This window comes from Streptomyces sp. VRA16 Mangrove soil (assembly GCF_017377775.1).
In the GTDB taxonomy this organism is placed as follows: domain Bacteria; phylum Actinomycetota; class Actinomycetes; order Streptomycetales; family Streptomycetaceae; genus Streptomyces.
Genome location: NZ_JAFVLN010000025.1, coordinates 54638 through 99947, shown reverse-complemented (window position 1 = coordinate 99947; position 45310 = coordinate 54638). Strand labels below are relative to the sequence as shown.

Sequence of the window (45310 nt, the reverse complement as noted above, 5' to 3'; positions counted from 1 at the left end):
TGGCGGCGAGGGTGTCCGACTTGTTGCCCTTGTCGCAGACGATCTCGTACGTGACCAGGGTGATCGGGTAGGCGCCGTCGGCCTTGGTCGCGTAGTTCAGCTCCAGGGCGAGGTCGTTGCCCGTGCCCACGACCTTGGCGTCGGCGATCGCCTTGGACGCGTTGTCCGTGGTGGCCTTGACCGGGGCGGAGGCGCCGGTGTCGATGTCGACCGTCTTCAGGCCGTCCTTGGCGTAGGACAGCTCGACGTACGTGATCGAGCCGGAGGTCTGCTTGACCTGCTGGGCGAGGCCGGAGGAGCCCTGCGCGGACTGGCCGCCCTTGGCCTGCCAGGCCTTGCCGCCCTCGTACTTCCAGTCGCTCGCGGCCGTGGCCTTGAGGTACTTGGTGAAGTTGTCCGTGGTGCCGGACTCGTCGGAGCGGTGGAACGCCTGGATCTTGGTGGACGGGAGCTTCGCGTCCGGGTTCAGCTTCTTGATCGCGGCGTCGTCCCACTTGGTGATCTTCGAGTCGAAGATCTTGGCGAGGGTCGGGCCGTCCAGGACGAGGTTGTCGACGCCGTCCAGGTTGTACGCGACGGCGATCGGGCCGCCGACCATCGGCAGGTCGATGCCCTGGCCGCCGGAGCAGACCTTCTTGGAGGCGGTGATCTCCTCCGGCTTGAGCGCGGAGTCCGAGCCGGCGAAGGCGACCTGGCCCTGGTTGAAGGCGGTGACACCGGCGCCGGAGCCGTCCGGCTTGTAGTTGATCTGCACGCCGCTGCAGGCCTGCGAGTACGCCTTGCGCCAGGCCTCGATCGCGTTGGCCTGGGCGGAGGAGCCGATGCCCAGGAGCTGGCCCTTGGCGTCGTCGCACTTGATGTTGCCGGCCTTGGCGGTGGCGTTCGAGCTGCTGTTGTCGCTGCCGTTGCCGGTGTCGTCGGAGCCGCACGCCGTGAGGGCCAGGGCGCCGGAGACGGCGAGAGCGCCGAGGGAGAGGGCGCGGAGCCGGTTCTTGCGCTGAAGCTTCACCTTCGGATGTTCCTTCCAGGAGCCGCCGGCCTCGGGGTTCTGCTCTTTGGCGGCGTGCGAAAGTCTGCGGATTTTTCAGTCGAGCGGTGGGGTGTTCCCCGTTGCCGGGGGCGCACCGCGTAAGGCCGAAATTAGGCAGATCAGGTGAAGCGGCCGATGGGCACGAGTGAACGGAGGGTGAACCTAAGCGGGCGGTGCGGTTAGGTCACGGAGCGGTCACGTCACGTGGTCCTCAGGACGTGCTCGTACTCCTGTCGCTTCCCTGGCCCGGCACGTCAGCACCGGAGCAACACCCGTCACCAGGACGCGCCGGCCACGGTCGGTGACGGGGTCTTCATCGAGGACACGTCGAGGGCAGGACCCTGGTGGACTCGGGTAGGCAAGGGGAAGCGGACCGGGACTCGGAAGTCGAGATCGAGAAAGCGAGCAAGCGCGCTGCTCGCAGTGGAGCGGATCGGGCTGCGGAAGGCGCCGCGCACGGCGGGCCTCGCCGGTTCGGCCGGCTCGGGGTGTCGCGGGAGCCCTTCCGGCTCGGCGACCAGCGCAGGGATCCCGAGGAACGGCCATTTCCGAACGCCCTCTCAGGGTGGGGCCGGCGCAGACGGCACCGCTCGCTCCGCCTCGGCCCCGCCCGGAGGCCAGCCCGGCGACACCTGACGTACCTCCGTAGACGCCCTGGAGCCCCCCTCCCATATCCCGCACGTCATATCGCCGTAACCAGTGATTCAGACACCCTTGCGACCCTCACGGAATGCAGCCCCCCGCGCCCGACTCCGCCTCGACCCCGCCGGAAGACCCCACCTCGCAAGCGCGCGCACACGGCAGGCTCCGTCTCGCCCCCGCGCTCAGCGACCTTCCCGCCGCGCCCGAGACCGTCTCCGCGCGGAAGAATGGGGCCATGAGCCAGCCGAACGCCGCCCAGGACCAGTCCGCCGCCGAGTCCGAGCCCGCAGCCCCCTCGGCCTCGCACCCGCAGCCCTCCGTGGGCTCCCTCGCCGCACACCGCCCGCACCCCCTGCCCACCGGGGAGTACGAGAGGTCGGCCGCGAAGCTCGCCGGGATCGTCGCGGACATCGACGCGGACCCGGACGACTACGACGAGGACGACTACGCGGACCACGAGGGCGCAGAGCTCCCGCAGGGACGTTTCCTGGACCGCGAACGCAGCTGGCTGGCGTTCAACGAGCGGGTTCTCGAACTCGCCGAGGACCCGGCGACGCCCCTCCTGGAGCGGGCGAACTTCCTGGCGATCTTCGCCTCGAACCTGGACGAGTTCTTCATGGTCCGGGTGGCGGGGCTCAAGCGGCGCATCGCGACCGGCGTCGCCACCCGTTCGGCCTCAGGGCTCCAGCCCCGCGAAGTGCTCGAACTGATCTGGAACCGCTCGCGCGAACTCATGGCCCGGCACGCCGCCTGCTACCAGGACGAGGTCGCCCCGGCCCTGGCCGACGAGGGCATCCACGTGGTGCGCTGGAACGAGCTGACCGAGAAGGAGCAGTCCCGGCTCTACACGCTGTACATGCAGCAGATCTTCCCGGTGCTCACCCCGCTGGCCGTCGACCCCGCGCACCCCTTCCCGTACATCTCGGGACTCTCGCTCAACCTCGCGGTCGTCGTCAGCAACCCGGTCAGCGGTCACCGCCACTTCGCCCGCGTCAAGGTCCCGCCGCTGCTCTCCCGCTTCCTGGAGGCGTCCCCGCAGCGCTACGTGCCCATCGAGGACGTGATCTCCGCGCCCAAGCACCTGGGCGAGCTGTTCCCCGGCATGACCATCGAGGAGCACCACATGTTCCGCGTGACGCGGAACGAGGACCTGGAGGTCGAGGAGGACGACGCCGAGAACCTCCTCAAGGCCCTGGAGAAGGAGCTCATGCGGCGCCGCTTCGGCCCGCCGGTGCGCCTGGAGGTCGAGGAGACCATCGACTCCGAGGTGCTCAGCCTCCTCGTGCGCGAGCTGAAGGTCAGCGAGGCGGAGGTGTATCCGCTGCCGGGTCCCCTGGACCTCACGGGCCTCTTCTCCATCGCGGGCATCGACCGGCCCGAGCTGAAGTACCCGAAGTTCGTCGCGGGCACCCACCGTGACCTCGCCGAGGTGGAGTCCGCCTCGGCCCCCGACATCTTCGCGGCCCTGCGCAACCACGACGTCCTGCTGCACCACCCGTACGACAGCTTCTCCACGTCCGTCCAGGCGTTCCTGGAGCAGGCCGCCGCCGACCCGGACGTGCTCGCCATCAAGCAGACGCTGTACCGCACCTCGGGCGACTCGCCCATCGTGGACGCGCTGATAGAGGCGGCCGAGGCCGGCAAGCAGGTCCTCGTCCTCGTCGAGATCAAGGCGCGCTTCGACGAGCAGGCCAACATCAAGTGGGCGCGGAAGCTGGAAGAGGCCGGCTGTCACGTCGTCTACGGGCTCGTCGGCCTCAAGACGCACTGCAAGCTCTCCCTCGTGGTGCGTCAGGAGGGTGACTCCCTCGTCCGTTACTCGCACGTGGGCACCGGCAACTACCACCCCAAGACCGCCCGTCTGTACGAGGACCTGGGGCTGCTCACCGCGAACCAGGAGGTCGGGGCCGACCTCTCCGACCTCTTCAACCGGCTCTCCGGCTACTCGCGCCGCGAGACCTACCGCCGCCTCCTCGTCGCGCCCAAGTCCCTGCGCACGGGCCTGATCACGCGCATCGAGAAGGAGGTCCAGCACCACCGTGCGGGCCGCCCCGCCTCTGTCCGTATCAAGGTCAACTCGATGGTCGACGAGGCCATCATCGACGCCCTCTACCGGGCGTCGCAGGCGGGCGTCCCGGTCGACATCTGGGTGCGCGGCATCTGTGCCGTGCGGCCCGGCGTCGCGGGCCTGTCCGAGAACATCCGGGTCCGCTCGGTCCTCGGCCGCTTCCTGGAGCACTCCCGGGTCTTCGCCTTCGGCAACGGCGGCGAGCCCGAGGTGTGGATCGGCAGCGCCGACATGATGCACCGCAACCTCGACCGCCGCATCGAGGCCCTGGTCCGCGTCGAGGACCCGGCCCACCGCGCGGCCCTCAACCGGCTGCTCGAAACGGGGATGTCCGACGCCACCGCCTCCTGGCACCTGGGCGCGGACGGCAACTGGACCCGGCACGCGACCGACTCTCAGGACCCTGCCGGGCGCCCCCTGCGGAACGTACAGGAGATGCTCATAGACGCCCGGAGGCGCCGGCGTGGCACAGCAACACCTTGAGTCCAGCGAGCCGTTGGAGACCGATCCCCGGACCGGACCGGGGGGACCGGAGGGAAGCGACGTCCTCGGGGCGTATCTCCAGGAGCAGGCGACCGAGTTCCTGCGCTCGCTGCGCCGGCACGGCGAGAGCGGCCCGGCGGGCCCGGTCGCGGACGCGGCCCGCGCCCTGCGCCGCGCCGCCCGCCGGATCAGCGGCACCCTGCACACCTTCCGCCCGCTCCTCGACCCGGAGTGGTCGGACGCACTGCGGCCCGAACTGGCGTGGCTGTCGGGCACGTTGGCGCAGGAGCACGCGTGCACGGACCGCCTCGCCCGGCTGAACGAGGCGCTGCACCGGCTGACCTCCCCCGCGGGCGGCGTCGCCCGGCTGCCCCAACAGGCGGCCGCGACCACGACGTTGGCGCTCGGCGCGGCCAAGGCGGCGGCGCTGCTCGACCGCCAGCTGACGCTCGCCAGGACCCGCGCCCACAGCACGGCGCTGCAGGCCCTCGGCAGCCCCCGCTTCCACGCGGTGGCGGACCGGGTCGCGGTGCTGGCCAGCGAGGTGCCGCTGACCGGCACCGACATCGGGCTGGCCAAGCTCGCGGGCGAGGCCGGGTCCCGCCTCGCCGAGGCCGTCGCCGCACTGCACCACACCGGGCCGCACCCGCAGGGCCACCACCAGCAGTACAGCCAGTACGACACGAACACAGACGCCCCCTGGCACCACGTACGCCTCCTGCTGCGCCTGCACCGCTACGCGCAGGAGGTCGTGCCCGGCGGCGACCTCGATCCCGTACGACTGTCGGCGGCCGCCCACGCCCTGAACACGCACCGCGACGCCGCGGAGGCCGCGGCCGCCGCGGCGCAGGCGGCCCGCACCCCGCGCATCGCCCCCGCGACGGCGTACGCCCTCGGCGTGCTCCACGCCGACCAGCGCCATCAGGTGGAGGCCGCAAGGAACGCGTTCAGAAAAGCGTGGCAGCGAGAAACGGTGGGAACCCCATGACCGTGCACAACGACACCGACACTGTTCTGGCCGCCGGCTGTGTCCTGTGGCGCAGCTCTCGGACAGGTGACGACATCGAACTCGCCTTGGTCTACCGGCCGAAGTGGGGGGACTGGTCCTTCCCCAAGGGCAAGGCCAAGCAGGGCGAGGCGCTGCCCGACACCGCAGTGCGCGAGGTACTGGAGGAAACCGGGGCGACGTGCGTTCTGGGCGTTCCTCTCCCCGAGTCCCGGTACCTGGACGCCCGAGGCCGCCCGAAGGAGGTCCATTACTGGGCGGCGCAGGCGACCGGCGGCACGTTCACCCCCAACTCCGAAGTCACCCGCCTGCAGTGGTTGCCTCCGGCCCAGGCGTTCGGCCTGCTCACTCACAGCCGGGACAGGATGCTGCTCACTGCGTTCCTCGACACCCGCCACGCCGTGGGCCGCACTCCCTGACGCGGGCGGCGGGGGCCGGGAGGGTCTGGGTCATGCGGCGACTCTCCTGCGCAGGATGTGGTGCGTGAGGAGCACGAGCAGGGCGGTCAGGGCCAGTACCGTCGCCGTTTCCATGAGGTGCAGCTGCCAGAAGCCGTGGATGCCGGTGAGTTGACCGGCGACGCAGGTGTCGCCGGTGCTCCGGCAGGTCGTGGAGCTGACCTCGGAGTGGAGGCGGACGCCCTTGTTCAGCGTGTAGGTCACCGAGGGCGGCCATACGAAGGCGTTGCGGGCCGCGCCGACGAGCACCGTGGCGAGGAGCGTCGAGAAGAAGGCGAGGCCCATGCCCGAGACCGTGCGCCGCATCAGGAACGCGGCCAGCGCGCCGATCGCCAGGCCGAGCAGCGGCCACGCCGCGGCGGCCGGGCCCAGCGCCCCGAACGTCGTCGACGACTGCCACCACTGGTTCTCCATGAGGCGCGCCGCGTCCCCGGTGGCCGCCAGTCGGCGCAGGAGGACGAGCAGGGTCGTGCCCGCGATCAGGAACACGGCCGGCACGGCGAGCGTCGCCGCCAGCCAGCGCGCCGGACGCACCCCCTGCGTCCACGCCAACCGGGCGGTGCCGAGCTCCAGTTCACGCCCGACGAGGGTGCCGCCCGCGAAGACGCCGGCGAGCAGCGGCACCAGGCCGATCAGGAACTCCGCCCAGGCGACGGCCCCGACGTACGCCCCCTTGCCGGCGCAGAAGTTCATCGTCGAGGCCGCGCAGTGCGGGTCGATGCCGAGCCCGGACCTCCCCGGCCCCCATGCCCACAACAGCAGCCCCGCCGTGACGGAGACGTACGCGATCCAGATCCCCAGGGCGATCCGGTGCAGTCGCAGCACCGTCCACACCGGGCCCGAGGGACGGAGGGCCGTGCGCGGCCCGGGATGTGCCACTGCTGCGGGGACGGTCATGGGGCCACTCTCCTGCCGAGGACGCGGAACGCGATCAGGGTGACGATCACCGTGAGGACCAGCACCACGCCGGTCTCCACGAGCTGGAGCGGCCAGAAGTGCGACGGCGGGTGGCCCTCCGTGTAGTAGCCGGTGATGTTGTGCTCGGTGATGCAGGCCTGGTCGTTGACACAGATCGGGTCCACGATGTGGGCGCCGGAGCCCGTGATCGCGCCCTCGTCGACGACGTCGCCGGTGAAGCCGCGGTAGCCCTGGGCGAGGGTGCCCGTGACGGTGGTGGTGGGCCACAGGTACGGGCGGAGCAGATCGAGGGCGGCCGCCAGGGCGGCCGTCAGGAGGAAGCCGAGGGCGGCGCCGGCCAGCAGACGGCGCTGGAACAGGGCCGCGAGAGCGCCGCAGACGAGGCCGAGCAGCGGCAGCACGACCGCGACCGGGCCGAGCGCGTCGAAGCTGCCGGTGAACCAGCGGTTGTCGGTCAGTCCGGGCGCCGCCGCCGCGACCTGGCGGCGCAGCACGACCAGCAGACCGGTGCCCGCGACGAGCGCAAGGGCGGGCAGGGCCAGCTTGGTGAGGAGCCAGCGGGCCGGGGCGACGGACTGGGTCCACGTCAACTGGGCGGTCCCGCTCTCCAGTTCACGCCCGATGAGCGCGCCGCCCGCGAAGACCGCGACGGCCAGCGGCAGCAGGGAGAGGAAGCCGTCGGTGAGCGTCAGCGCGTAGTGGTACGGGTCGGCGGTCGGCCCCTTCGCCGTGCACCCGCCGGCCACCGCCGGGTCGCAGGTCCCCGTGATGTCGAGCCCCGAGGTGCCGGGCCCCCAGGCCCACAGCAGCACCCCGGCGCCCAGGACGACGTACGCGGCCCACAGCCACAGCGTGCCCCGGTGCAGCCGCAGCACGGTCCAGGTCAGGCCCCCGCGGGGCGAGAAGGCGGCGGCGCTCATCCGGTGGTCTCCTTCTTGGGCTGGTAGCGGCGGAGCACCAGGAAGGCGGCGACGACGAGGACGGCCGTGAGGGCGAGCAGGACGCCCGTCTCGGCGAGCTGGCGGGGCCAGTAGTCGGGGGAGGGCAGGTAGTGCCGGTCGAAGCCCGTGACGTGGTGGGCGGCGAGGCACTTCTGGTCCATGTAGCACTGCGGGTCGCTGATCTCGGTGCCGCCGGACGTGATCGCCTTGTTGTGGACCGGGATCTCGGGCTGCTGGTAGGCGCCCTGGAAGGGCCAGGAGTTGGCGCGCAGCGCACCGACCAGATACGTGCCGATGCCGGCGACGGCGAGCGCGGGCAGCGTGCGGCGCAGCACCAGCGCGGCGAGCACGCCGAGGGCGAGCCCGAACAGAGCGTTCGCGACCGTCGCCGGGCCGATGTTGAAGTAGAACGAGCGCGGGCCGATCCCGGCGACGAGCAGGTGCCCGTGCGCCCGCCACACCACCTCGTACAGCGCGACGACCAGGGTCGTGCCGACGGTGATCAGCAGTGCGGGCAGTGCCAGCTTGGCGGTGAGCCAGCGGGCCGGGGAGACGGACTGCGTCCACGCCAACTGCGCGGTGCCCAGCTCCAGCTCGCGGGCGATCAGCGGGCCCGCGGCGAAGACGGCGACGGCGACCGCGGCTGTCCGGGTGAGCGTCGCGGGATCGTAGAAGAGCGTGTCGAACGAGCCGAGGGGCGAGAGGAACTCGGGCAGCCAGGAGCTGAGCGGGAAGGACTTGCCGTCCCAGGCGGTGTCCTGCGCCCCCGCGTATCCGAACCTGTCGAACGCCTTCTGGGGCGCCGAGGCGCCGGGCCCCCACAGCCACAGCAGCAGGCCGAGGCTGACGGCGAGATAGCCGGTCCAGATCCACAGGGCCGTGCGGTGCAGCCGCAGCACCGTCCACACCAGGCCGTCGGCGCCCGGCAGGGTGCGCCGCACCGGGGACTTCCCCGCGGTCGGCCGCTCCAGCGTCGCGCTCATGCGGTCACCGCCGTGCGGTCCGTCGCCGTGGCGGCGGTGCTCGGGGTGAGCAGCGCCGGGGCGTCTGGGGAGCGCAGGTGCGCCAGGAGCAGCTCCTCCAGGGAGGGCTCCTGCACCTGCCAGCCGTCCCCGACCGGTCCGTCGCGCCGGATCAGGGCGGTGACGCCGCGGCCCGAGGCGCGGGACTCGACGACCGTGTGCCGCGACAGGTCGCCGCGCCCGGTGACCAGGCTGTGCGCGCCCAGCAGGTCGTCGATGCCGCCGCCGAGCCGGATCCGTCCGCCGCCGAGCAGCAGCAGGTGGTCGCAGGCGTCGGCCAGTTCGGACACGATGTGGGACGACATCAGGACGGTCGTGCCGTGCTCGGCGGCGTCCGCCATCAGCGTGCCCATCAGCTCGTGCCGGGCCAGCGGGTCCAGGTCGGCCATCGGCTCGTCCAGGAGCATCAGCTCGGGCCGCTTGCCGAGGGCGAGGGCGAGCGCGACGCGGGTGCGCTGGCCGCCGGAGAGCGTCCGCACCTTCGTCTTCGGGTCGAGGGCGCCGGCCTCCACGATCGTCGCCGCGTACGCCGCGTCCCACCGCTCCTTGTTGAGCTCCGCGCCCATCCGCAGGGTGTCCGCGATGGACAGCTGGGGGTGCAGCGGCTTGTCCTGGGAGAGGTACGAGACCTTGGGGCGGGCGCCGCCGGGCGCGGCGCCGAGGACGGTCAGGGTGCCGGAGCTCTGGCGCGTCAGGCCCGCGGCGATCGACAGCAGCGTCGACTTGCCCGCTCCGTTCGGCCCCACGAGGGCGCTGATGCGGCCCTCGGGCAGCCGGAACGAGCAGTCGTCGAGAGCGGCCTTGCCGTGCCGCCCGTACCGCTTGCCGAGGCCCGTCGCCTCGATCGCCGTGGTCATGAGGTCCCCTTGGTGATGGTGCCGAAGTGTGTTTCCAGCGCGACGGTGAACAGGGCCGCCACGTCCTCGCGGTCCATGCCGCTGTCTCTCGCCCGACTCATCCAGTCCTCCAGCTCGCTGCGCAGCGGTGAGTCGGCAGGGCTCGACCCCAGCGATCTGCGCACGAACGTGCCCAGGCCCCGGCGCGCCTCGACGAGGCCCTCCCGCTCCAGCTCGCGGTACGCCTTGAGCACCGTGTTCGGGTTGATCGCGGTGGCTTCGACGACCTCGCGCGCGGTGGGGAGCTTGTCCCCGGGCTCGAGCATGCCGAGCCGCAGTGCCTGCTCGGTCTGGTGGACGATCTGGAGATAGGTGGCGACGCCGCTGTGGCGGTCGATGCGGAACTCGATCGCAGGATTCGGTTGCTGTGCCACTGGCGTACCCCCCTTTCACTAATCAAGTAGTGAAAGGGTGATGCAAGAGAGGGGGCGGCGTCAAGCGACACCGCCCCCTGCCTCGAAAAGTGCCGGGTTATGACTCGGTTCGGTACATCAAGTCCGTTTCGTACGTCGTGAAACCGAGCCGCTCGTACACGCTCACCGCCGCCTTGTTGTCCGCGTCGACGTAGAGCATCGCCGTCGGCAGACCGGACCCCGCCAGATGGCGCAGGCCCGTCGCCGTGAGCGCCTTGCCCAGGCCGCCGCCCTGGCCCTCGGGGACCACGCCCACCACGTACACCTCGCCGAGCCGCTCCTGCGCGTGCACCTTCGTCCAGTGGAAGCCGACCAGCTCGTCGCCCTGCGCGGTCCGCTTGAAGGCCAGGAAGAAGCCCGCCGGGTCGAACCACGGCTCGGCCTTGCGGTCGTCCAGGTCGCGCTGGGTGAGCGAGCCCTGCTCGGGGTGGTGCGCGAACGCCGCCGCGTTCACCGCGAGCCACGCCGCGTCGTCCTGACCCGGTACGAAGGTGCGGATGCGCACGCCCTCGGGGAGCACCGGCTCCGGCAGCTCCAGATCGGTCAGCGGCCGCCGCATCTGCCGCAGTTCGCGGAAGAGGGAGAGCCCGAGGACCTGCGCCAGATGGCGCGCCGCGCTGTGCCCGCCGTGTGCCCACACCCGCAGCCGCTTGCCCGACGCCGCGAGCAGCGCCGTGCCGAGCGCCCGCCCGTGCCCGTGCCCGCGGTGCGCCGGGTGCACCACCAGCTCGGCGGCCGGGGCCTCCACCGGGTCGGTGTCCTCCAGCTGCGCGTACCCGATCAGCTCGTCGCCGACGGAGAGGAGGAGGTGGTGGATGCCGTCGCGCTCCCCGCCCCGCAACTGCAGCCTGCCCTGCTCGGACACGGCCTGCTGGCCGTCGGTGCGGGCGGCGTCGGCGAGCAGGGCGCGGACGGCGGCCGACTGCTCGGAGTCGAGGACGGAGAGGGTGTCGATACGGCGGCCCGAGGGGCCGGGTTCGGTGTCGGTTGCGGGGTCCGTGGTCATGGCTACGAGGGTACGGCGGGGCCCCGTGCGCGGTCGGCAGGAGTCGTCGGCAACCAGCTCGTAACCCGCAACCCCCTGTTGCGCTACGCGCGTTGACCTTAGGCTGCGCCCCACCACAGTCGTCACACAGCTCACCCCGGGGAGACGCAGGCATGCCAGGAACGTCAGGACACCACCGCAGACCGGGGCGCCGGCTGAGGGCCGCCCTCGGCGCCGCCGCGACAGTCGCCACCGCGGGCGCCCTCGTCGCCGCGCTGCCCGCAGGGGCGCACGCCGACCGGGGCCACGGCGGCGGCCGCTACCAGGACGTACAACTGCTGTCCTTCAACGACTTCCACGGAAACCTGGAGCCGCCGGCCGGCTCCTCCGGGCAGGTCACCGAGACCGCGGCCGACGGCACGAAGAAGCAGGTCGACGCGGGCGGCGTGGAGTACCTGGCCAGCTCCCTGCGCACCGCCCGCAAGGGCCACCCGTACAGCATCACGGCCGCCGCCGGCGACCTGATCGGCGCGAGCCCGCTGCTGTCGGGCCTCTTCCACGACGAGCCGACCGTCGAGGCGATGAACAAGCTCGACCTGGACGTCACCTCCGTCGGCAACCACGAGTTCGACGAGGGCGCCACCGAGCTGGCGCGCATGCAGAACGGCGGCTGCCACCCCACCGACGGCTGTTACGAGGCGGGTCAGACCTTCGAGGGCGCCGACTACCCCTACCTCGCCGCGAACGTGACGGACGAGAAGACCGGCAAGCCGATCCTCAAGCCCTACTGGGTGTGGAAGCAGCACGGCGTGAAGGTCGGCTTCATCGGCGTCACGCTGGAGGGCACCCCGAACATCGTGTCGGCGTCGGGCGTCAAGGGCCTGAAGTTCGGCGACGAGGTCGAGACGATCAACAAGTACGCGAAGATCCTCGACAAGCAGGGCGTGAAGTCGATCGTCGCCCTGGTCCACGAGGGCGGGGCCCCGGCCTCCACCTCGTACAACTACGACTGTGACTCCCCGGGCGCGGGCGACGGCATCTCGGGCCCGATCGTGGACATCGCCAAGAACGTCACGCCGAAGGTCGACGCCCTGGTCACGGGCCACACCCACCAGGCGTACGTGTGCACGATCCCGGACCCGAGCGGCAAGCCGCGCATGGTCACCTCCGCGTCCTCGTACGGGAAGCTCTACACGGACACGACGCTGACGTACGACCGGGCGACCCGGGACGTCGTCCGTACGTCCGTGAAGTCGCCGACGTCCGCGAACCACGTGGTGACGCGGACGCAGGAGAAGGCCGCCGACATGACGGCCCTGATCGGCAAGTGGAACAAGCTGGCCGCGCCCGTCTCCAGCCAGGCCGTCGGGTACATCTCCGCCGACATCCCCGGCCGCGGCGCCGGCACCCCGGAGGAGCCGCTCGGCGACCTGATCGCGGACGCGCAGCTCGCGCACGCGAAGTCGCTCGACCCGAAGGCGAGTCTGGCCCTGATGAACCCGGGCGGCGTCCGCTCGGACCTCGTCTTCAAGGCGAGCGGCAGCGAGGGCGACGGCGTCGTGACGTACGGCGAGGCGTTCACGGTGCAGCCCTTCAGCAACACCGTCAACCTGGTCGACCTGACCGGCGCGCAGGTCGTCCAGGCGCTCCAGCAGCAGGTCAGCGGCGCGAACGAGGCGTCCCCGAAGATCCTTCAGCCGTCGGCGGGGCTCACGTACACGCTCGACATGACGAAGTCCGGCGCGAACCGGGTCGTCGTCGACTCCATCAGGCTGAACGGCGCGGCGATCGACCCGGCCGCCACCTACCGCGTCGCGATGAACTCCTTCCTCGCGGGCGGCGGCGACGGCTTCGCGGCGCTCGGGCAGGGCACGAACCCGCTGGTCGGCGCGGACGACCTGAAGGCGTTCAACGACTACATGACCGCCAACTCCTCGGCGGCGAACCCGATCGCCCCGCCGAAGGGGGACCGGATCACCATCCTGAAGTGAGGCAGCGGCGCCCCGCCGCATGGAGGGGCGCCGCGCCGCACGGAGGGGCGCCGCGCCGCCCCGCATCACGTACGCGAATGTAAAGGGCTAATCGGATAAATTCGGGCATTCCTGTGCTCGTACTCTCCGGGAGCCTGATGATGCGTCACCGTTCGCGGGCCGCACGGCTGTGGGGCCTGTGTGCCGCGGCCGCGCTCACTCTGAGCGCGGTCGCGGCCGGTTCCGGCGTCGTGGCCGCCGATGTCCCGTCCCCGGCCGCCGACGAGGCGGTCGTCACCGTGAAGACGGGCGGTGACCGCGACGGCGACTCCTCCGTCGCCCCGCTCGCCGGGGTTCAACTGGCGCTCTACGCGAGCGAGACGGCCACCGCGCCGGTCGCCGACGCCTGGGCGCGGTGCACCTCCGACGGTGACGGCGACTGCAGCTTCACCATCCCGGACGTGGGCAGCGGCGGAGTCAACGAGGGGCAGCAATTCTGGGTGCGGCAGGTCGACGGGGGCGTGCCCGCCGGCTGGTACACGAACCCGACGCTGCGCACCGGCAAGGGCAGCGGCTCCTCCTCCGAGGAGTCGACGTACCAGTTCCGGACACCCGCCCTGGCGGCCGGTCGGACGTACAGCTCGACCAGCGACTTCATGTACAGCACGGCCTGGTCGACAACTCCCTATCTCGCGTCGGGCGGCATCTGGCAGCAGTCCCGTACGAACCCGGAGATGCCCGAGTCGTGCGGGCTCGACATCGCCGTCGTGCTCGACCTGTCGTCGTCCGTGGGCAGCGCGCTGCCCGACCTCAAGGCGGCCACGGACAAGCTGACGAACACGCTCACCGGCACGCCGTCGCGGATGGCGCTCTTCTCCTTCGACAAGACCTCGCCGCCGACGACCGGCGTCAGCGCCAACCACCCCGGCCTGATGTCGGTGTCCACGCAGGCGGGCGCGGACGCGTTCAAGGCCCTGTACGCCGACTGGACCCTGGGCTCGGGCACCAACTGGGACCAGGCGATGTACGCGGTCGCCAAGGCCGCGCCCACGTACGACCTGGTCGTCGTGCTGACCGACGGCAACCCCACCCGCTGGAACAACCCGTACACCGGCGACGGCTCCAACACCCACTTCGCCGACGTCGAGGGCGGCATCTTCGCCGCCAACGCGGTGAAGGCGAAGGGCTCACGGGTCGTCGCGGTCGGCGTCGGCAAGGGGGTCGAGGGGGTGTCCGGGCTCAATCTGAGGGCGATCTCCGGCGAGGAGGCGTTCACCGGCTCCAACCCGACGACCGCCGACTACTACCAGACCGACGACTTCGCGGCTGCCGGTGAGGCCCTGCACAACCTGGCACTCACCCACTGCGACGGCACCCTCTCCGTCATCAAGCAGATCGTGCCCGCGGGCACCACGGGCGAGGACGTGACCGGCGCCGAGAACGCGCCCGCGGGCTGGCAGTTCGACGCGTCCACGACGACCGCAGGGATGGGCGGACTGCCGGACACCCAGACCACCGGTGACGACGGCACCGGCGGTGTCGTGTTCAACCCGACGTACCCCGCCGGGACCACCGACGCCGACATCACGGTCGCGGAGAGCCAGCAGAGCGGCTACGACCTGGTCACCCAGGGCGGCAAGAACGCCGTCTGCACCGACCTCGACACCGGTGCGGCCGTGGACGTCGTGAACACCGGCACCGCCGCGTCGCCCGGATTCACCGTGAACGTACCGAGCCTGGCGGCGATCAGCTGCGTCGTCCACAACAGACCGCCGCAGACCGCCGACGTCGAGGTCACCAAGACGTGGGAGGTGGACGGCGTCCGGTACGCGCACGCCGACCGGCCCGACGGTCTCGACGCCGGTCTCACCCTCACCGGCCCGTCCGACACGGCCCCGCACGACCAGGCGTGGGGCGAGGTCCGCGAGGGCTACACCGTCGGCGACACCACGACCGTCGCGGAGACCCCGACGCTGCCGGCCGCCTGCACCCTCACCGACAGCAGGGTGACCGGCGCGAACGGCACGGCCGTCGACGAACCGGTGCCCTACGAGGCCGAACTCACCCGGGAACACAACACGTTCGCCGTCCTGAACAAGGTCGTCTGCAAGGCCCGCCTCACGCTGGTCAAGCAGGTCGTGAACGAGCACGGGGGCACCGCCGCGGCCACCGACTGGACGCTGAGCGCCGACGGGCCGAGCGACCTCTCCGGCGTCACGGGCGCGGACGCCGTGACCGGCGCCGACATCGAGGCGGGCCGCTACACGCTCGGTGAGTCCGGCGGCCCGGAGGGATACGACGCCGGGGACTGGGCATGCGAGACCGCCGGGGGCACCGCGCTGGCGGTGACGGACGAGAAGGTGACGGTGCCGGCCGGGGCCGACGTGACCTGCACGGTGACCAACACGGACCGGGCGGTGTCGACTCCCACGCCCACGCCGACCCCGACGGTGTCGGTGCCGGGCACGCCGACGCCGACGCCCGCGCCGGGTGACAACGGTCACGGTGGCGAACTCGCCGACACCGGTTCCGGTTTCAGTGTCACGGGGTGGTCCGCACTGGCGGCGGCCCTGCTCGTGGCGGCGGGCACGGTCCTGGTGGCACGGCGGCAGCGGCGCCGGTGAACGCGCCCTGAAATGGCGCGTTTCCGTGCCTACTGGGAGTAAGGCTTGCGGGTGGGGTCGGTACATGTGGTGAAATCAGCCGATGCGTACCCCCCACCGCATATCCAACGTCCGCGCTCCGTTTGATGATGGGCAGGAGGAATCGGTTCCGCAGGAACCGGAAAGGGCCGCCAGCCCGTACGACGAGTTGGCGGCGCTCGACGACCACACCGGCGACAATCCGCTCGACGACTTCCTCCGCGAGGAGCCCGAGGAGTCCGAGGAGCCGGCGGGCCCGCTCGGCGGCCTCGGCGGCCTCGGCGACCTGGACGACCTGGACGACGACGAATGGGCGCCGCCCAACCACCGCCGCGGCAGCCGCCGCCGCACCCGGTTCGCCGGCCTCCCGCTCGTCGCCAAGGCGCTCGTCGCGGTCGTCGTCCTCGCCGCGTTCCTGACTCTCGCCGACCGCTGGGCCGTCCTGTACGCCGAGCACCGCGCGGCGCAGCAGCTCAAGAAGGAGCTGAAGCTGACGGCCGCGCCCGAGGTCGAGATCGAGGGCTTCCCGTTCCTGACCCAGCTCGCCGACCGCCGCGTCGACGCGATGAAGGTGACCGTCCCCGACGTCGCCGCCGACCGGGTCACCCTCGCCAAGGTCCAGGCGACCGCCCAGGACGTCCGGATCCAGGGCTCCGGGTTCACCGGCATCAGCGGCGCGACCGTCGACCGGATGCGGGGCGAGGTGCTGCTCAGCTTCGCCGACATGAACCGCGAACTGGGCTCGTCCCAGGTCACCTTCACCGGCCACGGCCGCAACATGGTCCTCGCGCGCGGCACGCTGCCGGTCGCCGGGCACGAGCTGAAGGTGCGCGCCGACGCCCGGATCCAGCGGCTCGGCGCGAGCGGCATCTCCACCGACATCGACCACATGAGCCTCGCCGTCGGCGACCTCGCCACCTACCGGCCCGGCACCGGTGCCGACGAGGGCCTGCACCTGACCCGCAGGTCCGTCGCCCGGATCACCGCCGAGACGGACAAGGCGCGCCGCCTGCTCGCCATCCCCGCGATCGTGCACCGCGCGGGCGTCCCGGACCGCGCCGTGCGGGAGGCCGAGCGCAGCGACGCGAAGCTCAGCGAACTGACCGGCTCCCCGCGCTTCGTGAAGAAGGTGATGGGGATGAACCTCGTCGACATCGCGATCGACCACCCCTGGCTGCTGCGCAAGCTCGGCATGGACCCCGCCCTCCTCGACGGCCTGACCCGGCTCACCCGCCCCGAACTCGCCGACCGTCTCTCGCTCGCGTTCCGGCTGCCACAGCTGCCGGGCGGTCACGGGTACGTGCGGCTGCGCGACGTCCGCGTGGAGCGGGACGGGATCCGGGTGGAGCTGTCGGGGGCCGGGCTGTCGGTGGGCCACTGAACCGGTCGGCGGAGAGTTGCAAAGAAACCCTTGCAAGTATCCCTTTGCATAGATACCTTTGTATGCGTGAACAAGCCTGACAAGCCCTCGGTGCGCGAACTCGACGCCCGCTCGCTGCGGGGTCTCGCGCATCCCTTGCGCATGCGCCTGCTGGACTCCCTGCGCTTCAACGGCCCCGCGACCGCGTCGCAGTTGGCCGAGAAGCTCGGGGAGTCCAGCGGGGCGACCAGCTACCACCTGCGCCAGCTCGCCGCACACGGCTTCGTCGAGGACGATCCGGAGCGCGGCAAGGGCAGGGAGCGCTGGTGGAAGGCGGTCCATCGCGGACTGGCCGTCGACAACGCCCTGCTCCAGGACGAGGACCCCGAAGTGCGCGGCGCCGCCGACTTCTACCTGCACGAGGTGGCGATGTCGCAGATGCGCAACCTGTCGACCTGGCTCGGCAACCGCGGTGCATGGCCCGCGGAATGGACGCAGGTCGCGGACCTCAGCAGTGACACGCTGCGCCTCACGCCGGAGCTGGCCCAGGAACTGAGCGACCGGATGTGGGCCCTCATCGGCGAGTACCGCGACCTGGACGCCGTCAGGGACGATCCGCGGGCCGAGACGGTCCGGGTCCACACCCACACCTTCCCCCTCCACACGGACTGAGAGGAATCGCAGATGCTTCCCGAGCAGCACCTCGCCCTGCACCACACCCGTGCCGCGGAACTGCGCGCCGAAGCCGACGCCGACCGGCGTGCCGCCGAAATCCGGCCCCGCAAGGACGTACGGGCGCGGATCGGCTGGACCCTCGTCGAGGTCGGCCTCCGGCTGGCCTCCGCACCCAGGACGGCGGCCGTCGCCACGTAGGGCCGGCGGGCCTACGGCTCCAGGTCCGGCGTCGGCGTCGGCGCCCCCGGCAGCCGCATCGTCGCCACGGTGCCGCCGCCGTCCGCCGCCGCGAGGGCGACCTCGCCGCCGTAGCTCTCCACGGTGCGGGCCACGATCGACAGACCGAGTCCCGAACCGGGCAGGGCGCGGGCCGTCGGCGAGCGCCAGAACCGATCGAAGACGTGCGGGAGTTCATCGGCGGGAATGCCCGGGCCGTGGTCGCGGACCGTCAGCACGCCGCGCATCAGGCGCACCTCGACGGTGGCGCCGCGCGGGCTGAACTTCACCGCGTTGTCGAGCAGGTTGATGATCGCGCGCTCCAGCGCGGCCGGCTCCGCCCGGACGTACCAGGGGGCCAGCTCGGAGACGATCTTCAGCTCCGGGCCGCGCAGCCGGGCCCGTTCGAGCGCCGCGCGGGCCGTCTCGTGGAAGGAGACGACCTTCAGGGGGCCCTCGGAACCGCTCAGCCCCGACCGCGACAGTTCCTGCAAGTCCCCGATCAGCGCGGCCAGTTCGGTCATCTGCGCCTTCAGCGAGGCCATGAGCGCTCTGCGGTCGTCCGGCGGGATGGCGCGGCCCGTCTCCTCGCTGCGGGTGAGCAGTTCGATGTTGGTGCGCATCGAGGTCAGGGGCGTACGCAGTTCATGGCCGGCGTCCGCGATGAGCTGCTGCTGAAGCTCCCTCGATGACGCGAGCGACGCCGTCATCGAGTTGAACGACTCCGAGAGCCGGGCGATCTCGTCGTTGCCCTCCACCGGGATACGGACCGTCAGGTCCTCGGTGCGGGCCACGTGTTCGACGGTCTCGGTGAGCTGGTCGACGGGGCGCAGGCCGGTGCGCGCGATCCACAGGCCGGCCGCCGTGGCGCCGATGACACCGATGCCGCCGACGAAGAGGAGGGTCCAGGCGAGGGTGGTGAGGGGTTTGGTGACCTCGTGGAGCGGGCTGGCGATGGAGACCGCCTGCGGCAGGCGGTTGCGGTCCTGGTCCACGGCCGGCAGCGTCACGACCCGCATGGCCGTGCCGTCCTCGTTCTCCGTGGTGTGCTCCGCCGAGGTGCTGGTGCCGGCGGCGACGGCCACGTCCGCGCTCTGGACCGGGATCTTGGAGTCGCCGGGCGAGGTGCAGACCGAGCCGTCGGACTGGACGATCTGGACGGTCGGGCCGGGGAAGCCCTGACTGCCCGCGGCCGCCTCGGAGTTGCACGTCGCGAGGATGAACTGCAGCTGGGACGGTTTGATGGACGTCGCCTCGGTGCGCAGATTGTTGTCCAGCTGCGCGTACAGCTGATCCCTGGTGATGAACCAGCACGTCACCGCCACGGCCGCCACCGCCGCCGCCACCGCGACCGCCACCAGGAGCGCGAGCCGGGACCTGAGCGGCAGCGTGCGCAGCCGCCGCACAAGGCTGTTCACTCGGCGCTCCCCGATCGCAGCACGTATCCGACGCCGCGCACCGTGTGCACGAGGCGCGGCTCGCCGCCCGCCTCGGTCTTGCGCCGCAGGTACATCACGTACACGTCCAGGGAGTTGGACGACGGCTCGAAGTCGAAGCCCCAGACCGCCTTGAGGATCTGCTCCCGGGTCAGGACCTGGCGCGGGTGGGCCAGGAACATCTCCAGGAGCGTGAACTCGGTGCGGGTCAGCTCGACCGTGCGCTCGCCGCGCGTGACCTCCCGCGTCGCCAGGTCCATCCGCAGATCCGCGAAGGACAGCACGTCGGAGTCGTCGACGGCGCCGCCCTGCGCGGCCGCGTACGAGCTGCGCCGCAGCAGCGCCCGCACCCGGGCGAACAGCTCGTCCAGTTCGAACGGCTTGACCAGGTAGTCGTCGGCGCCCGCGTCGAGTCCGGTGACCCGGTCGCCGACCGTGTCGCGGGCGGTGAGCATGAGGACGGGGGTGGTGGACCCGGTGGCGCGCAGCCGACGGGCGGCCGTCAGACCGTCCATGCGCGGCATCTGGATGTCGAGGACGACCAGGTCGGGCCGGTACTCGGCCGCCTTCTCCAGCGCGTCCGCGCCGTCGACCGCGACCTCGGTGTCGTAGCCCTCGAAGGCGAGGGAGCGCTGCAGGGCCTCACGGACCGCGGGCTCGTCGTCCACGATGAGGATGCGGTGCCGGTCTTCACGGTCGCCTTCGGCGGGGCTCATGGGCTGCGCTTCCTTTACGTACGGGAGGGGAGTGCGACGCCTATCAGCCTCGCACGGCCGCGAGACGCCCGCGTGACGTGCGGCGCGGCGCCGCGGGGCGCCACTTCGGGGGCCCGGGTGACGGGACGGCGCAGTGCGCGGGCGACGGCGAGCGGGAGCCGGATGTCGGCCGGGCCCGCCGTGGCCTCGGGGTGGTGAACGGTACGGAACATGAGGTCCTCCCAGAGGTGGGGGTCAGCTGTCGGCGCCTCCGGCGCGCAGCGTGTCGAGGTCCGCCTTGACGGTGTTGATCGGGATGGCGAAGCCGAGGCCGACGCTGCCCGCGCTCGACGAGTCCCCCGACGAACCGGACGAGCCCGAACTGGCGGAGTACATCGCCGAGTTGATGCCGATGATGTTGCCGTTCATGTCGATCAGCGCGCCGCCGGAGTTGCCCGGGTTGAGGGACGCGTCGGTCTGGAGCGCCTTGTACGTCGTCGTGGACGAGCCGGTGTCGCCGTTGAACTGCCGGCCGCCGAACTCGAACGGCCACTGGCCGCTGCCGCCCTGCTGTTGCTGCTCCTGCTGCGAGCCCTCGTCCGTGGAGACGGTGACGTCGCGATGGAGCGCCGAGACGATGCCGCTGGTGACGGTGCCGGTCAGGCCCTCGGGGGAGCCGATGGCGACGACGTCGTCGCCGACCTGGACGCCGTCGGAGTCGCCGAGCGTGGCGGCCTTGAGGCCCGAGGCGTTCTTCAGCTTGATGAGCGCCAGGTCCTTCTTGGCGTCCGTGCCCACGACCTCCGCCGTGTAGGACTTGCCGTCGCTCGTCCGCACCTTGACGGAGGTGGCGCCGGAGATGACGTGGTTGTTGGTGACGATCTCGCCGTCGCTGGTGACGATGACGCCGGAACCGGTCGAGGTGCCCGAGCTGAGTGTCGCGTTGACCTCGACGATCGACGGGCTGACCGCCTCCGCGACACCGGCGACGGTGCCCTTCTTCGCGCTGGGCACGACATGGGTGCTGGTCGACGAGGACGCCACTGTCTTCGAACCGGTCAGCTCCTGGAAGGCGTACGCGGTGCCGCCGCCGACGGCCGCCGCCGCGACCGCCACGGCCGCGAGCAGCCCGACCGGGCCGCGCAGCCGCTTCTTCTTCGCCCGGGTCCGCGGGTCGGCCACCGCGAGGGAGCCGCCCGGCTCGGCCGAGAAGGCCGCGAACTGCGTGGTCGGCTCGCCACCGCCACCGTTGCCGCCGCCCCCCGGCCACACCGTGGTGCCCGGGGCGACGCTCACCGGCTCGGCCGGCTGGTGGGTAGGCGGGGGCGGCCACGCGCTGTCCACCGGGGAGGCCGACGGAACGGGCTCGGTGGGGTTCTGCTGCGGGCTCTCGGAGTACGGGGACTGCTGCTGGCCCTGCGGGTACTCGCCGTCGCGGCGGAAGCTCTCGGTCATGGCAGTAAGCCTGAGCCGCGTACATGAGAGCCACCTGAGCGTGCCCTGAGAGTCCCGGCAGAACCCTGTTTGCCCGAAATAAAGACCGGGCGGGAGCGGGCGCGAGGGACTCCGGGGCTCCTTGCGGCCGGGAGCTACTTGCAGCCGCAGGACTGACGTACGACGAGCCGCGACGGGAACAGCTTCAGACGCTCGCGCCGCGATCCGGCGACCCGCAGCGAGTCGTCCAGGACGAGGTCCACGGCGGCCCGCGCCATCGCCGAGCGGTCCGAGGCGATCGTGGTCAGCGGGGGATCGGTGAGCCCCGCCTCCTTCACGTCGTCGAACCCGGCCACGGCCAGCTCGCCCGGCACGTCGATGCGGAGCTCGCGGGCGGCCCGCAGCACACCGATGGCCTGGTCGTCGGTGGAGCAGAAGATGGCCGGCGGCCGGTCCGGGCCCGCCAGCAGTTCCAGGCCCACCTTGTACGCGTCGTAGCGGTTGTACGGCGCCTCGAAGAGCCGCCCCTCGACGGACTTGCCCGCCTCGTGCATGGCGCGCTTCCAGCCCTCGACGTGGTCGGAGACCGGGTCGCCGACGGCCGGGGTGTCGGCGGTGCCGCCCAGACAGGCCACGTACTCGTAGCCGTGCTCCAGGAGGTGACGGGTGGCGAGCTGGCCGCCGCCGAGGTCGTCCGTGACGACGGCGACGTCGTCGATCGCCTCGGGCCGCTCGTGCAGCAGCACCACGCGGGCGTCCCACGCCTCGATCTCGTTCGCCGCGAGATCGTTGAGGGCGTGGCTGACCAGGATCAGGCCCGAGACCCGCATGCCGAGGAACGCGCGCAGATAGTGGACCTCGCGGTCGGCCACGTAGTCGGTGTTGCCGACCAGGACCATCTTTCCGCGCTCGGCCGCCGCCTGCTCCACGGCGTGCGCCATCTCGCCGAAGAACGGCTGCCGCGCGTCCGGGATGATCAGGCCTATGAGGTCGGTACGGCGCGACGCCATCGCCTGGGCGACCCGGTCCGGCCGGTACCCCAGCTCCTTGATCGCGGCGAGTACGCGCTCGCGCGTGGCCGGGGCGACCGGCCGGGGTCCGTTGTTGATCACGTAGGACACGACGGCGGTCGAAGTACCCGCCAGTCGCGCAACGTCGTCCCGAGTCACCTTGGCCACGCGCGGAGTCTACGCGGATGGACCGCCCTGTGGGCAGGGCGTAAGCCGGTCGCTACGACTCGGCCGTGACGGTCTCGGCACGCCGGGCCGCCGAGGTGTCCGCTTCGTCCGTGTTGGTGGCGGGAGCGGTGTCCTGCCCGCCCTGGTCGGCGCTCTTCTCCATGCTCTTCTCGGCCTTCTCGGCGTTCTTCTCCGGCTTCTCCGGGGTCACGAAGCGGTAGCCGACGTTGCGCACGGTGCCGATGAGCGACTCGTGCTCGGGGCCGAGCTTCGCGCGCAGCCGCCGTACGTGGACGTCGACCGTCCGGGTGCCGCCGAAGTAGTCGTAGCCCCAGACCTCCTGGAGCAGCTGGGCGCGGGTGAAGACCCGGCCCGGGTGCTGCGCGAGGTACTTGAGGAGCTCGAACTCCTTGAAGGTGAGGTCGAGGACGCGCCCCTTGAGCTTGGCGCTGTACGTCGCCTCGTCCACCGACAGATCGCCGTTGCGGATCTCCATGGGGGAGTCGTCGGCGACGATCTGCTGCCGGCCCATCGCGAGCCGGAGCCGGGCCTCGACCTCGGCGGGGCCCGCCGTGTCGAGCAGGACGTCGTCGATGCCCCAGTCGGCGGTGACCGCGGCGAGGCCGCCCTCGGTCACGACCAGGACCAGCGGGCAGCCGGGCCCGGTGGAGCGGAGCAGCTGACAGAGGCTGCGCACCTGCGGGAGGTCGCGGCGGCCGTCGATCAGGATCACGTCGGCGCCGGGGGTGTCGACGAGAGCGGGGCCCTCCGCCGGAGCCACTCGCACGTTGTGCAGGAGCAGGCCGAGGGCGGGGAGCACCTCCGTCGACGGCTGAAGGGCATTGGTCAGGAGCAGCAGAGAACTCATCGCGCCCCACCTGCCTGGGTCGTCATACGTTCGTGCACGGATCGCTCGCCCATAACGTCTGGTTCCTCCTCGGTCCCTGCGAGGACGTTTGCGGCACTGCTTCGTGTTGCTGGTGTTGCTTTTCGGGCCCGCGCCCCGGGCCCTGAGCTGCCAGGTGTGAGGTCGTATACAACTCCCCTGAAAGCACAAAAGGACCCGGGGGCTGCATTGCCCGAGTCCTTCGCCCAGCAGAATAGCCCACATGAGTTGGGGTCCGGCAGGTGAAGAGCGTGGATCTTCTGTGCAGCCGATCACTGAACGACCCGTCGAACGTCCACTGCGCGTGACGCTCCGGACACAGGACGGGATCGGTGTCGACGCCGCGTACGAGCCGGGGAGCGGCCGGGACCGGGGCCTCGCGATCGTGCTCGCGCACGGTTTCACCGGCGATCTGGAGCGGCCGCACGTGCTGCGCGCCGCCAGGGTGTTCGCGCAGGCTGCGGCCGTGGTCACGTTCTCGTTCCGCGGGCACGGACGCTCCGGCGGGCGCTCCACGGTGGGCGACCGCGAGGTGCTCGATCTCGCGGCGGCCGTCGAGTGGGCCAGGTCGCTGGGGCACACGCGCGTGGTGACGGTCGGATTTTCGATGGGTGGTTCCGTGGTGCTGCGGCACGCGGCGTCGCACAGGGGGCGCACGGAAGCGCGGACCGACGCCGTGGTGGCGGTGAGTGCGCCCGCCCGCTGGTTCTACCGGGGGACGGCGCCGATGCGGCGGCTGCACTGGCTGGTCACCCGCCCCACGGGACGCGTGGTGGGCCGGCTGGGGCTGCGGACCCGGATCCACCCCTACGACTGGGACCCGATCCCGCTCTCGCCCGTCGAGTCCGTGCCGCTGATCGCGCCGACGCCGCTGCTCGTCGTGCACGGCGACAGCGACCCGTACTTCCCCGTCGACCATCCCCGGATGCTGGCCGCGGCCGCCGCCGGGGGCGCGGAGCTGTGGCTGGAGGAGGGCATGGGGCACGCCGAGCACGCGGCGAGCGACGAGCTCCTCGCCCGGATCGCCGACTGGGCCGCGACGGCGGGTGCCGCACAATAGGGCCTCGACCGCATCACTGAGAGGAGCTGCCGGTATGGCGCAGGGCACCATCCGTTACTGGGCGGCAGCCAAGGCGGCCGCCGGTGTCGCGGAGGAACCGTACGACGCGGACGACCTGGGCGCGGCCCTTGCGGCGGCGCGTGAGCGACACCCCGGGGAACTGGTCCGTGTGCTGCAACGCTGCTCGTTCCTCGTCGACGGCGACCCCGTCGGGACGCGCGGCCATGAGACGGTACGGCTTGCCGAGGGCGGCACGGTCGAGGTGCTCCCGCCGTTCGCAGGAGGGTGACCCCCGATGAGTGACAACCAGCAGTACCCGTACGACTACGACCCCTACGGGCAGCAGCAGCCGCAGCAGTCACAGGCGCAGCAGTACGAGGCCCCGCTGACCCAGCAGTGGCAGGCACAGACCTGGGACACCCAGGTGCAGCCGGCGCCGCTGCCGCAGCAGGGCTACGACTACGGCGCCGCGGCGCAGCCGTTGCCGCCGCAGCAGGAGTGGGCGTACCAGGAACCGGCGCAGGGCCAGGCTCAGCACCAGCAGGGGCAGTACGCGGGCCAGGACGCCGCCTATCAGCCGCAGCATCAGCCGCAGCAGTCGTACGAGGCTCCTGCTCCTGCTTCTGCTCCTGTTCCCGCTGCCGCTGCCGCCGGTTCCGAGCCCGCCTACGGGCCCGCCACCACCACCGGCAACACCCGGGTCACCGACGCCCAGCGCGCCCGCGCCGAGGGGCGCTCGCCGATCATCGAGCCGGGGATCCAGCCGGCCGGGCTCACGGCGCTGCTCGGACTGCTGCTCGCGGGCGGCGCGGCCGTCGGCCCGTACGCGCTGCTCGTCCCTGTCGTGCTGCTCCAGGCCGTCACGGCCGCGGGCTGGTTCCGGCTCAACGGCATGTGGCCCGCGCGCCAGGGCATCGCGCTCGCCTTCCTGGGCGGTGTCGTGGCGGACGTCGCGCTGCTCGCCGCCGGGCGGGAGCACGCTCCGGCCGCGATCCTCGGCACGCTCGGGGTGTGGGTGCTGCTCACCCTCGTCCTCCAGCTGCGCTCGCACGCCTCGCCGGACGAGCGGATGTACGGGCTGATGGCGACCGTGGTGTCGGCGGCGCTCGCGATCGTGGCGACCGGGCAGCTGGCCGCCGAGCCGGACGCGGTGACGGTGGGCGCGATCGCTGTGGCCGTCGCCGTCGTGGCGCGGGCGCTGCCGTTGCCGACGGCCGCCTCCGTCGTGGTGGCGCTGCTCGCCGGGGCCGGGGCGGGGGTCGCCGTCGGCGGGATGACCGGGGTGGGGTCGGGCGGGGCGCTGCTCGGGTTCGGGGCCGCGGTCGCCGCGCTCGTCGGGCACCGGGTCGCGTCCTTCGACTACCCGTCGCGGTTCGTCCACATGACGGCCGGTGTCGCCCTCCCCCTGGCCGCGTCGGCCCCCCTGATCTACATCCTGGGCCGAGCCATCGCCTGACATCCCCCACGGCCGCCTCGGGCAAGTCGTCGAGCCCCGGAGCCTTGGGCAATCTGCCGCCGTCCCATCCCGCCTTGGGCAAGCCGCCGCGTGCCCCCGCCGCCTTGGGCAATCTGCCGCCGTCCCATCTCGCCTTGGGCAAGCCGTCGCGTGCCCCCGCCGCCTTGGGCAGTCTGCCGCCTGGGGCGGCAGGGTGGGCAAGGCGGCACCCCGGCGCGGGGTGAGCGCTCCCGGGCGGCGTCCAGCTCGGTCCGGCCCCGCCATCGCCGGGTGCAGCTCCGGTGGGGGCTGGTCGCGCAGTTCCCCGCGCCCCTAAGGGGCACGACCACCGCCGGTCGCGTCCGTGCGACACGGCCCCGCGCCCCTGACGGGGCACGACCACCGCCGGTCGCGTCCGCGCGGTGGAGTCGCAGGCCGACACAGCCCGCGCCCCCGACGCGGCTGATCGACAGGCTTGTCACAACTGGGGTCGGGCGGCCCGGACTCCGGGGTGTGCGCCGTACGCTCGCGGCATGCGTGCACTGCGAATACTGCTGATCATCGTCGTGATCCTCGGCGGGCTCTTCGTGATCGCCGACCGGATCGCGGTGAACATCGCCGAGGGCAAGGCCGCCGACAAGATCCGGGAGAGCGAGGGGCTGCCGAGCACGCCTTCGGTGTCCATCAACGGATTCCCGTTCCTGACCCAGGTCGCCGACGGCACCCTCGACGACGTGGAGATCGGGATCAAGAACTACGACGCCAAGGGCTCGGGCGGCAGCATCCGGATCGCCGACCTGGACGCCGAGATGCACGGCGTGAAGTTCGACAGCAGCTACAGCTCGGCCACCGCCGACTCGGCGACCGGCACCGCGCGCATCTCCTACGCCGAGCTCCTGAAGGCCGTACAGAAGCAGGACCCGGCGCAGCTCGCGCCCGGCATCACCGCCACCATCTCCGGCCTCTCCTACGGAGGCGACGGCAAGGTGAAGGTCGAGCTCGCGGTGAAGCTGCTCGGCAGGACCGTGAACGTGCCGGTCATCAGCTCCATCTCCGTCACCGACGGCAAGGTCTCGGCGAAGGCCGACAGCCTCCCCAGGATCGGCGCGGTCGACCTCGCCGAGAACCGGGTGCGCGCCGTCACCGACTTCCAGCAGGCGATCGACGATCTGCCCGCGGGCATCAAGCTGGACAACGTCGAGGCGGTCAAGGACGGCATCGAGATCTCCGTGACGGGTTCGGACCTGCACCTCGTCGGCTAGGACGGATGTCCGTCATGCGAGACGGGTGCGTCCGGTCAGCAGGAGTGAGCGGAGCCACAGCGGACCGCAAGGCCCGCGGGAGCGGGATCGGGCGATAATCCATCTCGTATCGTGGTCGATCTCGTCTCAGTATTCGACACGTCGGTGACACGGCCGCCGATGCGTCCTTACGATCGGACTCATGAAGCGTCAGGCGGATCTCACGAAGCGGCGGGCAGTGGACCTGTGCCGCGTCGCCGCCATGCTCTGTCGCACCGTCTGAGCGGGACGGTCGGGCACCGGCCCCACACCCGCTTCCCACCGGCCCCTTGAGGCGAGACGAACGACTCGGGGTCACCGTGCGTATCCGCACCCATCCGTTTCGCATGCCTGCCGCAACTGCCCCGGAGGAAACAGCATGAGCCGCAGCGACGTCCTGGTCGACGCCGACTGGGTCGAGGCCAACCTCGACAACCCCAACGTTGCTCTCGTCGAGGTCGACGAGGACACGTCCGCGTACGAGAAGAACCACATCAAGAACGCGATCCGCATCGACTGGACCAAGGACCTCCAGGACCCGGTCCGTCGTGACTTCATCGACCAGGAGGGCTTCGAGAAGCTCCTGTCGGCGAAGGGCATCGGCAACGACACGACCGTCGTTCTCTACGGCGGCAACAACAACTGGTTCGCCTCCTACGCGTACTGGTACTTCAAGCTCTACGGCCACCAGGACGTGAAGCTCCTCGACGGCGGCCGCAAGAAGTGGGAGCTCGACTCCCGCGACCTGGTCGACGGCGACGAGGTCCCGAACCGCCCGGCCACCGCGTACAAGGCCAAGGCCCAGGACACCTCGATCCGCGCCTTCCGCGACGACGTCGTGGCGGCCATCGGCTCCCAGAACCTGGTCGACGTGCGCTCGCCCGACGAGTTCTCCGGCAAGCTGCTCGCCCCGGCCCACCTCCCGCAGGAGCAGTCGCAGCGTCCGGGTCACGTCCCGTCGGCGCGCAACATCCCGTGGTCGAAGAACGCCAACGACGACGGCACCTTCAAGTCGGACGACGAGCTCAAGGCGCTCTACGCCGACGAGCAGGTCGACCTGGCCAAGGACTCCATCGCCTACTGCCGCATCGGTGAGCGCTCCGCGCTGACCTGGTTCGTGCTGCACGAGCTGCTCGGCGTCGAGAACGTCAAGAACTACGACGGCTCGTGGACCGAGTACGGCTCCCTCGTCGGCGTGCCGATCGAGCTCGGCGCCAACAAGTAAGACCTCAACCGACCTCTCGTATCTAGGAGTTCAGCATGTGTGGAGCGAAGGCCGGCGGCCCCGACGCCTCGACGATCAAGCCCGGTGAGACCACCATCCAGGGTCAGGTGACGCGTGACGGCGAGCCGGTGACCGGGTACGTGCGGCTGCTCGACTCGACCGGCGAGTTCACCGCCGAGGTCCCCACCTCGGCCACGGGCCAGTTCCGCTTCTACGCGGCCGAGGGCACCTGGACCGTGCGCGCGCTGGTGCCGGGCGGCCAGGCCGACCGCACCGTCGTCGCCCAGCAGGGCGGGCTCGCGGAGGTCGCGATCGCCGTCTGAGCGATCTCGCAGAACGGCTGAAGGGCCGCATCCCAGGGGGTTGGACGCCACTGGTCGGGGTGCGGCCCTTCAGCATGCCCGCGCACGCCGCCGCAGGCTTACGCTGAAGACATGTACGCGCGGCGGAAGCACGTCTACTTCGCCATGATGGGCGTCTGCATCGCCCTCTTCGTCCTGGCGTGGGGTCTCGTGCGGCTCTGGTCCGTCCCCGCCGCCGTCGCCATGTGCGTGGTCGCCATGGTCATCCCGCCCGTCGCCGCCATCGTCGCCAACCGGCGCGGACCCGAGGACCGCTGGTGGGACGACCCCTCCGGCGACCCGAAGTCCGACGAATGGTGGGACGAACTGGACGGAAAGCGGCGGCGTCCACCGCGGTAACCGATTCGTCATCAACTTCCGTGCAACCTCATGGGGTTGTTGTGGGTCTCCTGTGCGCGCGGATACGGAATCTGCGCTTCGAGTTCCGTGGGGGGACCCGTTGGATCACGTGCAAGAACCACGAACCGCACCGCAGACGCCGCCCGAGGGCGAGGGGTTCTTCGAGGTGCGCCTCGAAGGGCAGACCGAGGCCGCGGCCGCGGCGCCCGCCGACAGACCCGCCCCGCGCCGCGGCCGTACCGTCGCGCTGATCGCCGGCGCCGTCGTGCTCGGCGTCGTCGCGGGCCTGTGCACCGGCTACGTCGTGCAGGCGGGCCGCGACCCCGACCCGCTGCCGCCGCTCGCCCAGCAGCAGGTCACCCGGTCCGGCGGCAAGGCGCCCGAGGCGCTCTCCGCCGCGCAGGACAGCGATGTCAGGACCGACGGCGACCTGCGCAAGCTGCTCGTGCCGCGCCCGGCCGGCGCCCAGAAGTCCGACTCCGTCCAGGGCTGGCTCAACCAGTACGACTACGCCGGCTACTACAAGGAGCCGGACGAGATGTTCGGCGACCTGTCCAGGAACGACTTCCGGCGGGCCGCCCTGTCGGGCTGGGAGAAGGGCCAGTCCATGACGGAGATCCACCTGATCCAGTTCCGCGACGCCGACAGACTCTCCTCCCGCGACTTCCTCAGCGGGCAGCAGACCTACATGCCGGACAGCGCGTGGGCGGGCAACGGCGGCGAGCCGATCCCCGGCAGCTCCAACGGCCGCGTCTACGTGTACGACCACCCGGACACCAAGCCCGGCTATCTGCCGATGTACGTGTCCCGGGCGCTCGCCGCGCGCGGCGACATCGTCATGGACATCTGGATGTACGACACCAAGCCGATCCCCAAGAAGTCCGCGATGGATCTCGCCAAGCGGCAGTTGGAGCGCCTGTGAGCGACCAGTTCCCGCAGCCCGAGGTCATGCAGTCCGCGGCCCCCGAACCGACAGGACCGGTCAGGCCGCGCCGCCGCTGGCCCGCCGCGGCCGGCGCGTGCGTCCTCGCGCTGGCCGTCGTCGGCGGCGGTGTCGTGTACACCGCGGTCCAGGTGCACGACGCCGACCGCACCGTCTCCACCAAGGTCTGGGGCAAGCCGAAGCAGCCCAAGGAGCGCTCGGCCCGATCAGGCCAGAGCGACCTGGAGAAGCGCCTGCTGCCGGTGCCCGACGGTTACCTTCCCGGGCCCGACATCGACGAGTTCGGCAACGACAAGGCGATCACCGGCAAGGAGGCCGTCGCCCGCTTCAAGAAGAGCGCCGACGACCTGCCCTCCCGCCAGCGCGACGCCCAGCACCGCTCCATCGACAAGCTGAAGCTCAAGGGGCTCGCGGTGCGCAGCTACTCCGCGGAGAGCGACGACCTGGTCGTCGAGACCCAGCTGGCCGAGATCCAGAACCGGCAGGCGGGCCGCGACCTCAAGGCGTTCCAGTCCGAGTTCCTGCGCGCGCTCGGCGTGTTCACCAAGGGCCCGAAGGTCAAGGGGCACCGCAACGCGGACTGCTTCCTCGCGCCCCGGGACAGCGACACCAAGCTCGACATGCTGGTCTGCAGCGCGTACGAGGACGACCTGCTGGTCTCCGTCACCGCGTACGGGCCGAAGTCGCTCGACAGCAAGGCCGTCGCCACACTCCTGGCGCAGCAGCTCGATCACATCTCGTCGCGGGGGGAGCTCGTATGACGTACCAGCCCATCGACGAGGCGGCTCAGGCGGCTCAGGCGGCCCGGGCGGCCCAGGTGTCGCCCGACGCGACGATGCAGCTCAGGGCGGTCGAGCAGCCCCTGTCGCCGCCTCTGTCGCCGGACGCGCCGCCGCTGCCTCCGGTCGGGTCGCCGCCGGTCCCGCCCGTGGCCCCGCCGGCCCCGAAGGACCGCAGGGCGCTGCGGTCCTTCCTGCGCTGGACCGCCGCCGTCGTCGTGTTCGCGGCCGTCGGCGCGGGCGTCGCCTACGGCGTGACCGAGCAGAAGCGCGGCGACCTGCCGGGCCTCGCGACCAAGGCCGACGGGCGCTGGGAGTACCCGCGGATCGTCCGGCCACCGCTGCCCGAGGGCGCCCCGGACGCGTTCGCCAAGGACAACCTGCGCGAGGAGCACTTCGCCGACCTGCGCGCCCTGGTCCTGCCCGCGCCCAAGGGCGCCGTGGCGGACAAGGAGCTCGCCGGCAAGGACGGCTGGCTGTCCACGGACACGTACCTGAAGGCGTACCCGAAGGAGCCGCGCCGCGACCTCGCCGAGGCGCTGAAGGACGGCGGCCTGCGCAACGCCGCGGCCCGCGGCTGGACCATGCCCGACGGCACGCGCACCAGCATCTACCTGCTGCACTTCACCACGGGCGCGTTCACCCGCGAGTACTGGGACGAGCTGAACTCGAACCTGGCGCTCCCGGCGGGCGTGGAGAAGATGGACGAGCAGTACTCCCTCTTCAAGGGCGCGAGCGAGGCCGTGGACTTCACCACCGTGCACTCCTACGCGGAACAGAAGCCCTACGGCAAGGAGCGCGTCAGGTACGCGTACGTCATGGCCGGTGACGTGCTGGCCCTCGTGGTGCAGCAGGACGACGGACACGGCTCCACCGTCCCGTTCCGGCAGACCGTGGCACTGCAGAACCAGCTGCTCGGCTGACCTCGCCGAGTGGGCCGGGCCCCGCCCGACTACAGTGGGGCCCGGCTCTGTATCCACGTACCTGTAAGTTGCGCTCACCGAGGAGCACCCCGTGCTTGAGGCTTTCTTCTCCACTCTGCTCGTCCTGGTCTGCGTCGGCGTCCTCGCCTTCGCCGGACTGACCGTGAAGAAGCTGTACCAGGGCCAGCGCTGACCTACTCCACCTGATTGAGCACTCCATGATCCAGATCCCGTCGGACCTGCACCCCGACCTCGTACCGCTCGTGTTCCTCCTGGGCAACTGGGAAGGCGCGGGTGTCACCGACTTCCCGGGCGCCGAGAAGGCCAACTTCGGCCAGGAGGTCTCCTTCACCCACGACGGGCGGGACTTCCTGGAGTACCACTCGCACACCTGGATCCTCGACGCCGAGGGCAACAAGGTGAAGCCGCTGGAGTCGGAGTCCGGCTTCTGGCGCGTCGACAAGGACCGCAAGGTCGAGGTCGTCATGGTCCGCGACGACGGTGTCGTCGAGGTCTGGTACGGCGAGCTGGCCGACAAGAAGCCCCAGATCGACCTCGCCACGGACGCGGTCGCCCGTACGGCGGCCTCCGGCCCCTACAGCGGCGGCAAGCGCCTGTACGGCTACGTGAAGAGCGACCTGATGTGGGTCGGCGAGAAGCAGACCCCCGAGGTCCCGCTGCGCCCCTACATGTCGGCGCAGCTGAAGAAGGTCGTCACCCCCGAGGAGGTCGCCGAGATGGCGCGCAACCTCCCGGACATGCCGGACGACGGCATCGCCTTCTTCAAGTAGTCCTAGACTCGACGGTGTGGTGAACACCGACTGGAAGAGCGATCTGCGGCAGCGCGGCTACCGGCTGACGCCGCAGCGCCAGCTTGTCCTCGAAGCCGTGGACACCCTGGAGCACGCGACCCCCGACGACATCCTGTCCGAAGTGCGCAGGACGGCGTCGGGGGTCAACATTTCCACCGTGTACCGGACCCTGGAGCTCCTGGAGGAGCTCGGTCTCGTCAGCCATGCCCATCTGGGCCACGGCGCCCCCACGTACCACCTCGCCGACCGGCACCACCACATCCACATGGTGTGCAGGGACTGCACGAACGTGATCGAGGCGGACGTGGCCGTCGCGGCGGAGTTCACCGCCAAGCTGCGCGCCGAGTTCGGCTTCGACACCGACCTCAAGCACTTCGCGATCTTCGGACGGTGCGAGAACTGCACCGCCGCGAAGGGGTCGGCACAGGAATAAGCGGGTCCGCCCGCTCGTCGTAGTGTGTGTGAACATGCAGCGACCTTCACTGAGCAGCCCCCTGCTGACCCTGCCCGGCGCCGTGCCCGGCGAGGGCGTGGACGAGGGCGTCGCCGCGCACTACGGCGACCTGTTCCGCGAGCAGCGCTCGCTCGCCGACGGGGCGGGCGTCGTCGACCTCTCGCACCGCGGCGTCCTCACGGTCACCGGCGACGACCGCCTGAGCTGGCTGCACCTGCTGCTCACCCAGCATGTCGAGCAGCTGCCGCCGGACCAGGCCACGGAAGCGCTGATCCTCTCCGCCAACGGGCACATCGAGCACGCCCTGTACCTGGTGGACGACGGCACGACGACCTGGGCGCACGTGGAGCCCGGCACGCAGGAGGCGCTCCTCGCGTACCTGGAGTCCATGAAGTTCTTCTACCGGGTCGAAGTCGCCGACCGGACCGCCGAGTTCGCGCTCGTGCACCTGCCGGCCGGTTCGATCGCGAAGGTCCCGGACGGGGTCGCGGTGCGCGAGACGGCGTACGGGCGTGATCTCTTCCTGCCGCGCGAGGACCTGGAGTCGTACGCGGCCGCCAACGGCCCGGCGATCGGCCTGCTCGCCCACGAGGCGCTGCGTGTCGAGCAGCACCGGCCGCGGCTCGGCTTCGAGACCGACCACCGCACCATCCCGCACGAGCTGGGCTGGATCGGCACCGCCGTGCACCTGCAGAAGGGCTGCTACCGCGGCCAGGAGACCGTCGCCCGCGTGCAGAACCTGGGCAAGCCGCCGCGCCGCCTGGTCTTCCTGCACCTGGACGGCAGCGAGGTGCATCTGCCGCCGCACGGCGCCGAGGTGCGTCTGGCGGCCGACGGCCTCGAGGGCCGCAAGATCGGCTTCGTGACGACCTCCGCACGCCACCACGAGCTCGGGCCGATCGCGCTCGCGCTGGTGAAGCGGAACGTGCCGGCGGACGCCGAGCTGATCGCCGAGACGACCGCGGCGGCGCAGGAAGTCGTCGTCGAGCCCTGACGGTCACATGTCGAGCAGCACCGTGAACGGGCCGTCGTTCGTCAGGGACACCCGCATCTGCGCCCCGAACCGGCCCGTCGCCACGGTCGCGCCCAGCGCCCGCAGCTGGGCGACCACCTCGTCGACGAGCGGCTCGGCGACCTCGCCGGGCGCCGCCGCGTTCCAGGTGGGGCGGCGGCCCTTGCGGGCGTCGCCGTAGAGCGTGAACTGACTGATGACGAGGAGCGGGGCGTCGATGTCGCTGCACGACTTCTCGTCGGCGAGCATCCGCACCGACCAGAGTTTGCGGGCCAGCTGGGCCGCCTTCTCCTTGGTGTCCTCGTGCGTGACCCCGACCAGGACACACAGGCCCTCGCCCTTGATCTCGCCCACGGTCTCGCCGTCCACGACGACGCTCGCGCCGTCCACCCGCTGTACCACTGCTCGCATACGGCCATCATGCCGTGCCCTCTTCTGCCTGCCGCACTGTGCCTCAGAACCGCCCATCCGGGGCCGATATGGGACACTCGGGCACTCTGCGGGCACAGGGAGTGGCACCATGCTCACACGTGGTGCGCCGGAGGCGTACGGCGGCAGTCCGGTCGAGGGGACGGTAAGCAGACCATGTCCATGGATTCCCATGCCATGAGCCACACATCGAGTACAGCGCTGCCGGGGGAGCCGCGCGTCTCGCTGACGCGCATGACCCGGCCGCCGGTCCAGCGCACGGGCAGCCCCGAGCTGCCGCCCGCCCCGACGCCCGACCTCGCGGTCCTGCGCCTGCCCGAGCTGCGCACGCTGCGCCGCGACTCCCAGCAGGACGAGGCCGACCTGAGCTATGTGCGGCGGTTGCTCCAGGGGCGGATCGACATCCTGCGGGCCGAGCTGGCGCGGCGGCGCGATCCGGAGGCGCCCGTCGTGGACCGGCTCTCGGAGATCCTCCGGGACCAGCCGACGCGGCACCGCTCGTCGGCCCGGCACGTCACCCTCGGCACCCCGCGCAGCGAGGAGTTCCGGCGGCTCGCCGCCGAGATGCTCGCCGAGGTGGAGCTGTCGGACCTGGGGGCCCGGACGGACGACGAGCTGCACGCGGCGATGGGGCGGCTCGTGCGGTACGAGCAGCAGGTGTCGCGGCGCCGGCAGCAGTTGCAGCGGGTGGCGGACGACTGCAGTGCGGAGATCGCTCGGCGGTACCGGGACGGCGAGGCGCAGGTCGACGATCTGCTCGGGGGGTGAGGGGCTGCTCGCGTACCGGCCAGGGCACCGGTTCGGCGATGCCGTGCGGCCCGTGGGCTCTGGAGGCGCGGTCGTACGAGGGGAGCGGCGACCTGGTCGTCGAGGTGCACGACGCGGCCGGGTTCGCCGGGGGACGGTTCTCATGGGCGGCGGCGCCCGACGGCGCCGTCTGCGCGCCGAGCGCCGCGGCTCCCCGGCTCACGCTCGACATCCGTGAGCCGGGGGCGCTGTGGCTGGGCGGCGGGTCCGCCGTGCGGCTCGCCGCCCTGGGCCGGGTGGTGGAGGAAGAGGCGGGCGCCGCCGCCGTTGCCGACGCCCTGTTCCGTACGTCGCGGCGACCGTGGTGCCCCGACGCGTTCTGAGCCTCGTACCGCCGTGCGCGTACAAGACCGACCGGGCTCCCGGCTCCCCTCCGGAAGGGAGCCCGGTCAGCCGCTCTGGGCCAGCAGCATCACGAGGGCGACCGCCCCGATGCCGCTGATCACGGTGTTCTTGGCCTTCAGGCCGACGGAGAGAACGATGAAGGCGATGATGCCCATCGGCCCGTACTTCCACTGGATGAGCTGCTCGAATCCGATGGCCAGCGCGGCGACGACAATGGCGAAGATCGGCACGGTCCTACCCCCTTCGGTTGGAGTGGTGACCAACTCGGGTTCCCTGACAGGCCCGTAGACCAAAACGGTCCAACCTGTGCGGCCGACGCCAACCCCCGAGGTAGTCCGACCATGTCGCCCAAGTTGGTTACCAACTCACTGGTACTTATCTCCGCTGAAGAGCGACTCATAACCACCTTCTTTTCAACTCCCGCAAGATGGCGGGAAGTTGTAGCGTTGTGCTGTGAGCGTGGACCATGCCTCTGTCAATGGACAGGCCGAGCCACCACGGGCGCAGCGGACGTACCGTGAGGTGGCCGACGAGCTGCGCGCCCGGATCCGGTCCGGGGAGCTGGGGGCCGGGCAGCGGATCCCGACCCAGGCGAGGCTGGCGCACGAGTTCGGCGTGGAGCGGTCGGTCGTCCGCCAGGCGCTGCGCGTTCTTCAGGGTGAGCGCCTGCTGACCAACGTTTCGAAGGGCAGCCCGGCCACGGTCGCGGACAACACGGAGCCGGCCTTCTACGGCCCCGGTGCGCCGCCGCAGCCGACGATGGTGGGGCTCGGGCCGCGGATCGCCGCCGCCTTCAAGGAGCAGGACGTCGAGATCGACGCCCTGTGCCTGACGTCGGTCTCCCTCACCCTCGCGATGGGCGAGCCGCTGCGGCACATACATGCGGGCAGCATGAAACCGGCCAAGGTCAGGGTGCGGGTCCTGATGCCGAGCAGGGACATCGACCTCGCCTTCCCCGCGCCCGCGGACCGTCTGGAGGCGGGACGCGAGGCGGAGCTCGGCGGCGCGCTGCGGCGCAACTGGCTGGCGCAGCGCAACGCGCAGGGCCAGGTCCTGAGGCACAGTCTGCTGGCGCTGCGCGCCACGCACGGTGTGGACGTGCGGGTGGAGTTCCGCGCCCTCCCGTTCACGCCACCGGTCAAGCTCTATCTGCTCAACAACAACGAAGCGCTCTTCGCGTACTACACACTGAGCAGGCGCGGGGAACAGATCGACCACGAGCGGGTCGACGTGTATGACGCGACGGGCCTCCAGCAGATGCTCTTCGCGTTCGAACACGGAGCGGGACTGCGCGACACCACCTTCGTCGAGCAGTCCCACGTGTGGTTCAACAACCTCTGGAACACGATCAGTTCGGATCTGACGCTGCACTAGGCGCTGGGTCAGTGCAGCGCCGGGCCGGCCACCATGATCGCGAGCAGAGCGCCACCGATGGAGCTGCAGGTGGCGTTCCTCGCCTTCACGCCCACGGTCAGCAGGAGCAGGCCCGCGATGCCGGCCGGACCGTAGTGCCACTGGACGAGTTGCTCGAAGGTGATCACGAAGACCGCGGAGAGGAGGCTCAGGAAGGGCACGGCGGTTCCTCCTTCATCGGCTTCGGCTGATGCTGTGTGCAGGTTGGTCAGCTGCGCACCATCTATGGCCACCTTGCGCCAAGTTGGTAACCAACCTCACGATTGTTGTCCCCAACTTGGTGCGAGGAATAAACAAGTCATCAACAACTCCCGCCAAGTGGGGGGTAGTTGTACCGTTTGGCTGTGAGCGGGGAGAGCGTGGCACACATGGCAGACATGGCAGGCGCGGCGAACACGACGAACGCGACGGACGCGATGGACGCGATGGACGCGATGGGCACAGCGGATGCGGCGGATGCGTCGGGCGGGACGGACGCGGCGGCGAACGGCGGCAGAAGGCCGGGGGCCCGGGAGATCGCTGACGAACTGCGCCGTCGGATCAAGACGGGGCTGCTCAAGGCGGGGGACAGGCTGCCCACCCAGGCGCTGCTCGCCGGTGAGTTCCGGGTGGAGCGCGGCACGGTCCGGCAGGCCCTGCAGATCCTGGAGGCCGACGGCCTGTTGAGCAGCCGCAGCAAGGGCAGCCCGCCACGCGTCGCCACCGCGGCCGACGCGCCCGGCGAGCCGCAGCCCACGATGGTCGCCCTGTCCCCGCGCCTGGTGCAGGCGTTCCGGGCGCCGGCCGTACGCATCGACGCGGTCTGCATGACCTCCGAGACCCTGATGCTCGCCCTCGGCGAACCGCTCCGGCTGATCCACGAGGGCCGGATGTGCCCCGACTCCATCGACGTACGCATCCTGCTGCCCAGCCGCGACATCGACCTGGCCTTCCCGGTCGTGGTGCCGGACCCCGACGACGGCACCCACCGCGCCGACGACGAGGCGGTCCATCAGCGCTGGCTCGCCACCCGCAATGCCCAGGGCCAGGTGCTGCGCCACAACCTCCGCTCGCTGCGCTCCTCGCACAACATCGACGTCCACGTGACGTTCCGGTCCCTGCCGTTCACCCCGCCGATCAAGCTCTACCTCCTCAACGAGGAGGAGGCGCTGCTCTCGTACTACATGGTCACCAGGCGTGAGGAGGAGATCGACAGCGGAACGAAGCTGGAGATGTACTCGGCGACGGGTTCCCGCGCCCTCCTCTTCTCCTTCGAGCAGCGCGCGGGGCACCGGGACCGGGCGTTCGTGGAGGAGTCGCAGAAATGGTTCGACGCGCTCTGGGCAACCATCACGTCGGACCTGACGCTGTCCTAGTGGCCCGTGACGAGGTGGCCCCCGACGGGTCCGGGCAGGGGGCCGCCGCTGCCGACGGGACGGACGAGGCGCGACCGTCCGGCGGCCTGGCCGCCCTGATCGCGCGTACACGCCAGGTGCTGTTCGATTTCGACGGGCCGATCTGCCGGCTCTTCCAGGGGGTCCCTGCCGAGGACGTCGCGAAGGACCTGGCGCAATGGCTGGACGACCGAGGCCTGCACGACGTGCTGGCCGGCGACGCGCGGGCGGCCGTGGACCCACAGGCGGCGTTGCGCTGCCTGCACCGCAGCCGGCGCGGCGACCCGCTGGTCCAGGACATGGAGCGGTTCCTCAGCGGCCGGGAACTGCTGGCGGCGCGCACCGCCCGGCCCACCGACGGGTCCGACCGGCTGATCCGCGCATGGCGACGATCGGGCGCCCGGCTGGCCGTCACGACGAACAACTCCCCGGAGGCGGTCCGCCGTTATCTCGCCGGGCGTGGGCTCTCCGCATGTTTCGGGCCACACATCTACGGGCGTACGCACGATCCCGATCTCCTCAAACCGGACCCGGACACGCTCCGGCGAGCGCTGCGGGCGATGGGCGGGTCCCCCGGGGCCACCCTCATGGTCGGCGACGGACCGAGCGACCTGGAGGCCGCGCGGGCCGCGGGGGTGATGTTCCTGGGATACGCCCGCAACGAGCGCAAGGCACAGCTGCTGCACCAGGCCGAGGCGCCCTTCGTGGTGACCGCCCTGGGGGAGGTCCTGGACATTCTGCGCGTTGTCTCGCCGCCGTGAGGCACGACGGCTCCCGTTGTGTGAAGGACCCAGGCAAAGGCCCTTCCGGCCTCTGGGAAACCGTGCGGCCGGACCCGACACTTTCCTGGTGACTTCAGACGCGACGCAGCAGACTGTTCTGGTGGGTGACGTGAGCGGCGAGGACGGCTCGAAGGAAGTGACGTACGAGAGAACCGAGTTGAGGGACGTGATCAGACGTGCCACGTTCGTCCTCTTCGATTTCGACGGGCCCATCTGCCGGCTCTTCCCGGGGGACTCGGCGCGGGACATCGGCCGCGAGCAGCTGCTGTGGCTGGAGTCCAAAGGGCGGCTCGACGTCCTGACCCGGACGGAGCAGCGGCGTCTGGACCCGCATGCCGCGCTGGCGAAGGTCGGCGGCCTGCCTCAGCACGGTGCGTTGGCCCGGCAGATGGAGAAACGTCTCGCCGAAGATGAGCTGCAGGCCGTGCACAGTGCGTTCCCGACGCCGTACGCCGATCCGGTCATCCGGACCTGGCAGGCGGTCGGGGCGCGCCTGGCCGTCGCCACGAACAACTCGCCCGAGGCGGTGCGCCGTTATCTCGCCGGACGCGGTCTCTCCGGCTGTTTCGAGCCGCACATCTACGGCCGGACGCAGGAACTAGAGCTGCTCAAGCCGGATCCGCACTGCCTCAACAGGGCGCTGCGGGGCCTGGAGGCCGACGCCTCGGACGCGCTGATGGTCGGGGACACCGTCTCGGACTTCACGGCCGCACGGGCGGCGGGAGTCCCGTTCCTGGGGTACGCGCGCGGCAGCGCGGAGGCCGCGGATCTCACCGCTGCCGGGGCCCGTCATGTCGTGGGCTCCCTGGAGGAGGTGCTGGCGATTCTGCGCGACCGCGCCTGACCAGCGGCTTCCGGTGCCGCCGCGCCTTCGCGTAGACCCGGCGGAGTTGGCAGCCAACTGGCGTAGGGTTGTCAGGAGTTGGCGCTTGCGGAGGAGGCGGGGCGGGATGGGCGCGGAGAATGCTGTCACCCCCGAACAGATCGCGGCCGAGCTGAGCCGGTGGATCGAGTCCGGCAGACTCCAGGGGGGCGAAAGGCTGCCCACCCAGGCCGACCTCGCCGATCAGTTCGGCGTCGAGCGGTCCAAGGTGCGCCAGGCGCTGGAGCAGTTGAAGTCGGACGGCCTGCTGACGAATGTGGGACGGGGCAGCCCTCCCACGGTCGCCCCGGGCAAGGCGGTCGTGGAGGCCGACCCGTCCCGGGCGGCGCGCAGCGTTCTGGTCACCCATTTGTCCGAGGTGCTGAAGGCCCCCGAGGTGCAGATCGATGCCGTGAGTCTGACGGCGGAGACGCTGATGCTGGGGTTCGGCGAGATGATGACCAAGTTCTACGAGCAGACCCTGCAGCCGCGCGTGTGCCGGGTGCGGGTGATGCTGCCCCGGGCCGACGAGAGGCTCGACTATCCGGCCCCGGAGGGGGGCTGGGGGCCCGACCCCGAGATGGACGAAGCGGTGGACCGGCGCAACAGGCTTCAGGGTGAGGCGCACCGGATTCGTCTGCAGCAGATGTTCGCGCGGCTGCGCTCGGAGCTGAAGATCGATGCCCAGGCGGAGTTCCGGAGCCTGCGCGGGACCCCGGTGCGCAAGACGTACCTCTTCAACCGGCAGGTGCTTCTGCTCGGCCATTACATCCCGGGCCGCTTCATGCGGGACGTCTACCCCTATGAGGAGCTGAAGCCGCTGAGGGACGTGGACGGCGCAGAGACCGCGATGTACGTGTTCGAGCGGGGTGTGGGCGGCAGGGACCAACTGTTCGTGCAATCCGAGCAGTTGATGTTCGACCATGTCTGGGACCATGTGGCTCAGCCCTTGGGATGACCCTGGCATATGTCAAGTGGCCCCCTCGGCGGCGGAGGGCTACTGTGTGCGCTCATGTCGGCACTCTCGCCCAGCAGCGTGCGCAGGGCATGGCTCCGCAAGGCCGCGGAGACGGCCCGCTGCGCCCCGGACGGGGAAGTGATCACGGGGCACCACAACGAGAACGTGGTCGCCCCGCTCGGGCCCGGTCTCACCCTGCTGTTCCGTACCGGAGACAAGCTGTTCGGTCTCAAGGGCAAGTCCCGCGGCAAGTTCCGTATGCCGCTGGACACTCTCCAAGTGGTGCCGCGCCTGTGGGAGAGCGAGAAGGCGGTGCTCGATGCGGTCCGCCGCAGCGTCTCCCGGGTCCCGCGCTGTCTGGCGGAGTTAGAGGGATGGTCCCTGCACTCGTATCAGCCGGGTGCGCCGCTCTCGGAGGTCGCGCCGGACGGCGAGGTGGGCACGGCACGCCTCGAGGCCTTCGCCGATCTGTTCGCGCGCCTCACCGACGTACGGCTGAAGTGGCTGCCCAAGCTGCCGGACGGCTATCCGACGGAGGGGAGCCGCCAGTTCCTGGGCTGGCTGGCCCGTTTCGCCCAGGAGAAGGTGTACGAGGCCAACCGTCGGCGGTTCGGTGAGCTCTTCCGGACGGTGGGTGTTCCGGACAATCCGATCGACACCTTCCTGGACCGGCTGGACCGCAGCACGCGCCTGACCGACCGGCCGTTCTCCGTCCTGCACACCGACCTCCACCGGGCCAATGTGATCGTCTCGGACGTGCCAGGGGTCGGCGAGCGGCTCTGCTTCATCGACTGGGAACTGGCGTTGTACGGCGATCCGGTGCACGACCTCGCCACCCATCTCGTGCGGATGGGGTACGGGGACCGTGAGCGGGAGGCCATGAAGGAACTCTGGGCCATCAGGATGAAAGAGTCCCGTTCCGGCCGCATGGTCGAGAACTGGCGCGAGGACCTCGACTGGTACCTGGCGTTCGAATACGTGCAGTCGGTCTTCCCCGACACGATGCGGGCCGCCCTGTCCCTCGGCGGCGAGCCGACCGAGCAGGACTTCGACGCGGCGGCGCAGCGGATCCACCGCGCGGTGGCACGGGCCGCGGTGCCGCTGGGGCTGAGCACCTGGCCGGAGCCGGCCCTTGTCCGCAAGGGACTGTGCTCCTGGCACGAAAATGACCTCAGGGACCGGGACACCGTTGCACCGGACGCAGGCGACGCGGATCCTGGGCTCTCATGCGGAGCTTCTCGAACGGGAGCGTGAGTCCGGCATGGCGGTCGGCGGTGGAACTCTCCGGTGACGCGTCGGTTGTCGAGGGCCCGCTGACAGGCGCTCACCACGACACGTACGTCTTCCCTCTCCGGGAGGGCCGCCACCCACGTCCCGTCCGCTGGAAGAGCCGGTCGGCGCGGGCCGGGCTCGTCCGCTTCGACCGGCGCTGCTTCGCCTCGGAGCCGGACCTCGTGCGTGCCCTGAGCCACCGGGTGCGCCGCGTCCCCGAGGTCATCGAGGTCGGCGGGGCCGGCCTGCAGCGCTACATCGAGGGGGAGACGCTGGCCCGGCTGTCCGGGACGGGCGAGGCCGTGCCCTGGCCGCTGGTCCATCAGATCGTGGACGTGTTCCGCGAACTGGCGTCGGTCAGGGACCGGGAGGTGCTGGCCGAGCGGCGGGTGCCCGGCGAGACCGTGCCGAGCGACGGTGACACCGGAGCCTGCCTGGGGAAGTTGATCGATTTCGTCGAGGGCAGCGTCTACGTGGTTCACGCCGACCGCTTCGGTGACCTCTTCCGGGCCCTCGGTGTGGACGACGGCTGCTTCGGGCGGCTGCGCGCCTGGGCCGCGGGGCTGCGCGAACGCCCCTTCCGCCTGGTCCACGGAGACCTGCACAGGGAGAACCTGATCGTCGACGAGTTCGGTGAACTGTGGGTCATAGACTGGGAGTTGGCCATGTTCGGTGATCCGCTCTACGACCTGGCCACCCACCTCCACCTGATGGGTTACCCGCCCGCCCAGGAACAGGAAGTGATCCGTCTGTGGTGCCGGGCCGTGGAGGAGGCCGCCCCCGGCTGCTCGGCCGGCTGGCGTGGCGACCTGCCGCCGCTGCTCGGCTTCAAGCGGGCGCAGTCGGTGTTCACCGACGTCATCCGCTGCGCGCTCACCCTGTGCGACGGACCGGGACCGGACACGGCACGGCTGTGGGCCGCGGCGGCTCCGCTGCACGGCGTCCTGGCCAGGGGGGCGGCGCCGCTCGGGCTGCCGGACGTTCCGTCCGCTCGGGACATCGCCTCCGCGCTCGCCGTCGCCTGCCGCGATTACGCTGCACTTCCATGACCACCCCGCACCCCACCCCCACCCTCCGCGAACGCAAGAAGCAGCGCACCCGGGAGGCGCTCTCCGAGACCGCGATCCGGATGTTCCTGGAGCGGGGGTACGACGCGGTGTCCGTCGCCGAGATCGCCGCGGCCGCCGGGGTGTCCAAGCCGACCCTGTTCCGGTACTTCGCGGCGAAGGAGGACCTGGTGCTGCACCGGTTCGCCGACCACGAGGACGAGGCGGCGCGGGTCGTGGTGGGGCGGGCCGAGGGCGAGACCCCGTTGGGGGCGCTGCGGCGGAACTTTCTGGAGGGGCTCGGGCGCCGGGACCCGGTGACCGGGCTGTGCGATCACCCGGCGGTGCTGGCCTATCAGCGGCTGCTGTACGGGACGCCGCAGCTGGTGGCGCGGCTGTACGGGTATCAGGAGCGGTCCGAGAACGCGCTGGCCGGGGCGCTGGGCGGGCCGGAGCTCGCGGCGCGGCTCGCGGCCGGGCAGATCGTGGCGGTGCAGCGGATCCTGGCGCAGGAGAACGGGCGCCGGATCGCGGCCGGGGAGTCCGCGGACCAGGTGGAGGCGGACGCGGTGCGCGCCGCCGAGCTGGGGTTCGGGCAGCTGGAGGCCGGGATCGGCGCGCCCGCTGCCCCGGGCGCCCGCCTTACTGAGTAAAAAATGTAACCCGGTTGCGTTACGGTGGATGTATGACATCTGCCGAGATCAGCGCTGCCCTCGTCGCCGAACGCCGTTTTCACGACCGGTGCCGCGACGCCCTCGCCGCCATGGTCGAAGGCGCCGACGAGCAGGTCGTCATCGGTGAGAACGCCTCTGCTTCCGGCGCCGACGCCGAGGTGCTCGGCTATCAACTGCGCAGCAAGGCCAAGGAGTTGAAGGAGCTGCCGCAGGTTCCGGCCTTCTTCGGGCGGCTCGACTTCGGGGCCGGCGGCGAGCACGCCGGGCAGAGCTACCACGTGGGGCGCCTGCGGATCACCGAGCATCCAGCGGCGCCGCCGCTCGTGGTGGACTGGCGGGCGCCGGTCTCCCGGGCGTTCTACCAGGCCGGAGCCAACGATCCACAGGGTGTGGACGTACGGCGCCGGTTCGGCTGGGCGCCGGGGAGCAAGGGGGACTCGCGGGATCTGACCGGCCTGGAGGACGAGCGGCTGGGGCGGGGCGAGGGCGGCGCCGCGAGCGCGATTCTCGCCGGGGAGATCGAGCGGCCGCGCGTCGGGCCGATGCGCGACATCGCCGCGACCATCCAGCCCGAACAGGACGACCTCGTCCGCGCCGCGCTCGCCGACTCCGTGTGCGTCCAGGGCGCCCCGGGCACCGGGAAGACCGCCGTCGGGCTGCACCGGGCCGCGTATCTGCTCTACACGTTCCCGCGCCGCATCCAGCGCGGTGGACTCCTGGTTCTCGGGCCCAACCGCACCTTCCTCTCCTACATCTCCGCGGTGCTGCCCGCCCTCGGCGAGAACGGGGTGCGGCAGTCCACCGTGGCGGAGCTCGTCGGGCGGTTCCCGGTCCGGTCGTACGACGACGAGCCCGCCGCCACCCTCAAGCACGACCCGCGCATGGCCGAGGTGCTGCGCCGTGCCCTGTACGGCAGGGTGTCCACGGCCGCGATCACCGGGTCCCTCGCCGTGAAGGACGACGCGGCGTGGTGGCGGGTGTCGGAGTCGGTCCTCGAAGGGATCGTCCGCGCGGTGCGGAGCGAGGAGCCGCCCTATCTCGTCGGGCGGGAGCGGGTGCGCAGCCGCGTCGTGCGGCACCTGCAGGAGCAGGCCGAGCGGCGCGGCGCGGTCGTCGGGCGGGCCTGGCAGCAGCGCATGGAGCGGGCGCGTCCGGTGCGGGAGTTCCTGGACGCGGTCTGGCCCAAGGTGCGGCCCGAGGAGGTGGTGCATCAACTGCTGACCGATGGGGCGGAGTTGGCGGGTGCTGCGGATGGGGTCTTCGACTCCGATGAGCAGCAGGCGTTGCTGTGGGACCGGCCCCCGCGCTCGTACAAGTCGGCCCAGTGGTCCGCCGCCGATCTGGTGCTGATCGACGAGGCCGCCGGGCTCC

Annotated in this window: 48 protein-coding genes and 1 pseudogene (1 of these 49 only partly in view); 33 read left to right on the top strand and 16 right to left on the bottom strand. The window is 71.2% G+C overall.

All coding sequences use genetic code 11. From position 1 onward, the window contains the following. Positions 1–1009: phosphate ABC transporter substrate-binding protein PstS (gene pstS / locus J3486_RS40730; RefSeq protein ID WP_207829118.1), on the bottom strand; the 1009-nt coding region annotated here is incomplete at its 3' end. Positions 1010–1907: 898 nt separating this feature from the next. Between pstS and J3486_RS40725 the strand changes: the two genes are divergently transcribed. Genes J3486_RS40725 through J3486_RS40715 form a run of 3 tightly spaced genes read left to right on the top strand, consistent with a single transcriptional unit; the run spans position 1908 to position 5648 of the window. Then, positions 1908–4223 carry an RNA degradosome polyphosphate kinase gene (locus J3486_RS40725; protein ID WP_229379386.1) on the top strand — a complete coding sequence of 772 codons (2316 nt, stop codon included), beginning with the start codon at positions 1908–1910 and terminating at the stop codon, positions 4221–4223. Continuing rightward, positions 4204–5211 (top strand): CHAD domain-containing protein, encoded by a 1008-nt coding sequence (locus J3486_RS40720; protein WP_207829116.1) that lies wholly within the window; start codon positions 4204–4206, stop codon positions 5209–5211. Before J3486_RS40725 ends, J3486_RS40720 begins: the two co-directional genes overlap by 20 nt. Next, positions 5208–5648 carry an NUDIX hydrolase gene (locus tag J3486_RS40715; RefSeq protein WP_207829115.1) on the top strand — a complete coding sequence of 147 codons (441 nt, stop codon included), beginning with the start codon at positions 5208–5210 and terminating at the stop codon, positions 5646–5648. The genes J3486_RS40720 and J3486_RS40715 overlap by 4 nt, the downstream gene beginning before the upstream one ends. Before the next feature lie 30 nt (positions 5649–5678). Here J3486_RS40715 and J3486_RS40710 read toward each other — a convergent pair whose 3' ends face one another. From J3486_RS40710 to mshD, 6 genes are all read right to left on the bottom strand, one after another. After that, positions 5679–6584: an ABC transporter permease gene (locus J3486_RS40710; protein ID WP_207829114.1), complete on the bottom strand. Its 906-nt coding sequence runs from the start codon at positions 6582–6584 to the stop codon at positions 5679–5681. Then, a complete protein-coding gene (locus J3486_RS40705; protein ID WP_207829113.1) occupies positions 6581–7525 on the bottom strand; it encodes an ABC transporter permease in 945 nt (314 codons plus the stop codon). The genes J3486_RS40710 and J3486_RS40705 overlap by 4 nt, the downstream gene beginning before the upstream one ends. Next, on the bottom strand, positions 7522–8529 hold the full coding sequence (locus tag J3486_RS40700) for a hypothetical protein (RefSeq protein ID WP_207829112.1): 1008 nt from the start codon (positions 8527–8529) through the stop codon (positions 7522–7524). The genes J3486_RS40705 and J3486_RS40700 overlap by 4 nt, the downstream gene beginning before the upstream one ends. Next, the gene (locus J3486_RS40695) at positions 8526–9425 is read right to left on the bottom strand and encodes an ABC transporter ATP-binding protein (RefSeq protein WP_207829111.1); all 900 of its coding nucleotides are present in this window, start codon (positions 9423–9425) and stop codon (positions 8526–8528) included. The genes J3486_RS40700 and J3486_RS40695 overlap by 4 nt, the downstream gene beginning before the upstream one ends. Next, on the bottom strand, positions 9422–9838 hold the full coding sequence (locus tag J3486_RS40690) for a GntR family transcriptional regulator (RefSeq protein ID WP_307805155.1): 417 nt from the start codon (positions 9836–9838) through the stop codon (positions 9422–9424). The genes J3486_RS40695 and J3486_RS40690 overlap by 4 nt, the downstream gene beginning before the upstream one ends. A 97-nt stretch (positions 9839–9935) precedes the next feature. After that, positions 9936–10883 carry a mycothiol synthase gene (gene mshD, locus J3486_RS40685; RefSeq protein WP_207829109.1) on the bottom strand — a complete coding sequence of 316 codons (948 nt, stop codon included), beginning with the start codon at positions 10881–10883 and terminating at the stop codon, positions 9936–9938. A gap of 152 nt (positions 10884–11035) precedes the next feature. Between mshD and J3486_RS40680 the strand changes: the two genes are divergently transcribed. From J3486_RS40680 to J3486_RS40660, 5 genes are all read left to right on the top strand, one after another. After that, the gene (locus J3486_RS40680) at positions 11036–12853 is read left to right on the top strand and encodes a bifunctional metallophosphatase/5'-nucleotidase (protein WP_207829107.1); all 1818 of its coding nucleotides are present in this window, start codon (positions 11036–11038) and stop codon (positions 12851–12853) included. A 137-nt stretch (positions 12854–12990) separates the two neighbouring features. After that, positions 12991–15456: a VWA domain-containing protein gene (locus J3486_RS40675; protein ID WP_229379385.1), complete on the top strand. Its 2466-nt coding sequence runs from the start codon at positions 12991–12993 to the stop codon at positions 15454–15456. Positions 15457–15538: 82 nt separating this feature from the next. Next, positions 15539–16855, top strand: a complete 1317-nt coding sequence (locus J3486_RS40670) for a DUF2993 domain-containing protein (protein ID WP_207829106.1) — start codon at positions 15539–15541, stop codon at positions 16853–16855. 66 nt (positions 16856–16921) lie between these two features. After that, positions 16922–17506 (top strand): transcriptional regulator, encoded by a 585-nt coding sequence (locus J3486_RS40665; RefSeq protein WP_207829104.1) that lies wholly within the window; start codon positions 16922–16924, stop codon positions 17504–17506. A gap of 12 nt (positions 17507–17518) precedes the next feature. Further along, positions 17519–17707 (top strand): hypothetical protein, encoded by a 189-nt coding sequence (locus tag J3486_RS40660; protein ID WP_207829103.1) that lies wholly within the window; start codon positions 17519–17521, stop codon positions 17705–17707. An 11-nt stretch (positions 17708–17718) separates the two neighbouring features. Here the strand turns inward: J3486_RS40660 and J3486_RS40655 are convergent, their stop codons facing one another. The 6 genes from J3486_RS40655 to J3486_RS40630 form a co-directional block, all read right to left on the bottom strand. Next, complete coding sequence (locus tag J3486_RS40655) at positions 17719–19143, bottom strand: cell wall metabolism sensor histidine kinase WalK (RefSeq protein WP_207829101.1); 1425 nt, start codon at positions 19141–19143, stop codon at positions 17719–17721. After that, positions 19140–19877, bottom strand: a complete 738-nt coding sequence (locus J3486_RS40650) for a response regulator transcription factor (protein WP_207829099.1) — start codon at positions 19875–19877, stop codon at positions 19140–19142. Before J3486_RS40650 ends, J3486_RS40655 begins: the two co-directional genes overlap by 4 nt. Before the next feature lie 14 nt (positions 19878–19891). Continuing rightward, on the bottom strand, positions 19892–20089 hold the full coding sequence (locus J3486_RS40645) for a hypothetical protein (RefSeq protein ID WP_207829097.1): 198 nt from the start codon (positions 20087–20089) through the stop codon (positions 19892–19894). A gap of 22 nt (positions 20090–20111) precedes the next feature. After that, complete coding sequence (locus tag J3486_RS40640; protein ID WP_207829096.1) at positions 20112–21311, bottom strand: S1C family serine protease; 1200 nt, start codon at positions 21309–21311, stop codon at positions 20112–20114. Positions 21312–21445: 134 nt separating this feature from the next. Next, a complete protein-coding gene (locus J3486_RS40635; protein WP_207829095.1) occupies positions 21446–22468 on the bottom strand; it encodes a LacI family DNA-binding transcriptional regulator in 1023 nt (340 codons plus the stop codon). A 52-nt stretch (positions 22469–22520) separates the two neighbouring features. Then, positions 22521–23336, bottom strand: coding sequence for a response regulator transcription factor (locus tag J3486_RS40630; protein ID WP_207829094.1), 816 nt, complete (start codon positions 23334–23336; stop codon positions 22521–22523). Between the two features lie 241 nt (positions 23337–23577). On the opposite strand from J3486_RS40630, the gene J3486_RS40625 reads away from it, so the two are divergent. From J3486_RS40625 to J3486_RS40565, 14 genes are all read left to right on the top strand, one after another. Then, entirely contained in the window at positions 23578–24414 is an 837-nt protein-coding gene (locus J3486_RS40625; protein WP_207829093.1) for an alpha/beta hydrolase, read from the top strand. Positions 24415–24448: 34 nt separating this feature from the next. Next, positions 24449–24703 carry a MoaD/ThiS family protein gene (locus J3486_RS40620; RefSeq protein WP_207829092.1) on the top strand — a complete coding sequence of 85 codons (255 nt, stop codon included), beginning with the start codon at positions 24449–24451 and terminating at the stop codon, positions 24701–24703. 6 nt (positions 24704–24709) lie between these two features. After that, positions 24710–25870, top strand: coding sequence for a hypothetical protein (locus J3486_RS40615; RefSeq protein ID WP_207829091.1), 1161 nt, complete (start codon positions 24710–24712; stop codon positions 25868–25870). 512 nt (positions 25871–26382) lie between these two features. Beyond that, positions 26383–27111, top strand: a complete 729-nt coding sequence (locus J3486_RS40610) for a DUF2993 domain-containing protein (RefSeq protein WP_207829089.1) — start codon at positions 26383–26385, stop codon at positions 27109–27111. 181 nt (positions 27112–27292) lie between these two features. Further along, positions 27293–27373, top strand: a complete 81-nt coding sequence (locus J3486_RS45295; RefSeq protein WP_350203226.1) for a putative leader peptide — start codon at positions 27293–27295, stop codon at positions 27371–27373. Between the two features lie 135 nt (positions 27374–27508). After that, entirely contained in the window at positions 27509–28354 is an 846-nt protein-coding gene (locus J3486_RS40605) for a sulfurtransferase (RefSeq protein ID WP_207829087.1), read from the top strand. A gap of 35 nt (positions 28355–28389) precedes the next feature. Further along, entirely contained in the window at positions 28390–28677 is a 288-nt protein-coding gene (locus J3486_RS40600; protein ID WP_207829085.1) for a DUF1416 domain-containing protein, read from the top strand. A gap of 111 nt (positions 28678–28788) precedes the next feature. Then, positions 28789–29055, top strand: a complete 267-nt coding sequence (locus J3486_RS40595; RefSeq protein ID WP_207829083.1) for a DUF3099 domain-containing protein — start codon at positions 28789–28791, stop codon at positions 29053–29055. A gap of 109 nt (positions 29056–29164) precedes the next feature. After that, positions 29165–29977, top strand: a complete 813-nt coding sequence (locus J3486_RS40590) for a hypothetical protein (protein WP_307805154.1) — start codon at positions 29165–29167, stop codon at positions 29975–29977. Next, a complete protein-coding gene (locus J3486_RS40585; protein ID WP_207829080.1) occupies positions 29974–30759 on the top strand; it encodes a hypothetical protein in 786 nt (261 codons plus the stop codon). The genes J3486_RS40590 and J3486_RS40585 overlap by 4 nt, the downstream gene beginning before the upstream one ends. Continuing rightward, the gene (locus J3486_RS40580) at positions 30756–31700 is read left to right on the top strand and encodes a hypothetical protein (RefSeq protein WP_229379382.1); all 945 of its coding nucleotides are present in this window, start codon (positions 30756–30758) and stop codon (positions 31698–31700) included. The genes J3486_RS40585 and J3486_RS40580 overlap by 4 nt, the downstream gene beginning before the upstream one ends. A gap of 218 nt (positions 31701–31918) precedes the next feature. Continuing rightward, a complete protein-coding gene (locus J3486_RS40575) occupies positions 31919–32491 on the top strand; it encodes an FABP family protein (RefSeq protein ID WP_207829079.1) in 573 nt (190 codons plus the stop codon). 16 nt (positions 32492–32507) lie between these two features. Beyond that, entirely contained in the window at positions 32508–32945 is a 438-nt protein-coding gene (locus J3486_RS40570) for a Fur family transcriptional regulator (RefSeq protein ID WP_207829078.1), read from the top strand. Between the two features lie 49 nt (positions 32946–32994). Further along, complete coding sequence (locus tag J3486_RS40565; protein WP_207829130.1) at positions 32995–33960, top strand: folate-binding protein YgfZ; 966 nt, start codon at positions 32995–32997, stop codon at positions 33958–33960. Positions 33961–33963: 3 nt separating this feature from the next. On the opposite strand, the gene dtd is transcribed toward J3486_RS40565, so the two are convergent. After that, the gene (gene dtd / locus J3486_RS40560) at positions 33964–34389 is read right to left on the bottom strand and encodes a D-aminoacyl-tRNA deacylase (protein WP_207829077.1); all 426 of its coding nucleotides are present in this window, start codon (positions 34387–34389) and stop codon (positions 33964–33966) included. 252 nt (positions 34390–34641) lie between these two features. On the opposite strand from dtd, the gene J3486_RS40555 reads away from it, so the two are divergent. Both J3486_RS40555 and J3486_RS40550 read left to right on the top strand, forming a co-directional pair. Then, positions 34642–35175, top strand: a complete 534-nt coding sequence (locus J3486_RS40555) for an ABC transporter substrate-binding protein (protein ID WP_207829129.1) — start codon at positions 34642–34644, stop codon at positions 35173–35175. A 56-nt stretch (positions 35176–35231) separates the two neighbouring features. Further along, positions 35232–35537 (top strand): annotated as a pseudogene (locus tag J3486_RS40550) (sterol carrier protein domain-containing protein); the annotation flags it as partial. Between the two features lie 66 nt (positions 35538–35603). Here the strand turns inward: J3486_RS40550 and J3486_RS40545 are convergent. Continuing rightward, entirely contained in the window at positions 35604–35789 is a 186-nt protein-coding gene (locus tag J3486_RS40545) for a hypothetical protein (RefSeq protein ID WP_207829076.1), read from the bottom strand. Positions 35790–36012: 223 nt separating this feature from the next. Here J3486_RS40545 and J3486_RS40540 point away from each other — a divergent pair, with 223 nt between their 5' ends. After that, positions 36013–36933 carry a GntR family transcriptional regulator gene (locus J3486_RS40540; protein WP_307805153.1) on the top strand — a complete coding sequence of 307 codons (921 nt, stop codon included), beginning with the start codon at positions 36013–36015 and terminating at the stop codon, positions 36931–36933. Positions 36934–36941: 8 nt separating this feature from the next. On the opposite strand, the gene J3486_RS40535 is transcribed toward J3486_RS40540, so the two are convergent. Then, complete coding sequence (locus J3486_RS40535; protein ID WP_207829074.1) at positions 36942–37133, bottom strand: hypothetical protein; 192 nt, start codon at positions 37131–37133, stop codon at positions 36942–36944. A gap of 273 nt (positions 37134–37406) precedes the next feature. Here J3486_RS40535 and J3486_RS40530 point away from each other — a divergent pair, with 273 nt between their 5' ends. The 8 genes from J3486_RS40530 to J3486_RS40495 form a co-directional block, all read left to right on the top strand. Further along, positions 37407–38327 carry a winged helix-turn-helix domain-containing protein gene (locus J3486_RS40530; protein WP_207829125.1) on the top strand — a complete coding sequence of 307 codons (921 nt, stop codon included), beginning with the start codon at positions 37407–37409 and terminating at the stop codon, positions 38325–38327. Next, complete coding sequence (locus J3486_RS40525) at positions 38327–39106, top strand: HAD family hydrolase (protein ID WP_307805151.1); 780 nt, start codon at positions 38327–38329, stop codon at positions 39104–39106. Before J3486_RS40530 ends, J3486_RS40525 begins: the two co-directional genes overlap by 1 nt. An 88-nt stretch (positions 39107–39194) precedes the next feature. Then, on the top strand, positions 39195–39971 hold the full coding sequence (locus J3486_RS40520; protein ID WP_307805150.1) for an HAD family hydrolase: 777 nt from the start codon (positions 39195–39197) through the stop codon (positions 39969–39971). Between the two features lie 106 nt (positions 39972–40077). After that, entirely contained in the window at positions 40078–40947 is an 870-nt protein-coding gene (locus J3486_RS40515) for a winged helix-turn-helix domain-containing protein (RefSeq protein WP_207829072.1), read from the top strand. 54 nt (positions 40948–41001) lie between these two features. Next, complete coding sequence (locus tag J3486_RS40510) at positions 41002–42201, top strand: aminoglycoside phosphotransferase family protein (RefSeq protein ID WP_207829071.1); 1200 nt, start codon at positions 41002–41004, stop codon at positions 42199–42201. Beyond that, positions 42198–43268, top strand: a complete 1071-nt coding sequence (locus J3486_RS40505) for a phosphotransferase (RefSeq protein WP_307805149.1) — start codon at positions 42198–42200, stop codon at positions 43266–43268. The genes J3486_RS40510 and J3486_RS40505 overlap by 4 nt, the downstream gene beginning before the upstream one ends. Next, positions 43265–43918, top strand: a complete 654-nt coding sequence (locus J3486_RS40500) for a TetR/AcrR family transcriptional regulator (protein ID WP_207829069.1) — start codon at positions 43265–43267, stop codon at positions 43916–43918. The genes J3486_RS40505 and J3486_RS40500 overlap by 4 nt, the downstream gene beginning before the upstream one ends. A gap of 32 nt (positions 43919–43950) precedes the next feature. Then, positions 43951–45310 carry the 5' portion of an AAA family ATPase gene (locus tag J3486_RS40495; protein ID WP_207829068.1) on the top strand. The gene runs 683 nt beyond the window's last position, so 1360 of the gene's 2043 nt are visible here — the first part of the coding sequence; the start codon lies at positions 43951–43953; its stop codon lies beyond the right edge, outside the window.

Coding starts and splice junctions, on each gene's coding strand:
- J3486_RS40725 (WP_229379386.1), top strand. CDS start 1,908: ATGAGCCAGCCGAACGCCGCCCAGGACCAGTCCGCCGCCGAGTCCGAG.
- J3486_RS40530 (WP_207829125.1), top strand. CDS start 37,407: ATGGGCACAGCGGATGCGGCGGATGCGTCGGGCGGGACGGACGCGGCG.
- J3486_RS40640 (WP_207829096.1), bottom strand. CDS start 21,311: ATGACCGAGAGCTTCCGCCGCGACGGCGAGTACCCGCAGGGCCAGCAG.
- J3486_RS40555 (WP_207829129.1), top strand. CDS start 34,642: ATGACCCGGCCGCCGGTCCAGCGCACGGGCAGCCCCGAGCTGCCGCCC.
- J3486_RS40705 (WP_207829113.1), bottom strand. CDS start 7,525: ATGAGCGCCGCCGCCTTCTCGCCCCGCGGGGGCCTGACCTGGACCGTG.
- J3486_RS40695 (WP_207829111.1), bottom strand. CDS start 9,425: ATGACCACGGCGATCGAGGCGACGGGCCTCGGCAAGCGGTACGGGCGG.
- J3486_RS40500 (WP_207829069.1), top strand. CDS start 43,265: ATGACCACCCCGCACCCCACCCCCACCCTCCGCGAACGCAAGAAGCAG.
- J3486_RS40660 (WP_207829103.1), top strand. CDS start 17,519: ATGCTTCCCGAGCAGCACCTCGCCCTGCACCACACCCGTGCCGCGGAA.
- J3486_RS40710 (WP_207829114.1), bottom strand. CDS start 6,584: ATGACCGTCCCCGCAGCAGTGGCACATCCCGGGCCGCGCACGGCCCTC.
- J3486_RS40630 (WP_207829094.1), bottom strand. CDS start 23,336: ATGAGTTCTCTGCTGCTCCTGACCAATGCCCTTCAGCCGTCGACGGAG.
- J3486_RS40645 (WP_207829097.1), bottom strand. CDS start 20,089: ATGTTCCGTACCGTTCACCACCCCGAGGCCACGGCGGGCCCGGCCGAC.
- J3486_RS40700 (WP_207829112.1), bottom strand. CDS start 8,529: ATGAGCGCGACGCTGGAGCGGCCGACCGCGGGGAAGTCCCCGGTGCGG.
- J3486_RS40575 (WP_207829079.1), top strand. CDS start 31,919: ATGATCCAGATCCCGTCGGACCTGCACCCCGACCTCGTACCGCTCGTG.
- J3486_RS40615 (WP_207829091.1), top strand. CDS start 24,710: ATGAGTGACAACCAGCAGTACCCGTACGACTACGACCCCTACGGGCAG.
- J3486_RS40650 (WP_207829099.1), bottom strand. CDS start 19,877: ATGAGCCCCGCCGAAGGCGACCGTGAAGACCGGCACCGCATCCTCATC.
- J3486_RS40580 (WP_229379382.1), top strand. CDS start 30,756: ATGACGTACCAGCCCATCGACGAGGCGGCTCAGGCGGCTCAGGCGGCC.
- J3486_RS40605 (WP_207829087.1), top strand. CDS start 27,509: ATGAGCCGCAGCGACGTCCTGGTCGACGCCGACTGGGTCGAGGCCAAC.
- dtd (WP_207829077.1), bottom strand. CDS start 34,389: ATGCGAGCAGTGGTACAGCGGGTGGACGGCGCGAGCGTCGTCGTGGAC.
- J3486_RS45295 (WP_350203226.1), top strand. CDS start 27,293: ATGAAGCGTCAGGCGGATCTCACGAAGCGGCGGGCAGTGGACCTGTGC.
- J3486_RS40595 (WP_207829083.1), top strand. CDS start 28,789: ATGTACGCGCGGCGGAAGCACGTCTACTTCGCCATGATGGGCGTCTGC.
- J3486_RS40675 (WP_229379385.1), top strand. CDS start 12,991: ATGATGCGTCACCGTTCGCGGGCCGCACGGCTGTGGGGCCTGTGTGCC.
- J3486_RS40715 (WP_207829115.1), top strand. CDS start 5,208: ATGACCGTGCACAACGACACCGACACTGTTCTGGCCGCCGGCTGTGTC.
- J3486_RS40600 (WP_207829085.1), top strand. CDS start 28,390: ATGTGTGGAGCGAAGGCCGGCGGCCCCGACGCCTCGACGATCAAGCCC.
- J3486_RS40625 (WP_207829093.1), top strand. CDS start 23,578: ATGAGTTGGGGTCCGGCAGGTGAAGAGCGTGGATCTTCTGTGCAGCCG.
- J3486_RS40670 (WP_207829106.1), top strand. CDS start 15,539: ATGCGTACCCCCCACCGCATATCCAACGTCCGCGCTCCGTTTGATGAT.
- J3486_RS40515 (WP_207829072.1), top strand. CDS start 40,078: ATGGGCGCGGAGAATGCTGTCACCCCCGAACAGATCGCGGCCGAGCTG.
- J3486_RS40510 (WP_207829071.1), top strand. CDS start 41,002: ATGTCGGCACTCTCGCCCAGCAGCGTGCGCAGGGCATGGCTCCGCAAG.
- J3486_RS40680 (WP_207829107.1), top strand. CDS start 11,036: ATGCCAGGAACGTCAGGACACCACCGCAGACCGGGGCGCCGGCTGAGG.
- mshD (WP_207829109.1), bottom strand. CDS start 10,883: ATGACCACGGACCCCGCAACCGACACCGAACCCGGCCCCTCGGGCCGC.
- J3486_RS40610 (WP_207829089.1), top strand. CDS start 26,383: ATGCGTGCACTGCGAATACTGCTGATCATCGTCGTGATCCTCGGCGGG.
- J3486_RS40620 (WP_207829092.1), top strand. CDS start 24,449: ATGGCGCAGGGCACCATCCGTTACTGGGCGGCAGCCAAGGCGGCCGCC.